The following is a 40,826-nucleotide window of genomic DNA, read 5'->3' as shown; positions in this document are numbered from 1 at the left end:
TACTTCGCTGACTCGTCGCGGATGTTTGAGCGGAGTTCGAAGAACGAAGCGAGTTCCGCGACGCCACCCCAGGACCGAGCATCGCAGGTTGCCCGTAGCGAAGCGGAGGGACGCAGACAGCGGGGCGCCTTTTCTTTGCCTACTTTCTTTTTGCGCAAAAAGAAAGTAGGTGCGCCGCCGGGCGCACATCCCGGCCCCCGCCCTCAAACCAGGCAAACAGCAACCATCAACAACAACACTTCAACTGCACAGAAAGAGCACAGAAAGAAGCCCGCTCAATCCAACACCACCCCCTGCACCTGCGTCCCCAACTTCAGATACAGCACCCCATCACTCCCCATGCGCCACGGAACCGTCTGCCCCGCATCGTTGCCAGCAGGCAGCACCCACAGCGGCACCAGGCGCCACACCTGGCCGCCCAGCGTGAGCGTGAATGCCCCGTCGCTGCTGCCCGGCTGCACAGCCAGCGTGGCGCCGGGTATCGCAGCGGTGAAGATCCCATTGGCCTGCGTGGCGTTCAGCAGCGATGGCAGCAGCAACTGCCCAGCGCCATTGCCGATCTGGAACACAATGCGCCCCTGCCCGTCCACACCGATGCGCGGTGCGCCCGCAGCGGTACCAGCGCCGGTCCAGTCGGGCCTGAGCACATAGGTCTGGCCGCCAGTGGCCAACTGCAGCACGCCCTCGGCACCCAGCTTGATCCTGGCATCCGGCAGCACCGCCGCCACCGCACTGGCCAGGCCGGCCAGGTCCGCCACAGCCGGCGCGAACTGCACCACCACACCACCGCGCACCCAGCGCAGCAGGCCCAGGGGTGTGAACGACAGGCCATCGGGCAGGCGCGCGTCGACGGTGACGGGCAGCACGGGCAGCAGTTGGAAGACCTGGGCACCATCGCGCACCAGCACCACACCGGTGGGCGCGGTCTCCAGGCCCTGGGCCAGGTTCGCGCCAGCCAGGCGTGCCACCGGGCCGCCCAGGCGGGCAAAGGCCTTGGCCTCCACCGTGATCGCAGCCGGCAGGTTGCTGAACCCCATGGCATCGCCCACCTGCTGCGCATCGCCCGCAATCGAGCCCAGCGAGATGGTCACGAGCCGGCCCTGCGCATCCACCAACAGGCGCTCACCCGCCAGCAGGCCCTTGCCCCCCAGTTCGGGCAGTACACCAGCAGGCGGCACCAGCGAACCGCTGACCACGGCCACGGTCAGCGGCTGCGCGTCGATGCGCGTGCCCGCCACACCCGAGCTGAGCAGCACCGTGCCAGCCAGGGCCATGGGCTGGCCCGCGCTGCTGCTGGCCATGGACGCAGCGCCCTGCAACACCACCAGCACCAGCACGCTCTGGCCGTTGACCTGGACTACTTGCAGTTGCGTGCCCGGCAGCGCCGTGACGGCCAGGGGCTGGCCGTTGACCACGATCTGCAGCACCACCGGCGTGGTGCCGGTGCCCGGCAGCACCAGGGTGGCGCCAGCGCCACCGGGGCCGACCACGATGGGCAGCGAGGGATCGGTGATGGTCACCACGCCGGGGCCGGTGACGCTGGTCTCGCTGGGGCCCGCAGGCGCTGGCGCATACGGCGTGGCCGAAGCGGTCCGGCCCACGCCCGTGCCCACCGTGGTGGTGGCCGTGACCGTGAAGGTATGCGCCACGCCCGCCGCCAGCCCGGTGATGGTGCAGGTGAGCGCCAGGCCCGGCGTGCAGCTGCCCCCGGGGCTGCCGCTCACGCTGTAGTGCGTGAGGCTGCCGCCCCCCAGCGCGGCCGGGGCCGTCCAGCTGATGGTGGCCTGCCCCTCGCCCGCCACGGCCGAGGCAGTGGCTGGTGCGCCGGGCAGCGCGAAGGTGGCGGCCGTGGTGGTGGCCGGCGTGGCGCTGTCGCCCGCCGCATTGCGTGCCACCAGGCGCAGGTCGTAGCTGGCGCCATTGGCCAGGCTGCCGACAATGCAGCCCAGGCTGGTGGTGTTGCACACCTCGGTGCTGCCGCCACCCGTGGTGTCGGTGACCACATAACGGTCGGCCCCGCCAGACGCGGCCCATGTCAGCGTGATCTGGCGCACGCCCGGGGTGGCCACCAGGCCGCTGGCAGCGGCCGGCAGCGCCAGGGTGGAGCCCGAGGTCAGTTGCGGCGTGGCGCTGGTGCCCGCCTCATTGCGCGCCACCAGGCTGAAGTTGGGGCTCGCGCCATTGCCCAGGCCCGTGACCACGCACGAGGTGGCCGAGGTGGTGCAGGCCGCCGTGCCGCCATCGCGCGTAACCACATAGTCCACAGCACCCGCGGTGGCGTCCCAGGACAGGGTGACCTGGCGCACCTGCCCGCTGCTGGCGGTGAAGAGGCCCGGGTCGGCAGGCAGGCTGGCCAGCACTTCCACCGGGCCGATCGCGCAGGCGCCCGCGCCCGTGGGCCGGGCCACGCCGCGCTGGTCGGTCGCGCCTGCACTGCAGGTGGCCGCAGCCAGCAGCGGGCTGCCCGCGCCGGGCAGGCGCGACCAGGTCGGGCCGCCGTTATCAGCCAGCGCGCCCAGCAGCGGATCTGCGGTCAGCGGGCTGCCGGTGCAGGACCCGCTGGTGACATTGACGCCGGAGCAACCGTTTTCCAACAGATTGCCGTCCAGGGGGTCAAGTGTCCCATCCGTGTGTATGGAAGCGCCGGACGTTGCGGCGCTGTTGCCCCACAGAACCGAGGACTGGACGGCCAGCTGGGTGCTGCTGCTCGCAGTGATCGCTCCGCCAAAGGTCGTCGCCGTATTGCCGATGAACGCGCTGTGCGCGACCGTGGTGGTGCTGGTGCCAGCGCCCGAGACCTGCACGAAGACCGCCCCGCCGCTGTTGGCCCCATTGCCGGAAAACGTCGAGTCGCGCAGGCTGGCGCTCACCGTACCGCCATCCACCGCCAGCAGCATGATGGCCCCACCCTGGTTGTCGGAGCGGTTGCCGCTGAAGCTGCTGCGGCTGATCTCGGGGCTGCTGGTGCCACCGTCATCGGCATGGGCATAGATTGCCCCCCCGTTGATCCAGGCGCGGTTGCCGCTGAAGGTGACATTGGCAATGCGCGGGCTGCAGACCCTGCCGGCGCCCGAGCCATTGCAGTACAGGCCGCCACCGCCACGGACGGTCGTGTCATTCGCGTGGCCGGCGGTGATGCTCAGCCCGTCGATCACCGTGTTGGCCGGGGTATAGCTGCCATTGCCCGGGCCGCCGTAGGTGCCGATGCGCACCACGTTGTAGCTGTTGTTGCCGGTGATGCTGCTGGCGTCCAGCACGATGCCGTTGGCATCGGCCGTGTCGTCCCCGCCGATGTCGCCCGACAGCACCGTCAGCCGGCTGTTGGTATTGCGTTGCGCGCGCAGCGTCTCGCCGCCGGCAAAGCCGCCATACAACTGCAGTGGCCGGTTGATCCCAAAGCTGTCGGTGCGCGCGCCGCCGGGCTTGTACAGGCCCTGGCGCAGCCAGATCTCATCGCAGCCACTGGCCGCCAGCGCGGCGGGCAGGGTCATCGCATCGGCCCAGGTGCTGCCATCGGCGGCACCACTGGCCGTGGGCGCTGCGCGGCAGATGGCGGCCTGGGCACTGCCGGCCGCTGCCGCCAGCAGCAGCAAGGGCACCAGCCAATGGCGCAGGCGCAGGGTCGTCGTGTGTCGGGCAGGAAGTCGGGACATGGTGGTGAAAATTCTCTTGGACAATCCGTTGCTGCTGGCCATGCCGGCGAGCCATGGGCCATGGGGCTTGGAATGGGCCGCAGCCTGCATCCAGGACCGCACGAACGCAACCACACCCGCGGCAGTGCACCGCCATGCGGCCGCGTGCAAACCGCCCTATCCTACAGTTGGTTACAGATCATTGCCAGAAATGAAGTGCGTCGACGGCAAGGCGCTTCACCCCCGCAGTGGGGCGATCGGAATGCGCCGTCGAAAACGGCCGGCGCCAACACAGAGCCCAAAGAAACAACCGTGTTGCGCACCGATTACGCCCGAGGTTGCGTTTTCCACGATCGCAGCCCCGCAGCGCCGGCTTTTGCACCATCCCGCGTTACAGTCAGGCCACGGGGGACATGAGGGTCCTCCCACAAGACCACCCAGGAGCCATGACGATGACGACCGCCGCCCAGCCCGCGCCCCAGACAAGCACCACCGCCGCCCCCAGCCACCAACAGGCCGCCAGCGCCTGCCTTGCTGCCTGGCTGGCGGCCGTGGTCGCCGAGATCCAGTACGAGAGCAACCGCCCCAACCCCGACACCGCCAAGATGGAGCGCCTGGTGGCCGAGCGCAGCAAGCTGTTCCAGGAGCGCACCGCGCTCGAGGCCAACGAAAAAGGCGCCCTGGCCCGCGTGGTGGCCGACTACGCTGCCGCCCTGCAGGCCCGCCGCTTCAAGGTGTGACGGCGACGCCGCGCCCAAGGCACTGAACCACCCACAGGGCTGCACCACCCATGCTTGCCCGCCCGCCCATCGCCCCGCTGCGCCCCTTTGTGCGCCTGCTCTGGGCGGGTTTCACACCGCCGGCGCTCGCCCGGCCCGGGCGCGAGCATGTGCTGCCCACCGGCCACATGCACCTGGCCCTGCGCTGGGGCGGGCCGCCGCTGCAACTGCTGCCGGCAGGCGATGCGCCGCATGGCGCCCAGGCCTGGTCCCCCGGCCCGGCCGTGGTGGGCGGTGCCCGGGCCGGCTACTACGCCAAGCAGGCCGGCACGCACGGCTGGTCGGTCGGGGCCCAGCTCGAACCCGGCGCTGCAGGCGCCCTGCTGCGCACCAGTGCGGCCGACCTGGCCGAGCGCCACACCCCGCTGGCCGATGTGTGCGGGCCGGGCGCGGTGGCGGAGCTGATGGAGCGCCTGCAGGCGCAGAGCGACCCCGAGGCCTGCCTGCGCGTGCTCGAAACCTGGCTGCTGGCCCGCATGGCCCGCACCGTGCGCGGCCTGCACCCGGCCATCGCCGCCGCCCTGGCCAGCCTGCACACGGGCGCCCCGGTGCAGCAGGCCGTGCAGGCCAGCGGCCTGAGCCACCGCCACCTGATCGCGCGCTTTCGCGACGCCACCGGCCTGGCGCCCAAGCAGCATGCCCGGGTCTTGCGGCTGCAGCTGGCGCTGGCCGCGCTGCAGGCACCGGCCCCGCAGCCCGCCGGCATTGCCGCCGATGCCGGCTTTGCCGACCAGGCGCATTTCACGCGCGAGTTCCGCGCACTCACCGGCGTCACCCCCATCGACTGGCTGCGCGCCGCGCCAGCGCAGCGCAACCACGTGCGCACCGGCTGAAACCCGAAGCCCCCCCGCCAGGTCAATTTTCTTCAAGACGCCGCCGGCCACGGGGCCTACAGTGGGACAGCACACCAACCACCCACCAGGAGATGTCCCCATGGTCCACGAACTCTTTCCCTACCTGCATGTCGCCGACGGCGCGGCCGCCATCCGCTTCTACGAAGAAGCCTTCGGCGCGCGCGAACTGTTCCGCCTGACCGAGCCGCCCACGGGCCGGCTGGGCCATGCCGAGCTCGACTTCGGCGGCACCACGCTGATGGTGAGCGACGAATACCCCGAGTGCGGCATCCACGGCCCGCGCCCCGGCAACCCGACCAGCGTGTCGCTGCACATCCACGTGGACAATGCCGACGCCGTGATCGCCCGCGCCCTGGCCCTGGGTGCCACATTGGAGCGGGAGGCACAGGACCAGTTCTTCGGCGAGCGCTCCGGCGTGGTGCGCGACCCCTTTGGCCACCGCTGGAACATCGGCCACTCGATCGAGCAGGTCGAGCCCCAGGAGATGCAGCGCCGCTACGACGCGCTCATGGCCCAAGGCGGCTGAGCCTTCGCACCCTCAAGCCGTCACCAGGCCGCGCAACTCCACACGCACCTGCAGCCCGCGCAGGCCACTGCTCTTGCCCAGCGCCAGCCGCCCGCCATAGGCCTGGGCGATCTGGCCCGCAATGGCCAGCCCCAGGCCGCTGCCCTGCACCGTTTCATCAAAGCGCAGGCCACGCTGGCCTGCCGCCTGCAGCTGCGCGGGCGTCATGCCCGGACCATCGTCTTCCACCTGCAGCACCAGGGCCGGGCCCTCGGCGCCCTGCCCATCCACATGCCCGGCAGCCTGCACGCCCAGCGACAGGCGCACCTCCGATGCCGCCCATTTGCCCGCGTTGTCCAGCAGGTTGCCCAGCACCTCCTCCAGGTCGGCGCGCTCGCCGCGCCAGCGCAGCGGGCCGGCCGGGGCCTGGCCATCATCCAGCGCCCAAACAAGCTCCTGCGCGGCATGCAGGCGCTGCATCATCTGCAGCACCTGGCCCGCGCACTCGCGCACATCCACCGCCGGGCCGGCAGCGCCCGGGTGGGCATGCAGCGCATCGCTCAGGGTGCGGGCCTGGTAGCGGTCCACCAGCTGGGCCATGGCGGCCACCTGGCGCTGCACCTCGGCAGCGGGCACCAGCGCCTGCGCGCTGGCCTGGGCGCTGAGCAGGGCCAGGGGCTTCTTGAGGGCGTGGTTCAGGTCCACCGCATGCGCGCGGGCGCGCGCCACCACATGGGCGTTGTGCGCCAGCAGGCCGGCCAGCTCGGCCTGCAAAGGCTGCAGGTCGCGCCCGGTGGGGGCGGCCAGGTGCTGCGCCACATCGGCGCCCGGGCCCTGGGGCGCGCGCAGGGCCGCCAGCAGTGCCTCCAGCCGGCGCAGCGGCGCCAGGCCCACGCGCACCTGCAGCCAGGCCAGGGCGCCGGCCAGGGCCATCAGCGCCAGGGCGGCCAGCACCAGGGTGCGGTCGATCTGGCGCATGCTGTCCTGCAGCTGCGCGGCCGGGCCGTAGACCACCAGCGTCGCTTCAACCGCAGGCGGCCCGATCTGCACGGCGCTGGTGTAGGCCAGCAACGGCTCCTGCATCGGCCCCGTGGCCAGGTGCAGCACGGGCGCGCCGCGCGCGGGCCCGGCGGCTGCGGTGGGCGGTGCGTCCATGTCCCACAGCGAGCGCGAGCGCAGCACCTGCTTGCCGGCCTGCGCCCGCCAGTACCAGCCGCCGTAGATGGCGCTGAACTCGTCCACCGCGCCCGCCTGCTCGCGCAGGCCAGCGCCCTGCGGGCCCACCAGCAGCCGCGCGCCCACGCGCTGGGCCTTGTCGCGCAGCACCTGCTCGAAGCTGGCCAGCAGGCTCTGGTGCATCTGCACGCGCAGCCACCAGCCGCCCGCGCCCACCAGCACCAGCATGGGCACCAGGGCCAGCAGCACGATGCGCGTGGCCATGGGCCACTGCGCCAGTTGCAACGCCAGGCGCTGGGCCAGCGCCATCAGGCCGGCCCCCCGGCGGCATCCTCGGGCCCGGCCTCCAGCCGAAAGCCCTGGCCGCGCTCGGTCACCAGCCGCGGCGCGCCGCCGAGCTTGCGCCGTATGCGGCCGATCAGCACGTCCAGCGTGTTCGAGTCCGGGTCCAGGTCGCGCGCGTACACATGCTCGCTGATGTCGCCACGCGTGAGCAGCCGCCCCGGGTGGTGCATGAAGTAGGCCAGGATGCGGTGCTCCTGCGCCGTGAGCTGCAGGCCCTGGCCCTGCAGCGCGAAACGGCCCTGCACCACGTCGTACTCCAGCGGGCCGGCACGCAGCACGCTGGCGGCCACGCCCGCCGTGCGCCGCAGCATGGCGCGCAGGCGCAGCACCACCTCGTCCATCAAAAAGGGCTTGGTCAGGTAATCGTCGGCCCCGGCGTTGAAGCCGGCGAGCTTGTCGCTCCAGCGGTTGCGCGCCGTCAGCACCAGCACCGGCCAGCCGCAGCCGGCCTCGCGCCAGTCGCGCAGCACGCTCAGCCCGTCCTTGCGCGGCAGGCCCAGGTCCAGCACCGCAGCGCTGTAGGCCTCGGCCGTGCCGGCGAAAGACGCGGCCTCGCCATCGTGCTCCACATCCACGGCAAAGCCCGCCGCCTCCAGCGCCTGCCGCAGTTGGCCGGCCAGCGCCTCATCGTCTTCCACAACCAACACACGCATGTCTATTCGTCCACCTTCTGGCGCAACACTTGCAGCGTCACGGCATCCACCTCAAGCTCCAGCTTGTGGCCGTTGGGCTGCAGCAGCTCCACGCTGTAGTGGGGCTGGCGCCGGTGGTCGGTCTCCAGCTCCACCTCCAGCACCAGGCCGGCAAAGCGCGGGTGCAGCGATTCGAGCAGGGCCCACATGGGTTTGATCGCGGCCTTGGGCGCGGCGCCCTGGGGCGGGTGGATCACCTCGCCGGTGGACACGTCCATCAGCAGCTTCATCTGACCCGCGGGCTTCTCGGAGAGCTTGACCTCGTACACCGCCTGGCCCTGCGCGTCGCGCTCGAACTCCAGCTCCGACACGCGCGCCCCGTAGCGCTGCTCCAGCCGCTTGATGTAGCGCGCCATCTGTGCGGGGCCCACAGGCTGCGTGGGCCAGTCGCTCTCCTGCGCCACCACGGCGCCTGTGGCAGCATCCACCAGCACCTCGTGCTTGCGGCCCTGCGCGTCGATGAGCTTGATCTCATAGCGCAGCTCGCCCTTGCGCCCGCGCTCGGTCTCCACGTCGATCACGCGGCCGTTGTACTGGCGGCTGATCTCGGCGATCACGCTGTTGAGCGGCTTGAGCTGCCCGTTGAGCACGCCCCGGCGCGCCGCCTCCTGCTCGGCGGGCACGCCCAGCGGGGGCGCCGCCAGCGCCGGCGCGCAGGCCAGCAGCAGCGCCGCCGCGCACGCGGCCACAAGGCCCATCCTTCGGCTCATCCTTCGTTGCATCGCGCGGATTATTGCGGACGAAGCTAAACGCCCCATGAACAAGGGCTTCACACCGTGTTTAGGCAGGGCTGGCCACACTGCCCTCCGTACCGACCAACCCCGAAAGGAAAGCACCGTGAAGAAGAAGACCCTTGCCACCCTGGCCCTGGCCGCCGCCCTGCCCTCCATCGCCCTGGCCCTGGGCGCGCAGGACGCGCTCCACGTCATCGCCCAGAACCAGTACGTGGCCGTGCACGACCTGCAAAAGCAATACGGCTACTGGACGGCCAAGGCCATCGCCAACGACGGCCAGCGCGCCACCGTGCTCGTGAAGGACGCCGACGCCAGCTTCACCGCCGTGCGCAAGAGCGACATCGGCACCACCCTGCCCGGCGTGGCCCAGGTGGCCCAGGCCCTGCGCGCCGGCGGCTGGACCTATGTGCACGACCTGGAGCTCGACGACGGCTTCTGGCAGGCCGAGGCGCGCCAGAACCTGCTGGGCGAAAAGGTGGAGTTCGTGCTGCACCCGCAGACGCTGGAAGTGCTCAGCCAGGTGGGCCGCAGCGGCGGCACCGTGGGCGGGCAGCCCGTGCTGGCGGCCGCGCAGATCAGCCAGTCCCTGCAGCAGGCCGGCTACACGCGCGTGCGCAGCGTGGAGTACGACGACGGCTTCTGGGAGGCCGAGGCCACCAACACCGCCGGCCAGGCCGTGGAACTGCGCCTGGACCCGCACACCGGCCGCGTGCTCAGCGAGCGGCTGGACGACTGAGCCCGGGCACGGCGGCCGCCAGGGCACCGGCTCAGACCCCGCCCTGCACCACCCACAGCGCCGCCCCCAGCAAGGCCCCCGTGCCCAGCAGCACGGCGGCCACGCGCCGCAGGCGTTGCACATGGAAGGCCCACAGCACCACCCCGGTGTACAGCACAAAGCCCAGCAGGCTCGCCAGCAGCACGGCAGGCGCCCTGTCCATGGCGCCCAGGGCCACCAGCGCATGCGCCAGCAACGCGCAGGCCAGCGCCGTGACGCCATAGCCGCCCGGCACCGCCAGCAGCACACGGCACAGCACGCCCCAGCGGTAGCGCGCCGTGCTGCGGGCCGCGGTCTTCATGCCAGCCTCCTGCGGGCTGTGGTGCGCGCTCCTGCACCCCGCTGCGGCCCGGCGGCGCTGGCATGGTGGCGCCACGCAACCCAGGCCACCAGCAGGCCCAGCGCCAGGGTGGTGAGTTCCAGCCCCGCGCGCTGGTGGTCGCCATGGGCCAGGTAGAGGCCCAGGTGCTGGCCCGTGGTCAGGCCGTTGAGCAGCGGCAGCGCCAGGCACATCAGCGCCACGGCGCACAACTGCTCACGCCAGGCCTGGCGCGGCGGGCGCAGGAGGGCATGCACCAGGCTCAGCGCCCACACCGCGAGAAAGACGCGTATCTCCCAGCTGCTGCGCGCCTGCAGCGCCAGCGGCAGCAGGCGGTTGCCATACAGGTAGGCGATGCTGGCCAGGGCTGCGCCCGCCAGCGCAGCCACGTTGAGCGCATCGATGCAGCGGTACATCGCCGGCGTGGCCGCGCCCCATTCGTTGCCGCCCCTGCTGCGCCGCTTCACCGCAAACAGCAGCAGGCCGGTGGCGATCATGGCCGTGCCCACCAGGCCGCAGACGAAGTACAGCCATTTCATCGCCCAGCCGCCAAAGGTGACCAGGTGCAATGCGCTGATGACGGGGTAGACCTCGCTCGCAAAACGCGGCTGCGCCCCGCGCTGCGGCATCTGCAGCACCTGGCCCGTGGCAGCGTCGAACAGCACCGCATCGGCCTGGTTGACCATGCGGCGGCTGGTGCCGGTATCGGGCTTGTGCTCCGCCACGCGCACCGTGGCCGGGCCTGCGGCGGGCCGCTGCACCACCACGCTGGCAACGGGCTCCTGCAGCAAAGGCTGGGCACGCTGCACCAGGTCGGCGAGGTCGGGGGCTGCCACACCGGGGGCGGCAGCCTGGGGCACGGGGCCGCCCTCCCGGGCGTTCAGCTCCGCCTGGTAGCGGCTGTAGGCCGTGGGGGCCGTGCCATACAGCGCCTGCAGCGGCCAGGGCATGTAGCTGGCGTAGAAATGCGCCAGCCCGGTGTAGACGATCATGAACAGAAAAGGCAGCGCCAGCACCGCCGTGGCGTTGTGCGCGTCAAGCCACGAGCGCTGGCCCTTGCCGGGGCGAAAGGTGAAGAAGTCCTGGAAGATGCGGCGGTGCACGACCACGCCCGACACCAGCGCCACCAGCATGCCCATGGACACCAGCCCCACCACCCAGAAGCCCGCGATGCCGCCCTGCAGCGAGTAGTGGAAAGACATGAAGTGCCGCCCCCCTTCGGTCACGCGCCTGGCCGGGGCGGGCACCGACTCACCCGTCTGCGGGTGCAACCGGGCTTCCACCCGCCCTCCCTGGGTGCGTGCGAAGACCGTGACGGCATCTTCACGGGTCAAGGGCAGTTGGATATGCCAGGTGCCGGCGCCCGGCGCGCTCTGTTCCAGATACCGAGCGCCCACCTGCACCGCCTGCAGGCGCTCCTGCCAGGGCAAGGGGCGCGCAGGCTGCTCCGCCAGCGGCGCGGCCTCCATCCAGCGCGTGATGGGCTCACGGAACACGCTGATCGTGCCGGTGAGAAAGATCGCGCACAGCAGCCAGCCGCACACCAGGCCGCACCAGGTGTGCAGCCAGGCCATGGTCTGGCGCAGGCCGGGCGCGGCCCTGGCTACGGAGCCCATGCGCGGGGCTCATGCGGATTTGCATTCGGCCGTATAACTAGGCGGGAAGCCGCAGACAGTGCTGTAGCACGGCAAGGCGAACCAACGACGTTAGACGGTTGAAGGAAAATCCGCATCAGAAGCTGCCGCGCAGCATCAAGAGGGCACTGCGTGGCTCGCCATACCAGTTGCCCCCGTGGATGGAGCCCACGGCCTTGTAGTAGGTCTTGTCGAACAGGTTGTTCAGGTTCAGCGAGGCCGACCAGTGGCGGTTGATGCGGTACTGCACGCTGGCATTCCAGACCGCATAGCCCGCCTGCGTGAAGCGGAAGGGCAAGGCCGCGCCATCGTACTTGCCCGTGGCCGGGTTGTAGCGGTTGACGGTGCCGCTCACATAGGTGGCGCTCTGCAGCGTGACGCCGCCGCCCAGCGTCCAGGGCGAGAGCTCGCCCGGCAACTGGTAGGTGCTCCACAGCTTGAACAAGTGCTTGGGCGTGATGGAGCTGTAGACCAACTGCGCCGGGTCGGTCTTGTTGCGGTTGTGGTTGTAGGTGTAGCCGGCAAACAGCTGCCAGCCCCGCGCCAGCTGGCCCGAGACCTCCATGTCCACCCCCTGGCTCACGATCTTGCCCTGGGCCACATAGCAGCATGAGAGGCCCAGGTCGCCCACGTCGGTCTCGGGGTAGCCGGGGTCGCGTGCGGCCTGGCCCGTGCGCTCGATGCGGTAGAGCGCGAACGCGGTGTTGAGCTTGCCATCGGCCAGCTCGCCCTTCATGCCCAGCTCCACGCTGCGGCCCCGGATGGGGTCGAGCGGCTTGCCCGGCAGCGGGCCGGCCAGCATGTTGGCCTGCGACTTGTGGATCTCGGTCACGCTGCCATAGGCTGTCCACTGCGGGCCCAGGTCGTACACCAGGCCCGCATAGGGCGTGAAGATGCCGCTCTCGCTGTAGTGCTCGCGGCCGCTGGAGCGGATGCCACCGGTCGCGGTGTAGTTGATGTAGGGCGTGTCGTAGGCGTAGCCCGCATAGCGCCCGCCCACGATGGCGGTGAGCTGGTCCGTGAGGCTCAGGTTGGCGCGCCCATACACCGCCTTTTGCGTTGCGCCATAGCCGGGGTAGCTGCGCGTCTTGCGCTCGCTGGTCGCCGCGGGAATGCGGCCGGGGTCGAAGCCGTAGACGTTGGTGAGCGAGGCCGGCGTGGCCATCTCGGAGTAGAAGGTGTCCTGGTCATCGCGCACCCGGGTCCAGTCCGCGCCCACCAGCAGCTTGTGCCGGCGCCCCAGCAGCGAGAACGGCCCGCTGGCATGCACGTCGATGCCTCTCTTCCCGGAGCGGAAGTCGTTGGAGAAACCGGTCCAGTTGGCGCCCAGGCCGGTCGCGGGGTCCACGGTGCCCGTGAGGCTCGCCAGGCGGGCATCGCTGTCCACCTTCTGCAGGTTCACCTGGGCCTTGAGCTTCCAGTCGCCGGCAATCTGCTGGTCCCACTGCGCGAACAGCTCGGTGGCGCTCTTGTCGTAGTGGCTCCAGCCAGCCATCAGCGCCGTGCTGCGCGGCAGCTTCAGATCGTCGCCATTGGGCGCACGGGGAATGCCCTCGCGCCAGGGCGTGGTCTGCAGCTTGCCGTGGCTGGCGCCCACCGTCACACGGCTGGCGCTGCCCACATCGGCCTCCAGAATGCCGTAGAGCAGGCTGTCCTGCGCATCCGCGCCCCGGTAGAAGAAATCCTTGCCGGTGTGGGCCAGCACGGCCCGGCCGCGCAGCGTGCCGGCCTCGTTCAGCGGGCCGGCCACATCCAGCTCGGCCTGCCGGCGGCTCCAGCTGCCAATGCCCACGGCGCCCAGGATCTGCCGCTGCGCCGTGGGCCGCTTGCGCACCAGGTTGATGGCGCCGCCCGGCTCGCCATTGCCGCTGAACAGCCCGTTGGCGCCGCGCACGATCTGCACGCTGTCGTACATGGCCAGGTTCGGGTCGAACAGCTGCTGGCTGAAGGCGTCCACGCTGGCGCCGTCGATCTGCACATTGCCGATCTCGAAGCCGCGCGACAGAAAGCTGGTGGCCATGCCGCCCAGGCCGCCCGCGCCGGCATAGTTCACCGTCACGCCGGTGGTCTGCTGCATCACCTCGCCCACGCTGGCCAGGGCCTGGTCCTCGATGCGCTGGCGCGTCACGACCGAGATGCTCTGCGGCGTCTCGCGCAGGTCCTGCCCCTTGCCCAGGGACACATGCGATGCGGCGTAGGAGCCCGTGCCCTCGGTGGCCTCCTGCTGCGCCTGGGCGGTGACGCGCACCTCGCCCAGCGCCCGGGTGTGGTTGCCCACGCGCTGCACGGTGATGGCCGCACCCTCGGGCACGGCCTCCAGGCCGCTGCCCGCCAGGGCCTTGCCCAGCGCCTCGTTCAGCGTCAGCGGGCCCTGCAGGGCCGGCGCCATGCGCCCCTGCACCAGGCCGGCGTCCGCGGCCACGGCCACCCCCCAGGTGCGGGCCAGGGCATTGAGCGCCTGGCCCAGGGGCTGGGCCGGCAGGTTCAGGCTGCGCGAAGCGGCCCAGGCCGCCTGGGCGGTGCCGCTTTGGGCATGGGCCGCTGGCACAGCGGCCCCTCCGGCTGCGGCCAGGCAGGCGATGGCGCAGGCCAGGGAGACCGTCTGGAGGCGGCTACCCCTTGGGCGCAATGCATTGCCGGCGGTGCCGTGCGAAAAAGAGCGGGCCTTGTCGTTGTTTCTCATCCGAATTCGTCCTGTGAAGTGCGTGTCTAAGTGCGTTCACAGTGAAGACGGACCACACCGGATTTACCGGACAAATATTTTTGAGGGGCTGCGTCAGCGCAGGTGGATGGCCATGCGCCCATCGGGCAGAGGTTCCACCCGCACCGGCAGCGAGCGTGGCAGGCTGGCGATGAAGGCACCAGGCTCGCGCAGCTTGAAGCTGCCGGTCAGCCGCAGGGCCTGCAGGCCCGCACTGCCCTCCAGCACCAGGGGCTTGGCCAGGTAGTCGTTCCAGCGCGCCACCACTTCGGGCAGGGGCGTCTGGTCGAACACCAGCCAGCCTTCGCGCCAGGCGCCCACATCCTCGGCATTGAGCGACTGGCGCACCAGCTGGCCGGCGGCATCGAGGTGCAGGCCCTGGCCCTGGGTCAGCACAGCATCGGGATCGCCATCGGTGGAGCTTGCTCGCCAAACGCCCACGCGCCCTTCGGCCACGCCGACCTGCAGGCCGGCGCCGGGCCGCTGCGCCACGGAAAATACCGTGCCCAGCACGCGCACACGCCCCAGGGGGGTCAGCACCTCGAGCGGGCGCGCGGCATCGTGCGCCACGTCCAGGCGGATCTCGCCCTGCAGCAGATGCACCTCGCGGCGCTGGCGGTAGAACACCACCGATGCGTCCGTGCCGGGCGCCAGGTCCAGCCGCGTGCCGTCCGGCAGGTCCCGGCCCAGTTGCTGCGCGTGGCCGGTGTGCAGGGCCAGGCGCTCCAGCGGCTGCAGCCAGTGCCAGCGGCCCAGCACGCCCGCCAGCCCCGCCAGGCCGGCCACGCCCAGCACCGACAGCGCACGGCGCCGCCGCACCGCCTGGGTGGCCGGCAGCGGCAGCTCGCCCTGCAGGCCCGCGCCCTCCGTGACGGCCCAGCCCGCCAGGGCCGCCCGCGCCGCCAGCTCGTTGCCGGGCTCCTCGGCACGCCAGCGCGCCAGCGCCGCAGCGGCTTGCCGCGCCACCTGCGGGCTGCCGCCATGCTGGCGGGCGATCAGCAGCAGCGCATGTTCAAGCCGCTTGCGGTCGCGCGTGCCATGCAGCGGGTTGCCGGCCATCATGGCGCCAGCCCCATGCAGTCGCACACCGCGCGCACCACGTGCTTCTCGATGGCGGCCTCGCTGATGCCCATGTGCGCTGCCGCCTCGGCATGGCTGAAGCCATAGATGCGCACCAGCACGAAGACCTCGCGCCGCTTGCGCGGCATGGCATGCAGGCAGCGCGACAGCAGCACCAGCTGCTCGCGCCCGGCCACCTGGCGCTCCGTCGAAGGTGCCTCCTGGGCGCTGACCAGGGCCAGGGTCTGCAGCATGTGCGCCTCGGCCAGGCGCCGGCGCGCATCGTCGATCACGATGTTCTTGCCCGTGCGAAACAGCAACGCGCGCAGATCGCGCACCGCCACATCGCGTGCCTGCAGCGCAAACACCCGGGCATAGCTCTCCTGCACCACATCGGCCGCAGCCTCGCGATCCCTCAGCGAATGGGCAAAGAAACGGACAAGTTCCGCGTAATAGTTCGCAGCCACAACAAACACCTCAGCGCGCCACAAGGCACGCCAAAAGGCACGCCGCACCGGCACGGGCCCCGGGCCGCACGCCGCCCTGGGGATCTGGAAAAGCGGCGACTCTATCAGAAAATGAGAATCACTCTCATTGATTTTCGCAGCACCAGCGCCACGGCCGAAACGGGAACATGGCGGTCTCCGTTACAAGAAGAAATAGAATGAGAATAGTTTTCATTCAATACAACACAGAGAGGAAGCAGATCCATGCCCATCCACCGCCGGTCCGTTCGACCCACCCCCATCGCCCTGTCGGTGCTCGCCCTGAGCGTCTCCCTGGCCGCCGCCACCGCAGGCGCCCAGACGGCAACCGCTCCCGCGGCCACGCTGGAGCAGGTCAACGTGCGCAGCAAGTACGAGCGTGAAGACCTGCCTGTGCGCGCCCCCGGCCACAAGGCCGCATCGGGCGCGCGCCTGGGCATCCTGGGTGCCACCTCCATCATGGAGGCGCCGGTCCACGTCAACGCCTACACGCGCGAGCTGGCCGAAGACTGGTCGGCGCTGACCTTGCAGGACGTGCTGGAGAACGACTCCGCCATCGTCTTCACCACCAACAAGAACCACCTGCTGCAGAACTTCAACCTGCGCGGCCTGGACATGACGGCCATGGACATCGCCACCAACGGCCTGTACGGCATCGCCCCGGCCAACTCGGTGCCGGTGGAGATGTTCGAGCGCATCGAGGTGCTGCGCGGCCCCAATGTGCTGCTCTCGGGCATGCCGCCGCTGTCCAGCGTGGCAGGCACCGTGAACATGGTGACCAAGCGCGCGCTCGCCCAGCCGGTGGCCGACCTGACGCTGACCTACGGCTCGCGCTCGTACTTCCAGGGCCATGCTGACGTGGGCAAGCGCTTTGGCGACGAAAAGCGCCTGGGCGTGCGCTTCAACGGCGTCTACGGCAGCGGCGAGATGGGCGCCAAGGACGAGGACCAGACCCGCCGCGTGGGCGCACTGGCACTGGACTACCTGGGCGAGCGCGCACGCTTCTCGCTCGATGTGTACAACAGCGCCAACAAGATCGAAGGCGGCAGCCCGGGCATGTTCAACTTCCTGGGCAATGCCGCGATCCCCGGCGTGGGCCGCCTGCTGGCGCCGCCCGAGGGCGACACCAACATGTTCCGCGGCACGCACGGCAAGTACGAGAACAGCGGCGCCCTGGCGCGTGCCGAGTTCGATTTCAGCCAGGACTGGCAGGGCTACTTCGCGCTGGGCGGCTCCGAAGCCGAGGGCCAAGGCCTGCTGTTCGGCACCCGCGCCTTCGTCACCGGCGCCGATGGCACCACGCGCGGCGCCATCTACAACGTGCACACCAAGTCCGAGCGCCGCACGGCCGAGGCTGGCGTGATCGGCCAGTTCGCCACCGGCAGCATCAAGCACCGCCTGCAGCTGTCGGCCAACATCCTCAAGCACCAGGAAGGCTCCTACAACACGGCCTGCAACTACTGCTACACCACCAACATGTACAACCCGGTGGTGCCGACCTTCCCCGCCGCGCCGGTCTTCAACGGCTACACCACCGAGAACGACTTCCGCTCGCTCGCCGTGGCCGACACCATGGCCTTTGCCGACGAAAAAGTGCTGCTCACCGTGGGCGGGCGCCACCAGACGGTGAAGATGCCCCTGCAAAAGTACAGCGAAAGCCGCTTCTCGCCCATGCTGGCCGCCGTGCTGCGGCCCTGGGGCGAAAGCGTCTCGCTGTTCGGCAACTACACCGAGGGCCTGGAGCCCGGCCAGGTGGTGGGCGTGGGCTACACCAACACCGGCGCATCCCTGGCACCCAAGCAGACCAAGCAGTTCGAGCTGGGCGTGAAGCTGCAGACCGGCGCGCTCACGCACACCGTGAGCGCCTTCGAGATCAAGCGCCCCTCCTTCATCAGCAACAACGCGGCCCCCCTGCCCACCCTGGTGGACGCCGGCGAGCAGCGCCTGCGCGGCGTGGAATGGAGCATGTACGGCCAGGTGGCGCAGACCGTGTCCCTGCTGGGCGGCATCACGCACATCACATCCGAGCAGCGCAACACCGGCCGCGACACCTTCGGCACGCCCGACTTGCGCGTGCGCATCGGCATGGACTGGCAGACCCCCGTGCAGGGCCTCAAGGTGGGCGGCCGCTTCATCCACACCGGCTCGCAGTGGTCCGACTCGGGCAACCGCCTGCGCATGCCCTCGTGGAGCCGCCTGGACCTGAACGCCAGCTACGCCACCCGGTTCGGCGCCACGCCCGTGCGCTTCAACGCCAGCGTGGAAAACGTGGGCGACAAGAAGTACTGGATCGGCACCTTCGGCGACGGCTTCGTGATGGCCGGCGCGCCACGCACCTTCAAGCTGTCCACCACGGTCTCGTTCTGATCCGCACCCGGCCCTGGGCCGGTTGCGCCCACTGCTTCACTTCAACGGTCCCAGATAGGTGGCCTGCATGCCGTCAAGCAGGAACAGGTGCTTGCCCTCCAGGTTGGCAAAGCGCCCCTGGTTGACCACGATGTCCACGCTGCCATTGCCCCAGCGCGTGGGCACCTGCACCACGGCGTCGGTGCGGCGCGACCAGTCGGCCGCGTCGGCCAGCTCGATGCGCTGGAAGCTGAAGTCCAGGTAGGGCATGGCGTGGCCCACGAACTCGCCGGCCTCGCCATCCATCTCCACCGTGTTGTTGAGCAGAAAGTAGTCGAGCTTGCCGCCCACGCCCAGCCAGCCGGTGTTCACGCCGGTGTAGCCGCGCGAGGCGTCCATGAGCGGCTTGCCATCGGCATAGAACGAGACGCGGTCGTTGGCAAAGTCCGCCAGGATCTCGTAGCGCACCCAGGTATTCGACTGGTAGCGCACGGGCGCGTCGGAGTAGATGCCGGGCACGCCGGTGTTGGCGCCCTCGGCGCGCGCCGTCATCGAGCCGCCCTCCTTGGCCGTCCAGACGTTGTTGTTGGCGTTGCTCGAGTCGGTCCAGTAAAAGCGGTAGTACTTGCCCGGCGCATTGATGGAAGACAGGTTCACATAGCCCGTGAAGTACATCTGCGCCTGGTAGCCGCGCGTATCCCACAGGTTCCAGTTGCGCAGCCGGTAGTTGCTGGGAAACTGGTCGCGCACGCCCTGCGTGATGCGCCGCTTGAGCCAGCGGCCCGAGGGCGTGACACCGCCGCTGTGCTCCACCGTGGCGCCCGAGGCCGTGGCCAGGGCGTTGAAATCGGTGGACGTGAGGATGGGGTAGATGCCATCGAGGTGCGCCTGCCAGCCCGCCTTGGTGTTGGCGGCCGGCGTGGCGGCGCCCGCGTTGTCGAAATCGGAAAAGCGCGCCAGCAGGTGGCGCTGGCCCTGGTAGCGGTAGTTGCCCACGTTGTGGTCGGCCTTGGTGCCCAGGTTCGCGGCCTGGATGGTGTAGCGGCTGCCGTGGCTGAAGCTGCCGCCCTGGGCCGGCGCCGGTGCGGGGGCCGGGCTGGTCCCCGTGCCCGGCGGCGATGGGGCGGGCGCGGGCACGATGGCCACCCCGGGCGTGGGCGCCGCGGCATCGCAGTTGGCGCGCACCGGCTCATTGCCGGCAAACTGCGCCACCACGCCAAAGCGCTGGCGCGCCAGCAGGTCCTCGAAGCTCTGCGCCCCCGCGGCCCCGTAGCCCACGAAGAGCGTGATCCCGGGCAGCATGCCCGGCCCCTGCAGGCCGGGCTCGGACAGGCCCACCTCCAGCGTCGCTGCCCCAGCCCCTGCCAGACCGCGCCGGGGGTGCTGCACCGCGCGCGCCACCGGCGGCACCACGCCGATGCCCGGCGGCAGCACCACCCACTGGCCCTGCGTGTTCTGGAAGGCCCAGGCCCCCTGCCAATGCACGCCCTTGTACAGATCGAACAGCGCATCGGGGCTCTCGGGCCCCAGGTCCAGCAGCGCCCGGCCCACCAGGCCCTGGCCCGCATGGAAACAGGTGCTGGCGCTGGCCAGCGCGGGAGGCAGGGGTGTGGCCGCCGTGGCACGGCCGGCACAGGCTGCCAGGCCCAGCAGCAGGGCCGCTGCGGTGGCGATGGCCGATACGGTGGCGCGGGGCGCGGCAGCGCGGCCCGCCCTGGTGGTGGTTGCCATGGTGAAGAATCCCTCCCGGTGTCGCTTGTGTGTTGGGCCAACGGGCATCCGCCGCGACTGGCGGGCCGCCGCCCAGTGTCACCAACTTTGCGGCCAGCGCGCGCGCGGGTGGGCGGGAAATTGTGGCGATGTGTTACTGCAAGTGCCCGTAGCCGCTCAGGCGCACCGCCGCGTGCAGCGCCTGGCGCGCGGCCGGCTTGCCGCTCAGGCTGTCGGCCAGGGTGATGGATCCGCCGCCGCGCAGCCGGGCGTACAAGGTGTAGACCTCTTCGCCCGGGCCATTGCCCAGGCTTTGCCGGTAGGCCAGGCGGATGGCCAGGCCCTGCACATCGGCCGCGGGGCGTTGGGTGAAGGCGGTGCGCAGGCCCAGCAGCTGCCGTTCCATGCGGATGCCTTGCTGCGCGCTCAGCGTGCTGGTGCGCCGGTTGCCCACGGCGAACAAGGCCCAGGCCACCAGCAGCGCGGCGGCCAGGCTGGCGCCCAGGCGCACCGGCAGCGGTGCGAGCACGGCGAGCGCCAGGAACAGCGGCACGCCGATGAGCGCCCCGGTAAGGATGACAACGCGCTGCGCGCGCCACATGCGCCCCGCAGGCTGCGTGATCTGCACGCCACCGCCAGGCAGCGGCTGCAGCCGGCACACACCGGCCAACGGATCGGTGCCGGGCACCAGGCCCTCGTCGTCCACCAGGGCCTGCGTGCCATCGCCTCCCGCTGCCACAGCCACGCCGGCACCCGCCACCACGGGCACGCGGAACTGCGCGCGGTAGCCATGGGCATCGTCCTCATCGAGGATCTCCAGGCGCCAGTGCACGCCGGGCTCATCGCTGGTGGGCAGGCCCGCAGGCACCTGCAGCCGCCACCGCAGGCGCACCGTGCCCGGGCCTTGCGCATGCACCTGGGCGCGCGCGCTGGCGCTCCACTGCAGGTCTTCGGTCTCATGCCGCTCGTCGCCCATGCGCAGGCTGCGGCTGCGCAGGCACAGCAGGCGCGCGCTGTAGCGCATGGTCTGGCGCAATGGCGCGCGAATGTCCACCTGCGCCGTGAACGGCGCGCCCAGGCGCACGGGCAGCAGGCTCAGAGCGAGCTGCGCATCGCCAAAGCGCAGGCGCATGCGCCGGCGCCTGTACAGCGCACGCAGCAGCCCCAGGGTGATGAGCGGAAAGACCAGCACGATGGCGGCCGCAGGCCGGCCCTGCCAGGCACCGGGCAGCACCTGCAGGCACAGCCATACGCTCATGCCCAGCGCCGCCACGGCAAAGCCGGCGAGCAGACGGGTCTCCAGCTTCTGCAGGCTGCTGATGGGGCCAGCGCTGCCGCCCCCCTCGGGCGCGATGCCTTGCACATGGCCGCCGGCCGTGGCGGGGTACAGGTCTTCGCCCCGGCTGCCCCGGCGGTGGTTGCGCCAGGCCCAGGCCATGAGGCCGACGCCCACACCGCCAAAAGTCACCACGAAAATGGACCACAGGCGCAGCAGCGGCCAGCGGATGCTGCGGTCCAGCACCGCCTGTGCCGGGTCGGCGGGGTTCACATAGGCCGTCACCGGCTCGCGCGCCTGGTGCGCCCGCTCCAGCCGCTTGCCCAGGCTGTACTGGAAGTGGGCCACATCGTCAGGCCCGGCGTTGATGGCAGCCCGCGTGCCCGTGTAGCGCACACCGCCCAGCGTGTAGTGGTATGTGGCGCTCACGCCGTACGTCACCTTGCCCTTGCCCGGGCGGTAGGTCTGCAGCGCCGCATCCACCAGCGTGGCCGGCACCGGCCGCCAGGCCTGCATGCGCCAGCCGTCGTACAGCGTGGGCACGATGGCTGCGAACAGAAACACCAGCCCCACCACGGCGAAAGGCAGCGCAAACAACCCCAGCACCAGCCAGCCCCGTGGGGGCATGTTCTTGCGGTTCAAGGTGGTGGTCATGGCCATGCGGGCGGGGCTCCAGGGGGGCGATGGATGGAAGCCCGCAGTGTAGAAATCCCCACCACGGCCGCAGGGCAATTCCATGCAGCTTGCCGGGTGTCTGTGGCACAGGGACCACATCGCGGCCTGCGGCTTCACCGCCGAAGCACGGGGACTTCAGCCGGGTTGGGCCACGCCGAAGGTTCCTCTTCTCCCCCCGCGACCGGCACGGACAGGCCTATGCCGCCACGCCCAGCTTGTCCAGCAGGCCCGCGGCGCGGTAGGGCAGCTCCTTCACCCCCTCCAACAGGAACACCGTGGAGCGCGAATGCTGCGTGCGCAGCGGGATCAGCGGCGCATAGGCGTCCGAGTCGTACCAGGCGCGCGCCTGTTCCATGCTCGGGAAGGCGATCACCACGCAGTCGCCGCCAAAGCTGCCTTCGCGCAGCTCGGGCCGCGTGCCATGCACCAGGAACTCGCCGCCATAGGGCGCCAGCGTGGCGTCGATGCGCTGCAGGTAGCTCACGATGTCGGGGCCGAACTGCAGGTCTTCGAGCAGGCCGATGGCGTATGCGGTCATGGTGGATCTCCTTCGTGGCTTGGTGGGTTGCGATGGGTCCACTGTAGGCAAGGCCTTGCTGCGGGTCGATTACCTGACAGGTCATGCACCGCACGAAGCGGGGCGGCGGGCGGCGCCGCAGCCCCCTTGGCCAGCCCGGCCATGGCGCAGGCGCGTGCGATAATTTCTGCACGCCTCCCGCGTTTTGGATCAGCCGCCGCCACATCTCAGCCACGAAGGGAGTTCCTGGTCCACACCGGCTGAGGTGTCCCGTGCCCGAGCGCTACTATCGAGAATTGCTGCGGTATTTCACCCGCAGGGCCGGCAACGGCGACACGGCGGCCGACGTCGTGCAGGAGGCCTATTCCCGCGTGCTGGCACTGCAGAGCACCGGCAAGCCGGTCTTCGAGCCCCGCGCGCTGCTGTACCAGACGGCCCGCAACGTCCTCACCAACCAGGCCCTGCGGCGCGCGGCAGAGGTGCGCATGCTCGACACGCTGGCGCTGGTGCACTGTGACAGCGCTCCTTCGGTGGAGCGCGAGGTCAGCGCCCGCCAGCAACTGCACCGGCTGCTGGCGCTGCTGCAGCGCATGCCGCGCAAGCGGCGCGATGCCTTCATCCTGGTGCGCGTGCACGGCATGAGCCACGCGCAGACCGCCGCGCACATGGAAATCAGCACCAAGGCAGTCGAGCGGCACATCACGCGCGCCCTGCTCGATTGCGCCGGCTACACCAGCGCCAGAGACTGACCCACAGGCCATGCAGCACCACCCCCACCCCACGCCCGGCGCGCCCGAGCCGCTGCTGCGCGCCGACGAGCGCCGCGCCCCGCGCAAGCTGGTGGCGCATGCGCTGACGCTGATCGCCCGCATCCACGGCGGCACCGCGCACGAGGCCGCCGCGGCCGAGGCCGAGCTGGCCGCCTGGCGCCAGGCCCTGCCCGCCCATGCCGAGGCCGCAGGCACCGCCCAGCGCATCTGGAACGCCACCGACGCCAGCGGCCTGCGCGCCACCAGCGCCGCCCCACCCTCGGCCGCCCAGCAGCGCCAGGGCCGGCGCCGCGCCGTCGGCCTGCTGGGCGCCACCGGCCTGCTGGCCGCGCTGGGCCTGGGCGGGCGTTGGTACTGGCACCAGCCCACCTTCGAGCTGGCGCTGCGCACCGGCCGCGCGCAAGCCCTGTCGCACACCCTGCCCGATGGCAGCCAGCTGGACCTGGCGGCGCACACGGCAGTGCAGATCCGCTGGTTCCGCGGCCAGCGCGTGGTGCAGCTGGCGCACGGCGAGGCCCGCTTCGACGTGGCACCCGACAGCGAGCGCCCCTTCCTCGTGCAAACGCCCTTCGGGCGCGTGCGCGTGCTGGGCACCGTGTTCACCGTGGCCGCACGCGACGGCCGCATGCAGGTCCAGGTGGCGCAGGGCCGCGTGGCCGTATGGGCTGGCGCACAGGCCGGGCAGGCCGTGCAGACCCTGGAGGCGGACGATCCGCCCGGCATCGAGCTGCTGCGCGGCGAGGCGGTGGAAGCGGGGCCACAGGGCCTGGGCCCGCGCGCCAGTGTGGACCCGGCCGACGTGGGCGCCTGGAAGCAGGGCTGGCTGGTGTTCCGCAATGCGCGCCTGACCGAAGTGGCAGCGCGCTGGAACGACTACCTGGGCAAGCCGCTGCGCCTGGCCGACGACCCCGAACTGCACGCCATGCGCGTGACGGGGCGCTACGCGGTGCGCGACCCGCAGGCCTTCCTCGATGCGCTGGCCCTCATGCTGCCGCTGCGCGCCGAGCACACCAACAGCCGCGAAGGCAGCGTCGAGATTGCACGGCTGCCCAGGTAAGAACCTGTTCAAGCGCAGGCCCACCCCACATCGGCGCAAAAAATTTTTGTGGGGTTGGGCCCGGCTGGATTGTCTTCTGTTCGAAACCCCTTGAAAGGCCTTCGAACATGAGCATGGACATGAACCCGCATTCCGCCCGCCGCCACGCCGCCCCTACCCGCCCCACCCGCCTTGCCGCCGTGGCACTGGCCTGCGCCGCCTGGACGCTCGCCGCCCCCGGCCTGGCCCAGGCCCAGGACCCTGGCGGTAGCGCCTGGACCACCCCGGCCGCGCTGGCCCTGCCTGCGCAGCCCCTGCCCGCCACGCTGGCGGCGCTGTCGCGCCGCTTCGGCACGTCCATCGGGGGTGAAGGCGCGCTGCTGGAGGGCAAGACCGCGCCCGCGCTCCAGGGCAGCATGACCCTGCCGCAGGCGCTCGAACGCGTGCTGGCGGGCAGCGGCCTGCGCTTCGTGCGCAGCGGCACCTCTGCCGTCACGGTGCTGGCCGCCCCCGCAGCGGGCACCGCCACACTGGCCACGGTGACCGTTGCCGCCAGCACCGAGCCCGCGCCCCACGAACTGCCCGCCCCCGCGCCGGGCGGCCAGCTCGCGCGCGGCGCGCAGATCGGCATGCTGGGCAACCGCAGCCTGATGGAGACACCGTTCTCCGTCAGCGCCTACACCGCGCAGATCATCCAGGACCAGCAGGCCAAGTCGCTGGCCGACGTGCTGGCCAATGAGGCCTCGATCCGCAGCGACTGGTCTTCGCGCGGCGGCTACAGCGACAACTTCATCCTGCGCGGCTTCCAGGTGAACGCGGGCGACGTGGCGTTCGGCGGCCTGTTCGGCATTGCGCCGCGCACCTACATCCCTATCGAAAGCATCGAGCGCGTGGAGGTGTTCCGGGGCGTGAGCGCGCTGCTCAACGGCGTCTCGCCCAGCGGCTCGCTGGGCGGCGTGATCAACCTGGTGCCCAAGCGCGCGGGCGACGCGCCGCTCTCGCAGATCACGGCCAGCTACGAATCCGGCGGCTACTTCGCGGGCCACCTCGACCTGGGGCGCCGCTTCGGCCCCGACCAGGCGCTGGGCCTGCGCCTGAACGCCATGGCCGGCCAGGGCGGCACCGCCACCGACCGCCAGCACGCCGACGTGCGCAGCCTGAGCGCGGGCCTGGACTACCGCAGCCCGGGCGTGCGCCTGGGCGCCGACCTGGGCTACCTGGACCGCCGCACCGAGGCCTCGATGCGGCCCGCCGCCATCGGCGCCGGGCTCACGCGCGTGCCCGACGCACCGCGCGCCGGCGCCAACTTCGCCCAGCCCTGGGGCTTTGTGGAGCTGAGCTCGGTGCACGGCATGCTGCGCGGCGAGGTGGACCTGTCGCCCCGCACCACGGCCTATGCCGCAGTCGGCTTTCGCAAGAACCCCACCGACCTGCTGGTGAGCATTCCCACCCTCACGGACGCAAACGGCAACTTCACGGAACGCAACCTGAACTTCTTCGACGACGTGGACAACCAGACGGCCGAGGCCGGCCTGCGCGCCCACTTCGCCACCGGCGCCGTGCACCACCAGTTGAGCGCCAGCGCCAGCATGCTATGGCAGGAGCGCCTGAACCTCACGCACACCGTCAGCACCCCCAACTCCAACCTCTACCAGCCCACCCCGCTCGCGCCGCCCGACCTGTCGGGCTACGACACAGAGCCCCGGCTGCTCAGCAAGCAGCGGCTCTCGGGCATCGCGGTGGCCGACACCCTGTCCTTCCTGGACGAGAGGCTGCAGCTCACGCTCGGGGTGCGCTTTCAGCGGGTGGTGGCCGACGGCTACAACGGCCAGGTGCCCAGCGTGCGCAACTCCACCTACGGGCGCAGCGCCACCACGCCGGCCATCGCGCTGCTGGTCAAGCCGCTGTCCCACCTCTCGCTGTATGCCAACTACATCGAGGGGCTGAGCCAGGGCCCCACGGCCCCCACCGGCACCACCAATGCGGGCGAGGTATTCGCACCCTACGTCACGCGCCAGTACGAGGTGGGGGCCAAGCTGGACACCGGTCAGTTCACCACCACGCTGGGCCTGTTCCAGATGACGCAGCCCAGCGCCTTCTCCACGCCGGGCGCCAACGGCGGGCTGCCCAGCTTCGGCGTGGACGGCGAGCAGCGCAACCGGGGCGTGGAGCTGAGCGGCTTTGGCGAGCTGGCGCGGGGCGTGCGCCTGCAGGGCGGCGTGATGCTGCTGGACGCCGTGCTGGCGCGCACCGCGGGCGGCACCAACCAGGGCAAGACGGCCGTCGGCTCGCCACGCACGCAGATCAACCTGGGGCTCGAATGGGACCCGGCCTTTGCCCCCGGCCTCACGCTGTCGGCCGGTGCCGTGCACACCGGCGCTCAGTACGTGAATGCCGCCAATACGCTGCGCATTCCTGCGTGGTCGCGCCTGGACCTGGGCGTGGGCTACCGCACGAAGATGGGCGGCCTGCCCCTGGTTCTGCGTGCGCGCATGACCAACGTGGCCGACAAGAGCTACTGGGCCGCCGCATCACCCGGGCTGGGTGCACTGTCGGTGGGGGCCCCGCGCACGCTGGCACTCTCGGCCACCGTGGGGTTCTGAGTGCTGCGCGGGGGCCGCGCCCCGCCCTGGGGCCGCGCCACCCGGTCAGCGCGAGCCCCCGCTGCCGCCCGGCGCACCCGCCGCACCGGGCGCAGCGCCCCCCGTGCCGCCAGGGCCTGCGGCACCGCCCGTGCCCGAATTGCCCGTGCCGCTGCCGCTGGACGAAGGGCTGGTGCCCGCAGGCCCGGTCATGCCGGTTGCGCTGCTGGAGGCACCGGTGGTGCTGCCGCCGCTGCCCATGCTGGACATGGGCTTGCCCGAACCCGACTTGGAGCCCATGCTGTCGCAGGCGGACAGCCCCAGCGCGGCAACCGCGATCAGCGGCACGGCCACAAGCTGGCGAAGGGCAGGAATCTTGCGTTGGATGGCTTGGTTCGACATGGAATATCTCCTCTGTGACAACGGCCAATTGCCGTCACAGGGAATACGAAGGCCCCCAACACCCGGCTCGTAGGACGGGGGGCCGTCGGCCTGTCCGGGTTCGTGCCCCGCCGGCCAGGCCCTTAGCGCTTGCCGGGCTGCGCCGCGCCCAGGGCCAGCAGTTGCCGGGCCTCCAGCTTCGTCTCGTCCAGCGCCTTGGCGCTGTCCAGGGCCATCTGCAGGTATTTGCGCACCGTGTCCGCTTCCAGCTCGCTCACCATGTAGAGCTTGGCCAGTTGCAGCGCGGCCTCGGCATCGCCCGCGTCCAGCGCGCGCAGGAACCAGCGCTTGGCGCTCACCATGTCGCCCATGCAGCGGTAGCTGATGCCGATGTTCAAAAACGCCAGCTCGCTGCCTGCGGCAATGGCCTTCTTGTCCCATTCGATGGATTGCGCCAGGTCGATGCGCACGCCCTCGCCCGCGCCGTACATCACCGCCACCATGGCCATGCAGTCCACATCGCCCGCCTGCGCCCCCGCCAGAAAGCCCTGGAAGGCCTTGTTCAGGTGCCCCCGGTCATAGGCCGCCGTGGCGTCTTCGTAGGGGTTGTGCTGTGCATCGGACATGGCGCTACCTTCCTGCAAGAAGAGAAGAAGAGAAAAGGGAAGAAGAGAAACCGTCGCCCCGGGGCCGGCCCGGCAACCCGGGCATCATGCCCGGCTTTTATGGCAGCCCGCCAGCCAGCCCCGCCGGGGGCCCACCGCGCACACTCCTGGCGCTGACATGGGCCACCACGAAGAACACCAGCAGCAAAAGGCTTGCCGACCCGCCCAGCAGCACCGCGCCGATGGGCGCAGGTGCGGCCGCAAAGGCCGGCAGCAACACCACGACCAGCGGCAATGGGTTGGCCAGCACGGCCCAGCGCGGCCATGGCGTGCGCCCGCGCAGCACCAGCACGGCCAAGACCAGCGAGGCCATGGCACCCGGCACGGCCAGGCCCAGCAGCGACAGCCGCATGTACGCCTGCACGGCCTCGGCCTGCGCCTGGCAGACCGAAGGGGCAGCGCCGTCCACGCATGTGCGGATGAGCAGCTCGAACACCGCCCACACGGAATGGATGGCCGCCAGGCCCACGGCAAACAGCATGAACAGGCCCAGCATGGCGCGCGCAGCCCGCCCTGCGGGCACCTGAACGCCCTGGCAGACCTGCCAGAAGCCCGCCACCAGCAAGGCCCCTGCCACGGGCCCAAGCAGGCCGCCGGCCCAGATGCGCGCCACCGGGGCCGAGCGAACCAGCTCCAGCATGCCGGCACGGAAATCGGCCGCCGCGCCCCAGTGGCCGAGCAGCAGCATGTCGCCCGCCAACAGCAGCACGGCCCCCCAGATGCCCATGCCAGCGCCCATGCCAGCGCCCCGTTGGCCGGGTGCGTATGCTGAATCGGTGTGGTCTCTGTTCATGCGGTAGCGCCCTCCTGGTGCGATGGTGGTTGGTGTGATGGTGGTGGTGGCTGTGACGCCATGAATTTCCGCAGCCTGCGCGTGAGCAGCATGCCGGGCACGGTGACCCCGTTGCCTCGCGCGCTCAGAATCACCAGGGCCAGCCCCGCCTGCAGGTCGATGGACAGGTAGGAGCAGTAGCCCAGCGTGGCACCATCGTGCCAGACGATGTGGCGGTTGCCCAGCAGCCGGTCCACCAGCGTGGGCTGCATCCAGCCCAGCCCGGTGGCGCCGCTGGCGCGCGGCGCGTGGGTGGCGGCCAGGGCCGCATGCAGGGGCATGGCGGCATCGAGCTGGGCGCGCGCAAAGCGCAGCAGGTCATCGGCCGTGGAGAGCACGGCCCCCGCGCCGTGCAGCGCCACAAAGCTCCACGGCGCGCAGGGCTCGCCGCCTGCCGTATGGCCCTGGGCCAGCCGCTCGCGCAGGGCGGCAGCAGGCTCCACGGCACTGTCCTGCATGCCCAGGGGCACAAAGATCTCGCGCGCCAGCAGCGCGCCATAGGGCTGGCCTGTGCGCCGCTCCAGCAGGTGGCCAAGCAGGCCCATGCCGTAGTTCGAATACGCGAACCGCCCCGGCATGTGCTTGCCATCCTTCTTGTCCGGTGGCTGCTGCAGGTAGTCCCACACCGTGGCCGGCTGGATCAGGCTGTAGGGGTTCTTGAGCACCTCCTGCACGCCCAGGTGCACGGGCAGGTCGCGCTCCAGCATCTTGGGCACCCGGGGCAGGCCCGAGGTGTGCGTGGCCAGGGCCGCGAGCGTGATGCCGGCATGGGCCGGGTGCACGGGCGCGGCGGCGGGACCCAGGGCCTCCTGCACCGTGGTGCTTTCGGCGATCCCATGGCGGCCGGCCAGCAGCGGCAGCAGGCTGGCCGTCATCACCTTGCTGAGCGAGCCGATCTGGAACACCGTGGCGCCCGTGGGCGCCGCAGGCGGCACTGCAGCCGGGTTCACCGCGCCGTAGCCCTTGGTCCACACCTGGCCGCCGTGCAACACCCCGACCACCAGCGCACTGCCCGGGCGGCGGGCCTTGCGCAGGGCATGGTCCACGATCTGCTCCAGCGTGCTGCCGCCGGGCGCCAGCGCCTTCCAGTACAGCCAGAGCACGCCAGCCAGCAGCAGCGCAGCGGCAGCCCATGCAACAACGGTCCAGACTCCCAAGGCACCCTCCTGCCACGGTTTTTGCTGGCCGCTACTGTAGCCGCGGCAGGGTATGCAGGGCCTCAGGCATTTGGGTGACCGCCCCAAAACGGCAGGCCGACCCAGCCCAAAGCCGCCCAGCCATAGCAAAATAGCGCCACAAAAATTCCACCAGCAATAGGGGGTGAGAGGGATGGCAGTTCCAACAACCGGCAGGCAGCCGCACGGCCCACGTGCAGCGCGCCCGTGCACCGCTTTTCCCGCCCGCCCCCGCAAAGCCACGCCATGCCCGTGACCACCGCCGCCACCCTGCTCTGCCTGGTCGTTGCCATCAACGACGGCGACTCCTTCCGCGCCCGCTGCGACGGCGTTGCCCGCAACGAAGAGACCAGCGTCGCCATCCGCGCCATCGATGCGCCCGAAATGCGCCAGCCCTATGGCGAGGCCTCGCACAAGAGCCTGGTCAACCTCTGCCTGATTCCGCAGAAGGTCAAGCTCAGCAACATGGCGGTGGACATCCACGGCCGCACCGTGGCCGATGTGGAATGCCAGGGCAAGGACGCCGCCACCGAGCAGTTGCGCGCCGGCATGGCCTGGTACGACCCCAAGGTGGGCCTGGGCTACGAGGCGCTGGCCGACCTGCAGCTGCGCGCCCAGGCCGCCGGGCGCGGCCTGTGGGTGCAGAACGGCCCCCTGCCCCCCTGGGACTGGCGCGCCACGCGCAAGCTCAAGCCCACGGGCCCCATGGCCCCGTCGACCGCGCGCATTCCCTGAAGCGCGGCGCCGCCGTCACGGCGCCACGCGCACCCCCTGCACCTGGCAGCCCAGCCTGAGGTGCGGCAGCCCGTCGGCACCCAGCCACCGCTCGCCTACTCCAGCATCGGCCCCGCCAAGCCGTCCAGCGCCAGGGCCGCATCGCTGCGCTGCGCGCCCGTCCGGCCCGCGCCTCGCATGCATCCGGCCACCAGTTCCCGCACCAGGGCGTGGCTGGCCCGGGCGGGCCCGAACAGGGTGCGGTAGATGATGGGCGCAACCACGCCGTCCATGATGGCCTCCACCGTGGGCACAGCCTCGCCGCGCGCCAGGCCGCGCGCCAGAATGATCTCGATCTGGCTGGCCGTGTAGGCCGCGCACTGGCTGGGCACGGCCATGGCGCTGCCCTGGATGCGCCCGGCCAGCACGTCGCGCAGCATGGTCTGCCCGACCTCGGAGCCCATCTCCTCGAAGAACTGCTCGGCCCAGGCCTGCAGGTCGCCCTCTGCCGTGCCCGTGTCTGCGGGCTCGGTGTCGGCACGAAAGCGGTCCAGCGCCACGTCGGCCAGCAGCTCGGCCAGATCGCCCCAGCGGCGGTAGATGGTGGAGGGCGTGACACCCGCCTGCGCGGCGATCAGCGGCACGGTGAGCTGCGCGCGGCCGATCTGCTCGGCCAGCTCATGGGTGGCGCGGTGCACGGCGGCCTGCACGCGGGCGCTGCGTCCCCCGGGGCGGGGGGCTGGTTTGGAAGTCATGGCCACCATGCTAAAGCAAAAAGATTGCTTTAGTGGTTTAATACGCAAAAGCAAATTCTTTGCTTTTACTATTTCGCACTGGAGTTTCCATGGCCACGCCCCCCGCTGCTGCCGCCGCCACGCCGCACGCCATCGCCCCGCCCTCGGCCCCGGTCCGCCGCATGGGCCATGCCCCGGCCCTGTGGCTGCTGGCCTCCATCCTGGTGGGTTTTCTGGCCGCGTCGAGCGCGCCCTCGCCGCTGTATGCGCTGTACCGCGACAGCTGGGGCTTCTCGGCCCTCACGCTGACCCTGGTGTTTGCCAGCTACGCCTTTGCGCTGCTCAGCACGGCGCTGCTGTTCGGCACCTTCTCGGACCACCGGGGCCGGCGCGAGGTGGTGCTGCTGGCCCTGGTGCTGGAGATCGCCTCCACCGTGCTGTTCTGGCAGGCCGATTCGGTGGCCTGGCTGTTTGCCGCGCGCACCGTGCAGGGCCTGGCCACGGGCATTGCCACCAGCGTGCTCAGCGCTGCCCTGATCGACCTGCACCCCGAGCGCGGCGCCCTGGTGAACACCGTGGCGCCCATGCTGGGCATGGCCGTGGGGGCGCTGGGCACCAGCGCGCTGGTGCAGTTCGCGCCCACGCACACGGCGCAGGTGTTTGAGCTGCTGCTGGCGCTGTTCATCGTGCAGGCACTGGCCGCCGTCTTCCTGCCCGAAACCGTGGCGCGCCGCCCCGGTGCCTGGCGCTCGCTGCGCCCGCGCATCGCCATCCCGGCGGGCTCGCGCGCCACGCTGGCGCGCATCCTGCCGCTCAACACGGCGCTGTGGGCGCTGGGGGGCTTTTACCTCTCGCTCGGGCCCACGCTGGCGCGCGTCATCACGGGCAGCCACGCGCCGGTGCTGGGCGGCGCCCTCATCTGCGCACTGGTGCTCACGGCCGCCGTGGCCATTGTGTTTGTGCGCACCCGGCCGCCACGCCAGGTGCTGCTCCTGGGCACCTGGGCGCTGGTGCTGGGCTTGGCCATCACGCTGGCGGGCATTGCGCTGCATTCCAGCAGCGCCTTCTTCGCGGGCACGGTGGTGGCGGGTGTGGGGTTTGGCTCGGGCTTCAACGGCTCGCTGCGCAGCCTGGTGGGCACGGCCACGGCGGCCGAGCGCGGGGGTCTGATGTCGGGCTTTTTCGTGCTCAGCTACCTGGCCTTCAGCCTCCCGGCGATTGCGGCCGGCCTGGCTGCCGGCCACTTCGGGCTGCATGCCACGGCACTGGGCTTTGGCCTGGCCTTGCTGGCCCTGGGGCTCACGGCGCTGGGCCTGATGGTGCGGCAGCGGGCGGCGCCCTGAGCGGTGCCCGCCGTGCACGCCGATGGAGGCGGTCAGGAGTAGATGGCCAGGCTCAACGACAGCGCGGCGACGATGGCAATGGCCTGGATGCCAACGACGATTCCCAAGATAGGCATGAGGTGGTTCTCCGTGAAGAATGCAACAGCGTAAAACGCACTGCAACAATTGCGTGCAGTCTTTTGCAAACACGCTGCGTCGGACAATTCCTACACGGGGCAACCCAGCGCCTGCCCTCCTGGGGCGCACACCTCAATGGCGTGTCGTCCTACAAAAATGCCCGCGCCGGGTCTTTAGTATTGCCCCTGTCGATACCGCATCGACACCCACCCCTCCCTTGCTGAACAGCAAGTTACAGCCCGCCCCACCAGCGGGCTGTTTTTTTGGTGGATCGCTACCGGGGCGGCCGCTGATACCCGGCATCCACCCCGTCTGACAGACGCGGCACGCCGGCAGAGCGCCAATGGAGCTACAGATCCCCACGAGGAGGTAGCCACCATGTCCCGCACCCACAGAAGCCAGCCCGAAAAGCTCCGCCCCCGCGACATCAAGCGCCGCCGGCAGTGGGAGGCCATGCAGCGCCCGGCGCGCGAGGCGCAACTGCTGTTCCCCGAGCCGGAAGTGCCGCAGTGGAAGCCGATGGGATAGCGCGTGCGCGACGGCGTGGCAAGCCGTGGCGGTGTTGACGGCAGAGGCCGGGTCTCGGCCCGGCCTCCGACCTCAGCAAAAGCACGAGGCCACCAAAGACCCCAAAACAAGCACCCGCCCACCTGAAACAAGAAGAAACCAAAAACACCCGCCCTACTCCATCCGCCCGCATCCCCGGTGCGAGAATCCGCCGCACTTTCCCCTCCACTCGGCGCCCCGCACCCATGCATTCCCCCTCCCAGCCCTCGCCGCCGACGACGACACCCCCGCTCACGGTCCTCCAGCGCACGCGCCGCGCCCTCGCCATCGCCCTGCTCTCCACCCTGGCCTGCAGCCTGGCCGCCCCGGCATGGGCCGCGCCACCCAAGAAGAAAGCCGCCCCCGCCGCGGCGGCCAAGAACAGCAGCCACAAGACCTACAACAAGGCCGGCGCCAGCTTCCAGTACCCCACCTCGTGGAAGGTCGTGCTCGACGAGACCGATGCCAGCATGGGCGGCATCCACAATGTGGACCTGGAAGGGCCCGACGACGAGCGCATCACGCTGAGCTTCATCCCCTTCATGGCGGGCAAGGACATCGAGGCCTTTGCCGCCCGCGCCGCCCACCGCCGCGCCGAGCTGGCCGCCCAGGAAGGCGCCGCCGCGGCCACCGCCACGCAGGCGCCACAGCCATCGCCGCCACCGCAGCAGCAACAACAACAACAACAGCAGCCCCCCATCCCGCCCGAGCAGGAGGTGGTGTCCGCGCCCCCGCCGGACACGGCCAGCCCTGCAGCAGGTGCGGCCACAGCGGCCCCGGCCCCGGCCCCGGTTCCTGCCCCGGCCGCCACCAGCAAGGTATCGTCCATCACGCCCATCACCTCCAGCACCATCACGCGCCGCCTGTCTGGCGGCAAGGAGGTCAAGGGCGTGCTGCACCATTTCAGCTACGTGGGGCAGGACAGCAGCGTGCCCGTGGAGGCCGGCTTCTTCGCAATGGACTTCAGCCCCACCAGCAGCGTCACCATCATGACGCAGGCCCAGGTCGAGCATGCCAAGTCCATGGAGGCCGCACAGATCCTCGTGCTGGGCTCCTTGCGCTACCGCCCCGCCGCGCAGTCCAAGCAGTCCAACAAGTGAATGGATCCATGGATCCGTAGTGGCTGAGTGCGCAAGCAAGCCCGCTGGCCATGACACCCCCCTCCCCCCTTCGGAGCCCCCTTTGCACGCCTCTGTACCCTATGCCCACGATGGCATCGCCCTGCAGCACCCAGCCACCTGGGAGGTCTCCCACGACGGGCCCGATCTTGCCGATGGCAACCAGCGCCAGGTGCACCTGTCGGGCCCGGGCGAGGCCCTGATCCTGCTCAGCTTCGAAGCCATCGTGCCGGGCCTGCCCGGCATCGAGGCCCATGCGGCCGAGCAGGCGCAGATGCGCTCGGACATGCTGGCCGACTCCGCGCAGGACATGCCCTCCGAGCAGATCGAACCTGGCCCCACCCACACCACGCCGCTGAGCCGGCGCACGCCGCAGGGCCAGGAGGTGAGGGGCCAGGCCCAGCGCATGGCCTACAGCGCGCGCGGCGTGCAGCGCGAGCTGCATGTGCACTTTTTCGCGCGGGACTTCGGCGCCACCCGTATCATCCTCATGGGCCAGGCCCTGTCCGACCATGCACCGCCCATGCAGGCGGCGCTGGAGCAGGTGGTCGACACGCTGCACTACCGCGAGACCTCCTGACGCCCGCCCGGCCCGCCCCCCCATTCCCTGCCATGCACAGCCACAGCCATACCCTGCCCCGCGCCACCACCACCTCCGGGTTGCCCACATCCCGCAGATTCTTCACCGCCGCCGCCCTGGGCCTGGCGCTGCTGGTCGCCGGCCTGGCCCAGCCCGCCCTGGCCGCCCCCCATGCCACCTACAGCAAGGACGGCGTGAGCTTTCAGCACCCCGCCGACTGGAAAGTGGCGCAGGACGAGCTGGAGCCGGACGGCACCGGCATGCGCAGCATCGACCTCGAAGGCCCCGAAGACGCGAGCATCCACCTGATGTTCATCCCCTTCATGTCGGGCCAGAACATCGAGACCCTGGCCACCCGCGCCGCCGAGCACCGCGCAGAAATGGACAAGGGCCCGGCGGCCCTGGAGGGGCCGGACAAGATCACCCCCACGGGCATGACCTCCCGCGCCATCACCCGGCGCGTGGGCGGCAAGGAGATCAAGGGCGTGCTGCAGCGCTTTGGCTATGTTTCGGAGGGCGTCGCCATCCAGCTGGAATCGCGCTTTTTCTCCATCGATGCGGGCAACGGCAGCAGCGTCAACATCATGACCCAGTCGATGGCCGACGATGCCAGGCAACTCGACACCGCGCTGGGCCGCGTGATGGACACGCTGCGCTACCGCGCCAAGCGCTGAGAACCCTTTCGCACCTCTACCGACCGACCACCATGCACCGCACCGCCATGTCCCTTCGCTCCCCGTCGCTCCTGGCCGCACGCCGCGGTTTCACCACCGCCGCCCTGGGCCTGCTGCTCGCAGCCGGCCTGGCCACCCCGGCGCTGGCCGCCCCCAACGCCACCTACAGCAAGGACGGCGTGAGCTTCGAGCACCCCGCGGGCTGGAAGGTGACCGACGACTCGGTCGCGCAGGATGAAACCCGCCTGCGCAGCATCGACCTCGAAGGGCCTGACGATGCAGTCGTCACCCTCATGTTCAGCCCCTTCCTGCAGCGCCAGAACATCGAGTCCTTCGCGGCCACCACGGCGAAGAACCGCGCAGAATCCGCCAAGAGCGGCAGCGCGGTCGCCCAGCAACTGCAATTCGGCCCCGCCACCACCGCACCCATCACCCGCAATGTGGCAGGCCAGGACAGCAAGGGCGTGTCGCAGCGCTTCGTGATCAGCATGCAGAACATGAAGCTGCCGCACGAGGCCCGCTTCTTCAAGGCCGACCTGGGCACCACCACCGTGATCGTCATGACCCAGGTGGCCGATGAGTACGCCAAGGCCACTGAACCCGGCTTTGTGCTGGCCCTCAAGTCGCTGCGCTACAGCACCGGGCGCTGAGCGCCCGGTCGCCCGCTACGGCACGCCCTCCACCAGGGTGATGCCGTTGTCGGCCGCCCATTCGCGCAGCGCCTGCGCGATGGCGGCGGCCTCGTAGTCGTACCAGGCCTGCAGCAGGCCATGCCGGTGCAGCAGGTCCTTGTAACGGCCATAGGCGCCCTGCCGGGCAAAGCAGTGGTGCACCTGCTCCTGCAGTTGGGGCGCGTGCTCCTGCGCAAAGCGCAGGGCCAGCCGCCGCCCCAGGCCCAGATCCAACGGGCCGGGCACCTCGATATAGAGCGACTCGTCGCCCACATCGTCGGGCACCGGGTCGTCCTCGTCCTCCCAAACCCCCACCAGCCAGATCTGGCCGGAGCCGCGGTCCACATAGGCCGCGTTGTCGGGCGACGCGCTTACCCACTGAAAGGCATCGGTGAGTTCGGAAAAGCGCAACGGAATGGCCATGGCAATCTCCTCGCCAATGGAGCGCTATGCCCCGTCGTGGAAGTATGCGCGCCCCGCAAAGGTCCGCTGCAGCGCAGTCCGCAGCGCCTGGAACTGCGGCCCGGCCAGGTCAAAGCGCACCTCGATCCGGCCATCGTTGTCCATCTCCTGCGCGGCGTGCGCATCCATCTGCACGTCCACGCGGTCGCGGTACAGAGTGAAGGACACGATGTGGCCGTACCAGGACCAGCCCTGCCCGCAGTACTCGATGTAGGGCTGGTCCATGCCCAAGGCAATGTCCTGCTCGTCGTACTCGTCCAGGTGCTGCAGCATCAGGTAGAAGTCTTCGTCCTCGATGGACGGCGCCCCGAACGTCACGATGAGCAGCCCATCGTCGTCCTCGGCGGCGGACACTGCATTGGCGACAAAGCCTGTGGGCATCAGTTCTCCTCCTGTAGCCTGGCCGCACAACGCAGCAGCCATGGGCCACTGTACCGCGGTCGGCAGGCGCGCGGCGCCCCCATGCGACCGCCCTCCCTACCGCCCCTCCATTCCCTCCACCGCCACCTGCAGCAGGTGCGGCGCGATGTAGCGGCGGTGCGTGCGCTCGATCAGGGCCATGTAGAGGCGGCCAAAGGCATTGCGGCAGGCCACGCGGGTCGCCAGCGAATACTCCACCCGGCCATCGTCGAGCCAGCGCACGCCCACGCACGAACGGAAGGCCAGGTGGCGGTCGTCCGCGCCCAGCAACACCTGTGCGCTGCGCCCGTCTGGCGCAACCTGGCTGGCATGGACGGGGTAGCGGCAGGCAAAAAGCGGGCTGCCCTCAGGCATGGCCTGGCCTGCCGAAGGCGGCTGCAATGAGGACACCGGGCAGGCCAGCGGTGAGCGGCGCAGCCCGAGGGGGCGCACGATCACATTGCGCACAGCCATCATGCGCGTGACGCCCGGGTGCCGGTTCACGAGGAAGCTGTCCAGCAAGCCGGCCAGCAGGCTCGCGGCGTCCGGCGCGGCGCCTGCCGGGGCTGCGGCCACCAGCGTGAAGCAGTCCTCGTGGTGCAGCCTGCGGCCGCCCAGCGCCTGGCGCAGCAGGCTGTCGGCCGGCAGGTCATGCAGCTCCCGCACGCGGCTGGGCCGCAGCTCGCTCACATAGCCCGTGCCCTGCAGGGGCGCCAGTGCATGGCCCACCCTGCCTGCCAGCGCGCGGTAGTGCCCGCACGCGGCCGCCAGCCACCCGCCAGGCCGCTCGCCGAGCGAGAGCACCGTGGTGGGCACCTGCTGCGCCCGCACCGGCGCGCTGGCCAGGAGGTCCTGCACGGCATCGGGCAGCAGCTCTGTCAGCGAAGGGATGTCGCCCTGGTCCTGCAGCACCTTGCTGCGCAGCGCCGCACTGAGCTCGCCGCCCAGTTCGTTGGTGTGGGTGGACAGGGCAAAGAACGCAGGGTGCCCCGCCCCCTGCACGCTGGGCACGAACTGGTGCCAGTTCTCGCCCGAAAAGCGCACGGTGAACAGGCAGTCCGGCGGCACATCGACATGGCGCAGTGCCCGCACGAAGGCCGCCGGATCGCGCTCGATCTCCGCCGGCGTGGCACTGGAAAAGCGCAACTGCGCCCCCGCACTGCCCGACACCGCCGTGAACACCCGATGCCCTGCATGCCGGTGGAACGGGTGCCCGCCCTGACCCACGCCAAAGCTGTACAGCGCCGTCGCATCGCCTTTGGCAAAGTCGCTGCCGCCCAGCTTGGCCGAGGGCTCGTCCAGTGCATCGACGAAACGCCCATGCTGCCCCTGGCGCGCCATCATGCCGCGGCACAGGCCCGAGCCCACACCCCGGCCCAGCCGGGCCAGCAGGGTCACCTCGATGGGCAAAGCGCCCGGCCGCGTGGGCAACGCCACAAACGGAAAGGTCGCCGTCTCGCGCGTCAGCCGCAGTGCGGGGCGGGAAAGACCCAGGGTGGCGGTGCTGCTGTTCATGCCTGTACTCCTTTTTCTTGGCGTTCGTGCCGGGCATTCCGGGGCGGGTCGCCCTGCTGCTCGGTTGGCACCCGGATGGCCTCGAAAAAATTATATTTAGTTAATTACCTAATTGCAACCTTAACAAATTGACTGGGCATTGAGCGCCTCGGACCGAGCAGGCAAGACCTTTTCGGATTGCAGTTCAGTTTTATCTTGACTAAGTTTAGAAATTACTAAACAATAGCACCCATGGCAGCCCCGGCGCACAGCGACGCCAAACGACCCACCCTGTCCATCCACCGTTCGCACGCACCAGGGGCTGCCGACTTTTTTTCCTTCTTGATTTGACGCTGGCCAGCCCACGTGCCCACCCAGCAAGCCACCAGGAGCCTCCATGCACCACCATGCCGCCCAGCCACTGACGTTGCCACTGCCACAACCAGCTCCCCGGCACTTCGCGGCCGGTGGTGCGGCCAACGCGGCCACGCTCGCAGTTGCGGGCTCGGCGTCCTGGCCGCCACTGGCACCGCGTGCACCATGTGCACCACTGGGTAGCCCGCCCGCGGCGCAGCCATCCCTGCTGGCGCGCTTTTGCCGCAGCGCCAACGACCCCGTGCGCGATGCCAGCCAGCACCACGAGGCGCGCATGGCCGAGTCCGATGCGCAGTACGCCGCCGAAGACGCAGCCCACCGCGACACCCTGGCCCTGGCGCGCGGCGGCGACTATGCGCGCCTGCTGGCCGCCATGGACTACCGCGACAACGACACGCGCGCCATGCACGCCCTGGTCACCTGCGCCCAGCAGGGCCACGCCCTGGCACGCGAGGCCGTCGAGGTGCTGGCGCGCACCTGGGCCGAGACGCACACCGAGGTGCTGCTGTGACGCTGGATGGCAGGCCCCGCCCGGGCCGCTCCGCAGGCCCGCAGGAGCCCCCGGCAGAGCGCGTTGCGCGCCTGCTTGCCCACACGGTCACCGCGCTCGGGGCCGTGGCCATTCTGGGCACCCTGCTGTGGGCCATGCACGAAGATACGCAGCACGAACTGCGGCGCGAAGCCATGGCGCAGCAGGCCCGCGTGCGGCAACCCCCAGCCCCCAGCGCAGAACAGCGCCGCCATGTGGCCGCCCAGTTCGTGTGCGGCCACGGGGTGGCTTACCAATGGGTGAATGCGAACACCGTGGAGTGCCTGCGCGAGATGGCGGATGCGCAGGTCGCCACCACGGGCCGGTGAAGTCCTATGGCCGGTCCAGCAGCGTGCCGTTCAGCCCCACCATCTTCCACGACAGCAGGCCGTAGCGGCGAAAGACAAAGCCCAGCTCACGCCCTTCCGAGCTGACGTGCACGGTCGAGTAGTTCTGGTAGTCCACGTGGAAGCGCGGCTTGCTGCCGGCCTGGGCATCGGTGGTGCCACGGCCGCCGCCCGGGGATGCTGCCGGCGGCGCGGAGCGTGGGGTCTCGCTGCGCGGAGACTGCTGCTGCTGTTGCTGCAGCAACTTCACCACCCCCGATGGCGAGACCATGGCATCGACAGCCTGGTTCAGCATGCCCTTCACGAAGGTCTGTGCCAGGTTGGCAAACGGGTTGTCCTCGGGCACGCCGCGGGTCTTCATCTCGGCGTCCATGCGCGCGCTCATCAGCTCCTTGACCGAGTCGCGCAGCAGCACGAAGTCCACATACTCCGACACCCGGGCCGCATCCTTGTCGCGCACGGCGTTGGACAGGGAGTGCAGCGCCCAGTACGGGGAGGCAAAGACGGCTGCGCCGGCGGCGATGGCGATGGCGGCCAGGGCGATGGGGATGGTTCTCTGGGAGTTGCGGCTCTTCTGCGCGGTGGCGTACGTCGAGGTGGTCATGTGCGGTTGTCCCTCCGGTGTGGTGTTGTGGATCCTTGGCTTCAACGTTTGGTGGGACGTGGGGGTTTACGCGGTTGGGGGGCGCAATGCATGGTCTTGACTGTACGCCTTGATGGTGGGCGTGAGCCGGGGCGTGCGCCCAGTTGCAGGCTGTTGTTGACGGCATGCTTTGATTGAAGGCGGAGGCCGGGTCTCGGCCCGGCGGCCGAGGTACTTCTTCTTTGCTTCGCCAAAGAAAAGTACCCAAAAGAAAGGCGACCCCGCTGCCCGTGTCCCCCTCGCCTATGGCGAGGGGGCAGCCTGCGATGCTCGAAGCTGGGGTGCGCCTCGCAACTCACTGCGTTCCCCCTTCGGGCGAACTCCGTTCAGACATCTGCGGCGAGCCAGATGACGAAGCGTGTGTGTCCTTCGGCACACACGCCACCCCAGCTTCTGCGCTTCTCGGCACGGTCAGAAGGGGGTGG

38 protein-coding genes are annotated in these 40,826 nt (G+C 70.4%); 17 read left to right on the top strand and 21 right to left on the bottom strand.

Going from position 1 to position 40,826, the window contains the following annotated elements:
* Positions 1-275: 275 nt before the first annotated feature.
* On the bottom strand, positions 276-3,653 hold the full coding sequence (locus HNP48_RS33885; RefSeq protein WP_184865800.1) for a choice-of-anchor Q domain-containing protein: 3,378 nt from the start codon (positions 3,651-3,653) through the stop codon (positions 276-278).
* Positions 3,654-4,084: 431 nt separating this feature from the next.
* Between HNP48_RS33885 and HNP48_RS33880 the strand changes: the two genes are divergently transcribed.
* The 3 genes from HNP48_RS33880 to HNP48_RS33870 all read left to right on the top strand — a co-directional run bounded on the left by HNP48_RS33880 (position 4,085) and on the right by HNP48_RS33870 (position 5,791).
* Complete coding sequence (locus HNP48_RS33880; protein WP_184865798.1) at positions 4,085-4,372, top strand: hypothetical protein; 288 nt, start codon at positions 4,085-4,087, stop codon at positions 4,370-4,372.
* 50 nt (positions 4,373-4,422) lie between these two features.
* Positions 4,423-5,244, top strand: a complete 822-nt coding sequence (locus tag HNP48_RS33875; RefSeq protein ID WP_184865796.1) for an AraC family transcriptional regulator — start codon at positions 4,423-4,425, stop codon at positions 5,242-5,244.
* Between the two features lie 100 nt (positions 5,245-5,344).
* Positions 5,345-5,791 carry a VOC family protein gene (locus tag HNP48_RS33870; RefSeq protein ID WP_184865794.1) on the top strand — a complete coding sequence of 149 codons (447 nt, stop codon included), beginning with the start codon at positions 5,345-5,347 and terminating at the stop codon, positions 5,789-5,791.
* 12 nt (positions 5,792-5,803) lie between these two features.
* On the opposite strand, the gene HNP48_RS33865 is transcribed toward HNP48_RS33870, so the two are convergent.
* Genes HNP48_RS33865 through HNP48_RS33855 form a run of 3 tightly spaced genes read right to left on the bottom strand, consistent with a single transcriptional unit; the run spans position 5,804 to position 8,681 of the window.
* Positions 5,804-7,255 (bottom strand): sensor histidine kinase, encoded by a 1,452-nt coding sequence (locus tag HNP48_RS33865; RefSeq protein ID WP_184865792.1) that lies wholly within the window; start codon positions 7,253-7,255, stop codon positions 5,804-5,806.
* Positions 7,255-7,944 (bottom strand): response regulator transcription factor, encoded by a 690-nt coding sequence (locus tag HNP48_RS33860; RefSeq protein WP_184865790.1) that lies wholly within the window; start codon positions 7,942-7,944, stop codon positions 7,255-7,257. The genes HNP48_RS33865 and HNP48_RS33860 overlap by 1 nt, the downstream gene beginning before the upstream one ends.
* 2 nt (positions 7,945-7,946) lie before the next feature.
* The gene (locus tag HNP48_RS33855; RefSeq protein ID WP_260420489.1) at positions 7,947-8,681 is read right to left on the bottom strand and encodes a PepSY domain-containing protein; all 735 of its coding nucleotides are present in this window, start codon (positions 8,679-8,681) and stop codon (positions 7,947-7,949) included.
* 139 nt (positions 8,682-8,820) lie between these two features.
* Here HNP48_RS33855 and HNP48_RS33850 point away from each other — a divergent pair, with 139 nt between their 5' ends.
* The gene (locus HNP48_RS33850; protein ID WP_184865788.1) at positions 8,821-9,453 is read left to right on the top strand and encodes a PepSY domain-containing protein; all 633 of its coding nucleotides are present in this window, start codon (positions 8,821-8,823) and stop codon (positions 9,451-9,453) included.
* Positions 9,454-9,484: 31 nt separating this feature from the next.
* Here HNP48_RS33850 and HNP48_RS33845 read toward each other — a convergent pair whose 3' ends face one another.
* The 5 genes from HNP48_RS33845 to HNP48_RS33825 form a co-directional block, all read right to left on the bottom strand.
* Entirely contained in the window at positions 9,485-9,793 is a 309-nt protein-coding gene (locus HNP48_RS33845) for a hypothetical protein (protein ID WP_184865786.1), read from the bottom strand.
* Complete coding sequence (locus tag HNP48_RS33840) at positions 9,790-11,427, bottom strand: PepSY domain-containing protein (protein ID WP_184865784.1); 1,638 nt, start codon at positions 11,425-11,427, stop codon at positions 9,790-9,792. Before HNP48_RS33840 ends, HNP48_RS33845 begins: the two co-directional genes overlap by 4 nt.
* Before the next feature lie 115 nt (positions 11,428-11,542).
* A complete protein-coding gene (locus tag HNP48_RS33835; protein ID WP_184865782.1) occupies positions 11,543-14,128 on the bottom strand; it encodes a TonB-dependent siderophore receptor in 2,586 nt (861 codons plus the stop codon).
* Between the two features lie 93 nt (positions 14,129-14,221).
* Positions 14,222-15,208 carry a FecR family protein gene (locus HNP48_RS33830; RefSeq protein WP_260420488.1) on the bottom strand — a complete coding sequence of 329 codons (987 nt, stop codon included), beginning with the start codon at positions 15,206-15,208 and terminating at the stop codon, positions 14,222-14,224.
* Entirely contained in the window at positions 15,205-15,672 is a 468-nt protein-coding gene (locus HNP48_RS33825) for a sigma-70 family RNA polymerase sigma factor (RefSeq protein WP_184865780.1), read from the bottom strand. Before HNP48_RS33825 ends, HNP48_RS33830 begins: the two co-directional genes overlap by 4 nt.
* A gap of 243 nt (positions 15,673-15,915) precedes the next feature.
* On the opposite strand from HNP48_RS33825, the gene HNP48_RS33820 reads away from it, so the two are divergent.
* A complete protein-coding gene (locus HNP48_RS33820; RefSeq protein WP_184865778.1) occupies positions 15,916-18,057 on the top strand; it encodes a TonB-dependent siderophore receptor in 2,142 nt (713 codons plus the stop codon).
* Positions 18,058-18,093: 36 nt separating this feature from the next.
* Here HNP48_RS33820 and HNP48_RS33815 read toward each other — a convergent pair whose 3' ends face one another.
* The 3 genes from HNP48_RS33815 to HNP48_RS33805 all read right to left on the bottom strand — a co-directional run bounded on the left by HNP48_RS33815 (position 18,094) and on the right by HNP48_RS33805 (position 22,235).
* Entirely contained in the window at positions 18,094-19,767 is a 1,674-nt protein-coding gene (locus HNP48_RS33815) for a hypothetical protein (protein WP_184865776.1), read from the bottom strand.
* A 133-nt stretch (positions 19,768-19,900) separates the two neighbouring features.
* Positions 19,901-21,682, bottom strand: a complete 1,782-nt coding sequence (locus HNP48_RS33810; RefSeq protein ID WP_184865774.1) for a DUF3592 domain-containing protein — start codon at positions 21,680-21,682, stop codon at positions 19,901-19,903.
* A gap of 211 nt (positions 21,683-21,893) precedes the next feature.
* Positions 21,894-22,235, bottom strand: a complete 342-nt coding sequence (locus tag HNP48_RS33805) for a DUF1330 domain-containing protein (protein ID WP_184865772.1) — start codon at positions 22,233-22,235, stop codon at positions 21,894-21,896.
* A gap of 251 nt (positions 22,236-22,486) precedes the next feature.
* Between HNP48_RS33805 and HNP48_RS33800 the strand changes: the two genes are divergently transcribed.
* The 3 genes from HNP48_RS33800 to HNP48_RS33790 all read left to right on the top strand — a co-directional run bounded on the left by HNP48_RS33800 (position 22,487) and on the right by HNP48_RS33790 (position 26,623).
* Positions 22,487-22,963 (top strand): RNA polymerase sigma factor, encoded by a 477-nt coding sequence (locus tag HNP48_RS33800; protein ID WP_184865770.1) that lies wholly within the window; start codon positions 22,487-22,489, stop codon positions 22,961-22,963.
* 10 nt (positions 22,964-22,973) lie between these two features.
* Positions 22,974-24,041 (top strand): FecR family protein, encoded by a 1,068-nt coding sequence (locus HNP48_RS33795; protein WP_184865768.1) that lies wholly within the window; start codon positions 22,974-22,976, stop codon positions 24,039-24,041.
* A gap of 119 nt (positions 24,042-24,160) precedes the next feature.
* Positions 24,161-26,623: a TonB-dependent receptor gene (locus HNP48_RS33790; RefSeq protein WP_184865766.1), complete on the top strand. Its 2,463-nt coding sequence runs from the start codon at positions 24,161-24,163 to the stop codon at positions 26,621-26,623.
* A gap of 45 nt (positions 26,624-26,668) precedes the next feature.
* Here the strand turns inward: HNP48_RS33790 and HNP48_RS33785 are convergent, their stop codons facing one another.
* The 4 genes from HNP48_RS33785 to HNP48_RS33770 form a co-directional block, all read right to left on the bottom strand.
* Positions 26,669-27,004, bottom strand: coding sequence for a hypothetical protein (locus HNP48_RS33785; protein ID WP_184865764.1), 336 nt, complete (start codon positions 27,002-27,004; stop codon positions 26,669-26,671).
* Positions 27,005-27,126: 122 nt separating this feature from the next.
* Positions 27,127-27,609, bottom strand: coding sequence for a tetratricopeptide repeat protein (locus HNP48_RS33780; protein ID WP_184865762.1), 483 nt, complete (start codon positions 27,607-27,609; stop codon positions 27,127-27,129).
* 97 nt (positions 27,610-27,706) lie between these two features.
* Positions 27,707-28,387: a DUF6796 family protein gene (locus HNP48_RS33775; protein ID WP_184865761.1), complete on the bottom strand. Its 681-nt coding sequence runs from the start codon at positions 28,385-28,387 to the stop codon at positions 27,707-27,709.
* 50 nt (positions 28,388-28,437) lie between these two features.
* Positions 28,438-29,637: a serine hydrolase gene (locus HNP48_RS33770; protein ID WP_184865759.1), complete on the bottom strand. Its 1,200-nt coding sequence runs from the start codon at positions 29,635-29,637 to the stop codon at positions 28,438-28,440.
* A gap of 264 nt (positions 29,638-29,901) precedes the next feature.
* On the opposite strand from HNP48_RS33770, the gene HNP48_RS33765 reads away from it, so the two are divergent.
* On the top strand, positions 29,902-30,390 hold the full coding sequence (locus HNP48_RS33765; RefSeq protein ID WP_184865757.1) for a thermonuclease family protein: 489 nt from the start codon (positions 29,902-29,904) through the stop codon (positions 30,388-30,390).
* 95 nt (positions 30,391-30,485) lie between these two features.
* On the opposite strand, the gene HNP48_RS33760 is transcribed toward HNP48_RS33765, so the two are convergent.
* Entirely contained in the window at positions 30,486-31,124 is a 639-nt protein-coding gene (locus HNP48_RS33760) for a TetR/AcrR family transcriptional regulator (protein ID WP_184865755.1), read from the bottom strand.
* Between the two features lie 89 nt (positions 31,125-31,213).
* On the opposite strand from HNP48_RS33760, the gene HNP48_RS33755 reads away from it, so the two are divergent.
* The 6 genes from HNP48_RS33755 to HNP48_RS33730 all read left to right on the top strand — a co-directional run bounded on the left by HNP48_RS33755 (position 31,214) and on the right by HNP48_RS33730 (position 36,131).
* On the top strand, positions 31,214-32,446 hold the full coding sequence (locus HNP48_RS33755) for an MFS transporter (RefSeq protein WP_184865752.1): 1,233 nt from the start codon (positions 31,214-31,216) through the stop codon (positions 32,444-32,446).
* A 495-nt stretch (positions 32,447-32,941) separates the two neighbouring features.
* Entirely contained in the window at positions 32,942-33,091 is a 150-nt protein-coding gene (locus HNP48_RS33750) for a hypothetical protein (protein WP_184865750.1), read from the top strand.
* 224 nt (positions 33,092-33,315) lie between these two features.
* Positions 33,316-34,209, top strand: a complete 894-nt coding sequence (locus tag HNP48_RS33745; protein WP_184865748.1) for a hypothetical protein — start codon at positions 33,316-33,318, stop codon at positions 34,207-34,209.
* A gap of 82 nt (positions 34,210-34,291) precedes the next feature.
* A complete protein-coding gene (locus HNP48_RS33740) occupies positions 34,292-34,807 on the top strand; it encodes a hypothetical protein (protein WP_184865746.1) in 516 nt (171 codons plus the stop codon).
* A 32-nt stretch (positions 34,808-34,839) separates the two neighbouring features.
* Positions 34,840-35,481, top strand: a complete 642-nt coding sequence (locus tag HNP48_RS33735) for a hypothetical protein (RefSeq protein ID WP_184865744.1) — start codon at positions 34,840-34,842, stop codon at positions 35,479-35,481.
* Positions 35,482-35,513: 32 nt separating this feature from the next.
* Positions 35,514-36,131 (top strand): hypothetical protein, encoded by a 618-nt coding sequence (locus tag HNP48_RS33730; RefSeq protein WP_184865742.1) that lies wholly within the window; start codon positions 35,514-35,516, stop codon positions 36,129-36,131.
* A gap of 15 nt (positions 36,132-36,146) precedes the next feature.
* Here HNP48_RS33730 and HNP48_RS33725 read toward each other — a convergent pair whose 3' ends face one another.
* The 3 genes from HNP48_RS33725 to HNP48_RS33715 all read right to left on the bottom strand — a co-directional run bounded on the left by HNP48_RS33725 (position 36,147) and on the right by HNP48_RS33715 (position 38,528).
* Entirely contained in the window at positions 36,147-36,575 is a 429-nt protein-coding gene (locus tag HNP48_RS33725; protein ID WP_184865740.1) for a hypothetical protein, read from the bottom strand.
* Between the two features lie 24 nt (positions 36,576-36,599).
* The gene (locus HNP48_RS33720) at positions 36,600-36,995 is read right to left on the bottom strand and encodes an Imm10 family immunity protein (RefSeq protein WP_184865738.1); all 396 of its coding nucleotides are present in this window, start codon (positions 36,993-36,995) and stop codon (positions 36,600-36,602) included.
* Between the two features lie 96 nt (positions 36,996-37,091).
* The gene (locus tag HNP48_RS33715; protein ID WP_184865735.1) at positions 37,092-38,528 is read right to left on the bottom strand and encodes a DUF2867 domain-containing protein; all 1,437 of its coding nucleotides are present in this window, start codon (positions 38,526-38,528) and stop codon (positions 37,092-37,094) included.
* Between the two features lie 376 nt (positions 38,529-38,904).
* On the opposite strand from HNP48_RS33715, the gene HNP48_RS33710 reads away from it, so the two are divergent.
* Both HNP48_RS33710 and HNP48_RS33705 read left to right on the top strand, forming a co-directional pair.
* Positions 38,905-39,393 (top strand): hypothetical protein, encoded by a 489-nt coding sequence (locus HNP48_RS33710; RefSeq protein ID WP_184865733.1) that lies wholly within the window; start codon positions 38,905-38,907, stop codon positions 39,391-39,393.
* A complete protein-coding gene (locus HNP48_RS33705; RefSeq protein ID WP_184865731.1) occupies positions 39,390-39,740 on the top strand; it encodes a hypothetical protein in 351 nt (116 codons plus the stop codon). Before HNP48_RS33710 ends, HNP48_RS33705 begins: the two co-directional genes overlap by 4 nt.
* Before the next feature lie 4 nt (positions 39,741-39,744).
* On the opposite strand, the gene HNP48_RS33700 is transcribed toward HNP48_RS33705, so the two are convergent.
* On the bottom strand, positions 39,745-40,362 hold the full coding sequence (locus HNP48_RS33700) for a DUF2939 domain-containing protein (RefSeq protein WP_184865729.1): 618 nt from the start codon (positions 40,360-40,362) through the stop codon (positions 39,745-39,747).
* Positions 40,363-40,826: the final 464 nt, after the last annotated feature.

This window comes from Acidovorax soli (genome assembly GCF_014207955.1).
In the GTDB taxonomy this organism is placed as follows: Bacteria; Pseudomonadota; Gammaproteobacteria; order Burkholderiales; family Burkholderiaceae_C; genus Acidovorax; species Acidovorax soli_A.
This window is presented reverse-complemented; position numbering and strand designations above follow the sequence as displayed.

Coding starts and splice junctions, on each gene's coding strand:
- HNP48_RS33885 (WP_184865800.1), bottom strand. CDS start 3,653: ATGTCCCGACTTCCTGCCCGACACACGACGACCCTGCGCCTGCGCCAT.
- HNP48_RS33880 (WP_184865798.1), top strand. CDS start 4,085: ATGACGACCGCCGCCCAGCCCGCGCCCCAGACAAGCACCACCGCCGCC.
- HNP48_RS33875 (WP_184865796.1), top strand. CDS start 4,423: ATGCTTGCCCGCCCGCCCATCGCCCCGCTGCGCCCCTTTGTGCGCCTG.
- HNP48_RS33870 (WP_184865794.1), top strand. CDS start 5,345: ATGGTCCACGAACTCTTTCCCTACCTGCATGTCGCCGACGGCGCGGCC.
- HNP48_RS33865 (WP_184865792.1), bottom strand. CDS start 7,255: ATGGCGCTGGCCCAGCGCCTGGCGTTGCAACTGGCGCAGTGGCCCATG.
- HNP48_RS33860 (WP_184865790.1), bottom strand. CDS start 7,944: ATGCGTGTGTTGGTTGTGGAAGACGATGAGGCGCTGGCCGGCCAACTG.
- HNP48_RS33855 (WP_260420489.1), bottom strand. CDS start 8,681: ATGGGCCTTGTGGCCGCGTGCGCGGCGGCGCTGCTGCTGGCCTGCGCG.
- HNP48_RS33845 (WP_184865786.1), bottom strand. CDS start 9,793: ATGAAGACCGCGGCCCGCAGCACGGCGCGCTACCGCTGGGGCGTGCTG.
- HNP48_RS33840 (WP_184865784.1), bottom strand. CDS start 11,427: ATGGGCTCCGTAGCCAGGGCCGCGCCCGGCCTGCGCCAGACCATGGCC.
- HNP48_RS33835 (WP_184865782.1), bottom strand. CDS start 14,128: ATGAGAAACAACGACAAGGCCCGCTCTTTTTCGCACGGCACCGCCGGC.
- HNP48_RS33830 (WP_260420488.1), bottom strand. CDS start 15,208: ATGATGGCCGGCAACCCGCTGCATGGCACGCGCGACCGCAAGCGGCTT.
- HNP48_RS33820 (WP_184865778.1), top strand. CDS start 15,916: ATGCCCATCCACCGCCGGTCCGTTCGACCCACCCCCATCGCCCTGTCG.
- HNP48_RS33815 (WP_184865776.1), bottom strand. CDS start 19,767: ATGGCAACCACCACCAGGGCGGGCCGCGCTGCCGCGCCCCGCGCCACC.
- HNP48_RS33810 (WP_184865774.1), bottom strand. CDS start 21,682: ATGGCCATGACCACCACCTTGAACCGCAAGAACATGCCCCCACGGGGC.
- HNP48_RS33805 (WP_184865772.1), bottom strand. CDS start 22,235: ATGACCGCATACGCCATCGGCCTGCTCGAAGACCTGCAGTTCGGCCCC.
- HNP48_RS33795 (WP_184865768.1), top strand. CDS start 22,974: ATGCAGCACCACCCCCACCCCACGCCCGGCGCGCCCGAGCCGCTGCTG.
- HNP48_RS33790 (WP_184865766.1), top strand. CDS start 24,161: ATGAACCCGCATTCCGCCCGCCGCCACGCCGCCCCTACCCGCCCCACC.
- HNP48_RS33785 (WP_184865764.1), bottom strand. CDS start 27,004: ATGTCGAACCAAGCCATCCAACGCAAGATTCCTGCCCTTCGCCAGCTT.
- HNP48_RS33780 (WP_184865762.1), bottom strand. CDS start 27,609: ATGTCCGATGCACAGCACAACCCCTACGAAGACGCCACGGCGGCCTAT.
- HNP48_RS33775 (WP_184865761.1), bottom strand. CDS start 28,387: ATGGGCGCTGGCATGGGCATCTGGGGGGCCGTGCTGCTGTTGGCGGGC.
- HNP48_RS33765 (WP_184865757.1), top strand. CDS start 29,902: ATGCCCGTGACCACCGCCGCCACCCTGCTCTGCCTGGTCGTTGCCATC.
- HNP48_RS33760 (WP_184865755.1), bottom strand. CDS start 31,124: ATGACTTCCAAACCAGCCCCCCGCCCCGGGGGACGCAGCGCCCGCGTG.
- HNP48_RS33755 (WP_184865752.1), top strand. CDS start 31,214: ATGGCCACGCCCCCCGCTGCTGCCGCCGCCACGCCGCACGCCATCGCC.
- HNP48_RS33750 (WP_184865750.1), top strand. CDS start 32,942: ATGTCCCGCACCCACAGAAGCCAGCCCGAAAAGCTCCGCCCCCGCGAC.
- HNP48_RS33745 (WP_184865748.1), top strand. CDS start 33,316: ATGCATTCCCCCTCCCAGCCCTCGCCGCCGACGACGACACCCCCGCTC.
- HNP48_RS33735 (WP_184865744.1), top strand. CDS start 34,840: ATGCACAGCCACAGCCATACCCTGCCCCGCGCCACCACCACCTCCGGG.
- HNP48_RS33730 (WP_184865742.1), top strand. CDS start 35,514: ATGCACCGCACCGCCATGTCCCTTCGCTCCCCGTCGCTCCTGGCCGCA.
- HNP48_RS33725 (WP_184865740.1), bottom strand. CDS start 36,575: ATGGCCATTCCGTTGCGCTTTTCCGAACTCACCGATGCCTTTCAGTGG.
- HNP48_RS33720 (WP_184865738.1), bottom strand. CDS start 36,995: ATGCCCACAGGCTTTGTCGCCAATGCAGTGTCCGCCGCCGAGGACGAC.
- HNP48_RS33715 (WP_184865735.1), bottom strand. CDS start 38,528: ATGAACAGCAGCACCGCCACCCTGGGTCTTTCCCGCCCCGCACTGCGG.
- HNP48_RS33710 (WP_184865733.1), top strand. CDS start 38,905: ATGCACCACCATGCCGCCCAGCCACTGACGTTGCCACTGCCACAACCA.
- HNP48_RS33700 (WP_184865729.1), bottom strand. CDS start 40,362: ATGACCACCTCGACGTACGCCACCGCGCAGAAGAGCCGCAACTCCCAG.